The following is a 57,453-nucleotide window of genomic DNA, read 5'->3' on the forward strand; positions in this document are numbered from 1 at the left end:
GAGCTTCGGTCGCTGCACGGTCGTCTCGGTGCCACAGTCGGGCGAGGGGTGGACCTTCGTGAGCTGGCCAATCAGATGCGGAGTATGGCGGCCTCCTCGCAGCCGTTGGCGGTGGATGTTCGGCTCGCGGACCAGGTCGTCGTACCGCATCAGGTCGCCGCCGAGATCGTCGCGTCGATGGACGTGTTGCGGCGGTTGACGCCGGATCCGGCGGGGCGGCCGGAGTGGCATGCATACCATGCCCGGTTTATCGACCGGCACGGGATGGCGGCTGTAGTGCCACTTGCCCAGTTGGTCGATCCGGTGACCGGCCTGGGATACCCGGAGCACTTCAGCGGCGTGAACCGGGCGCCGGTGGCCTCGCTGTCCGGTCGGGATGAGCGCCTGCTGGCGCTGGCGCAGCAAGCGTTGCTCGACGGTGTCCGTGAGGTGGTCCTGGATGATGCGGCCGTGCAGGCGCTCGCCGGTTCAGATCGCGACGAGGGCCGTTCCAGCCCTCACGTCGACGTCGCGGCTGAGGTGCGCGCGATCTCGCTCAGCGCGCTGGAGGAAGGCCGGTTCGTCATCGCGCTGACAGGTATGGGTCGGTCAGCGATGGCGACGGGTGGACGCTTCCTCGACGTGCTGCCCTACGCCGAGCGGCAGTGGATGCGCAAAGAGTTCACGCGCCTTCCGCTCGCGGTCGAGGGGGCGCTGCCGGCGCAGGTGAGCTTCCCGCCGCGCAACCTGCGTGCCCAGAACGTGCTCACTTCCCCGCAGGTACTTCCGTGGCTGGTCAGCATGGCCGAACATCGACCTGCTGCCGGGAACGTGATCGGCCTCGATGACCTCGGCGTGGCCGCCGGCCGCGATCGATTGGTCCTGGTGTCGATGTCACGGCGTCGAGTGGTGGAGCCCACCGTGGCGCATGCCGCCGCCGTGCACACGATGCCGCTGCTCGGCCGGTTCCTCATCGAGCTACCGCGAGCCTTGGATGCCCGACTCAAGCCGTTTGACTGGGGTGCGGCTTCCTGCCTGCCGTTTCGGCCCGCCCTGCGGTACGGGCGGGTGATTCTGTCCGCGGCGCGGTGGCGGGTCGACCTGGCTCGGCTGCCCGGCGCGGACGCGAGCGACGGGGAGTGGTCAACGGCTTGGGAGGCGCTGCGAGAGAAGCTGCGACTTCCGAGGTGGGTGCAGGTCGGCAGCGGCGACCAGCGGCTGCGGCTCAACCTCGATCAGGCTATGGACCGGTCCCTGTTACGCGCCCACTTGGGCGCCAGCACGGCGGCGGTCACCATCGTCGAGGCGGCGGGCCCGGAAGACTTCGGTTGGCTGTCCGGCCGCTCACACGAGATCGTCGTACCGGTCGCCTCCACGGCAGCTCCGGCTTCGGTGCCCGCCGCAATCGCCGCTCAAGGCTCCTGGCCGCCTCCTGCCTGCGCTGACCCAGTTCTGCCGGGAGCGGGCGGTCTCCTGTCCGGATCGCTCGCTGTCGAGCCGTCCCTGATGGAGCTGGTGTTGCAGCGAGGGCTACCGGCGCTGTTCGCCGACTGGCCCGAGCCACCGATGTGGTGGTTCATCCGCGTGCGCCGCCCGTTCTCGCACCTGCGACTGCGGCTGCACACCGACGACTACGGTGACGCGGCGGTCAGAGTCGGCCGCTGGGCCCAGGCGCTTCGGCAGCAGGGACTCGCTGGTGATCTGAGTCTGGACACCTACCGACCTGAGACCGGTCGGTACGGCGACGGCCAGGCCATATCCGCCGCCGAGAAGTTGTTCGCCGCTGACTCCCGCGCCGCCCTGGCTCAGATGGCGACGAAGGACGAATCTCGGATCGACCAGCAGGCGCTCACCGCTGCGAGCACGGTCGACCTGGCCGCTGCGATACTCGGCAGCCACGATGACGGCTGCGAGTGGCTCGTTGCCCGGCCGGAACACGCCGGTCGGGCGCCGATCGAACGGCATGTCCTGCGTCAGGCGGTCACCCTCGATCAGACGTTCCTGCCTGAGCCCGTCCAGCGCGCGTGGCGGGAACGATCTCGGGTCGCCCTCCGGTACGCCGAGGCACTGTCCGCCTCCGGCAGTCCTCTGACCCCTGCGGCGGTGCTCGCCTCGCTGATACACCTGCACTTCGTTCGCGTCCACGGTCCTGACGAGGCTGCCGAGCAGGTCACGTATCGACTCGCCCGGCACATCGCGCTGGCTGCGGTCCGCCGTCGTGTGCGCACCACGGGGCCCTCTCGATGACCGTCACGCTGCTGGACGCTGCGCTGCTCCGAGCGGCCGAGACGATGGCGTCGCGCATCACCGACAGCCTGACCGAACCGCCGGCCCCGAACCATGCTGGAGACGACTACGGGCCACGGAGCACACGTTGGTACGGCCAATCGCTGTCCAAGGGGGCCGCCGGGGTGGCGATCCTGCACGGGGTGCGCGCGCAGACGGGTCACGGTGGCTGGGAGCCGGTCCGTGCGTGGCTGCGCCGCGCGAGTGCGGAGACGCTCAACAACGGTGCCGGAGCGGGGCTGTGGTTCGGTGCACCCGCTGTCACCCATGCGCTGACCACGGCTATGCCACACGCCCACCTGGCTGCCCTGGACGCCCTTGATCGTGCCGTCGCGGACCTGACCGGGCGTCGGTTGGCCGCTGCCGAGGCACGCCTCGCAGCAGGTGCCCGGCCCTCGCTGTCAGAGTTCGACCTAGTACGCGGGCTGACCGGCCTTGGAGCCCACCTGCTGCGCCGCTCCCCTGACGGCGACCTGCTGCGCCAGGTGCTGATGTACCTGGTGCGGCTCACCGAGCCGGTCGACGCCTTCGACGAGGCCGGCCGGCTCGCGCCGGGTTGGTGGAGCGCGGATCCACCCGATGGCGAGGGACCTGAGCGGGGCGGACATGCCAACCTCGGTATGGCGCACGGCATTACCGGCCCGTTGGCCCTGCTGGCTCTGGCCATGCGTCAGCACATCGGTGTGCCGGGACAGACCGAGGCGATCGGTCGGATCTGCTCATGGCTGGACAGGTGGCAGCAGACAGGCCCTGCGGGCCCCTGGTGGCCCGAGAAAATCACCGCCGCGGAGTTGCACGCCGGTAAGCCCGCCGCGAGCGGACCGGCGCGGCCGTCCTGGTGCTATGGCACCCCGGGTATCGCACGCGCCCACCAACTCGCCGGAATCGCCCTCGGCGACTGCGCCCGACAGCAGGCGGCAGAGGAGGCGCTGGCCCGCTGTATGGCCGACCCCGTTCAGCTCAACCAGGTCATCGACCCGTCGCTGTGCCACGGCTGGGCAGGGCTCGCCGCCACGCTCTGGTACGCCGCCGCCGACGCCCGCGACACCAGCCTGCCCGCCGCCGTGCCACACCTGACGCGGCTGCTGATCCAGCACGCCACCGACACCACTCCCGCGCCGTCCGGCCTGATCACGGGCCCCGCCGGCGTGGCCCTCAGCCTGCACATCTTCGCTACCGGCACCGCCATCCAATGGGCCACGAGCCTGCTGATCAACTAGACGAGAAGAGCATCATGGACCTCGACCTCGACCCCGAACCCGGTACCGAGCCACCACCGGACGCAGGCCCGATCAGCCGGTGGCGTCAGGTCAACCTGACCTTCACCAACTGGCGCACCGCGGAGGACTACGCCGCAACCCGGCTTGCCCCCGCGCTCGCCGCCGCCGAAGACCACAGCGTCATCACCGCGTTCTGGTTCATCCGCAAGACCGAGACGTGGCGGCTGCGGCTGCTGCCCAGCAGCCGGCTCGCCCCGCTCTACACCCTGCTCGCCGACATCACCGCCGACGACCGCATCCTCGACGTCACCGAGCCCATCTACCGGCCCGAGGCGTACGCCTTCGGTGGCGACCACGCCATGACGATCGCCCACACTCTCTTCCACGCCGACGGTCGCCACATCCTCGACCACCTCGCCGACGGCGGCAGCCACCGACGCGAACTCGGCGTCCTGCTCGCCACCCGCCTCATGCGCGCAGCCGGACTGGAGTTCTCCGAACAGGGCGACGTCTGGCAGCACCTCGCCACCCGCCGACACCAACCCCACGCGCCCGCACCAAGCCCCGGGCTGGTCGCCGCCGTGCAGCGCTTCCTCACCGCCACCGACGACACGCCGCACAGCCCACTAAGCGCGGCCCCTCAATGGCCGAGGGCTCACGAGCAGGCTGGCCAGGCCCTCGGATTCCTCGACCGGCACGGAGCACTGACCCGCGACCTGCGCAGCGTGCTGACCCACCACGTCCTGTTCCTGTTCAACCGGCTCGGCATCTCGGCCCCCGATGCCTGGCTGCTGGCGACGGCCGCCGTGCACGTCACCTTCCACCACTCGTCCGGCATCCAACCCGGCTATCAACCTGCCGGCACGACCGACAGTAGGGTAAAAGCGGTGAAAACCTCCCAAACCGAACCGCAAGGCTCCGACGCAGCGGCACTGCGCGACCAGCTCGTCACCACCCTCAAACAGCGCGGCCATATCCGCTCCGACTCCGTCGAACAGGCATTCCGGACGGTACCCCGCGAGCAATTCCTTTCCGGCGTCGACCTGGAAACCGTCTACACCCGCCGTCAGATCGTCACCAAACGCGACCCCAACGGTGCCGCGCTGTCGTCGGCATCGAGCCCCAGCCTCGTCGCGGACATGCTCGAACAACTCGACCCACAACCCGGAGATCGCGTCTTGGAGATCGGCGCGGCCACCGGCATCAACGCCGCCCTCCTCGCCGAACTGACCAACCCCGGCGGCACGGTCGTCACCATCGAACTTGATCAGGACCTCGCCGACGGCGCCCGCGCCAGCCTCGACCGCGCCGGCTACGACACCGTCGACGTGATCTGCGCAGACGGAGCCCTCGGCCACCCCGACGCCGCGCCCTACGACCGCGCCATCATCACCGCCGGAGCGTGGGACATCTCCGCGGCCTGGTGGAACCAACTCGCCGACCACGGCCGCATCGTCATACCCCTACGGGTACACGAGAGCGGCCTGACCCGATGCTTCGCCTTCGACCGCACCAGCCCCACCGAGCTGGTCAGCACCACAACGCCGCTGGTCTGCGGATTCGTGCCCATGCGCGGCACGGCCGAGCACACCGACCACCACGTACGCCTCGGCACCGACGTGGTCCTTAAAATCGACGCCGCCGACCAACCCGACCGCCTCACCCTCGCGAACGCCATCAACCACTCCCAGCACGAGCGGTGGACCGGCATTCAGGTCAGCGACGCCGACCCCATCGGCCACCTTGACCTGTGGCTCCTTGTGCACAGCAGCAAGCCGTTCGGCCGTCTCCGCGTCGGCGACACCGCCCGCACCAGCGGAATGGTCACCCCCGCCTACCGATGGGCCGGAGCCGCCATCTACCACGGCGGCACCATCGCCTACCTCGCCTTCCAAGACATCGGCGGCGGCCACCACGAACTCGGCGCCATCGCCTACGGACCGGACGCCGACAAGCTCGCGACGGAACTGACCGACCTACTCGACCAGTGGGACGAGGCAGGCCGCCCCAACCAGCCCACCGTCACCGCCCACCGTCCAGGAACCCGACCGGCCCAGACCGGCCAGATCAGCCGACCCGACACCGTCCTCACGATCACCTTCTAACCGCGTGCAGCCGGGGCGGTGCCCTACCCCGCCCCGGCTGCGCCGAGGCGAGCACGGCCGACACGCCGATCACCACTGGTCAACCGGCCGCCGGTTTACCTAGGACGCGGACTTCCGCAGCGATAGAGGAGAGACCATGGCCCTGCCGCTCGCCCCCACGATCGCGGCCCGGTTTCCCCTCGTCGCCCGCAAACGACCACCAGCCAAACCTCTCGACGCACGGATAAGCCGCCTCGCCGGCCTAGCCGAAACCGCTCACCGCGAAGGCGACTCGGAGAAAGCGTCCATGGTGTTCAACGGAGCCGCTCTCGTCGCCTCCGACTGTGCGGACGCAGAACTCGCCCGCACCTGGTGCCACCGCCACGCGAACCTCTACCTCAGCAAAGCCCCCCTCGACGGATACACCGGCCGATTTGCCCTCGAACCAGTCGTCAATCTCGCCCGCCTTCGCCTCCGCGCCCACGACGGGCAAGGCGCACACCGCCTGCTCACCGACCTCTACGACGCGGTCGTCAACAGCAGCCCCACTGTCATTGACGACTTGGAGATACTTCCTTGGCAGCTCCCTGCCGAGCCCAGCGAACGCGAACAGATCACCAACTGGCTATGTCACGTCCTGCTCGCCGATGGAACCCGAGCCCTCACTCTCGCCGGCCGCTGGACCGAGGCCGTCACGCACGTCCAACGCTACGGCGGCATCGAAGCCAATCTGCTCGATGGGCGGCAAGTCGGGGTCGTAGCTAACCTCCTGCAGGGCAACGGTCCCGCAGCTACCGCCATCCTCAACCAGAGCACAATCGAGCACCCGTGGGAGGAGCCGGTGCGCGGCCTCCTACATAGCTGGATCGCTGCCGCCCTCGGCGACCGGCACCAAGCCGACCAACCTAGTTTGATCAACCAGGTGTCAGGCCTGGTGTTGCCCCCCGGGCTCGGAGTGTTTCGGACCCGGCTCAGCCTCACCGTCCTCGACCTTGCCGCTGACGTTTCCCCGGCTGTTGGAGCTTGCCTGGTCAATTGCTTGGTCACAGCCGTGGTCCGCGAGCAGGACGCCAATCCAGCGCGCGAACTCCTCAACCATCCAGCCGTTGGTGCAGAACACCATGAAGCGTTGAAGAAAATAATCGCTGCAAGCGGCCTCGGCGTCGGCCTACTGCCACAATCCGCGCGCCGCACTCTCTCGATGGCGCTCGATCTGGCCGGAATCGCGATACACGAGGCCCACCTTTCCGGCCGTAATTCGCACGCTTGACCGCGCAGAGGCAAACGGCCGGGTCTCCTGGTCAAACCGGCCGGCCACCCAGTCGCCTGTCCATCTCGCTGCGGCATCATGCACACTGATCAGCGGATAGCCGCATTGACGCTGAGTGCATGGCCTGGGGGATACCCGTGGAGACGGTACGGCGGTGGACAGGCCGCGAGGCGAAGGCACTGCGCCTGGCGCTGCGTATGAGCGTGCGCGGTTTCGCCGAGCACCTGGGGCTCACTCCGACGGCTGTTTCCAACTGGGAGAAGCGCGGTGCGTCGAGCCGGATGCGCTATGAGACCCAGCAGATGCTCGACGTCGACCTCGCACGGGCATCGACCGAGGTCAGGCAGCGCTTCGCCCAGGCCCTTAAGGCGGCAGTCGCTACCGTGCCAAGCCCATCGCCGCCTCCTGTCGACGGCCCTCGGCCGACGAGGCAAGACCTCGGTACCCGCACCAGAGAACGGACCGCTGCCGTCCTCGCGGCGTTCGGTGTCCAGCATCCCGACGAACTTGGCTACGTGCCGCCAGCCGACGTCCAACGGCTGGTGGCGGACTTGTTGGCCTCAACCTCCCGCGTCTTCCTGGTCACCGGTCCCCCGGGCTGCGGCAAGTCCAGCTTCACCCGCCACCTGGCGGCGCAGGTTCCCGGTGTGGATGTTCAGCTGCTGACCACGGACTCGTGGAGTGGGGACCTCGACCTGGCGCGAGAGATCCTCCGCTACGGTTCCCTGCCGGCCGGCGAGGATCCCCTGTTGACTCTGGAAGACGAGAGCCAGAGCCTGTCCCGGCCACTGTTGGTCGTCATCGACAGTCCGCAGTCCCGCGCTGTGGTCGACAAGGTCTGCCGCCAACTTGACGCCACGCTGCGGCAGGTGCTCTCGAAGAATCTGCGGTTTCTCCTCGTGCTGCGTACGCCACCGGAAATCGAGCTCGCGCCCTATCCCGTCCTGGCGGCAGCGGTCGTCCCCGGTCAGGATCCCGGCGTTGGCGCCTCGCTACCGCTCGGGCGCTGGGACACTGGCACCGCTCGGCAGGTGTGGAACGCCCAGCGACACGAGGGCGAGCCCTCGTTCGACACGCTACCCGCGAAGATCCGCAACCTGGTGCGTCTGCCGCTGTACATGAGCCTCATCCGGGCCGCCAAGTCGACTGAACCGCTCGGGGAAACCAACGCCTACCGGCTCGTGGAGTTCTGCGTCGCTTCGATCTTGAAAGCCGCGGGCCTGGATGTCGAACGCGCCACCGCGGCCCTAACCACCCTTGCGCGACGGCAGCTCGCCGCAGCATGGCCTCATTACCTGCTCCCCCCGATCCAAGCCGACTCAGACAATGCTGATGATGTCACCGCGTCCTCGGCGACAGGGCTCGTGCGGTCCGGACCGACCAGCGGCCTGACGTTCTATCACGACGTCATTCGCGAGTTCCTCTTCGCACGCTGGCTCGCCCAGCTCATCGAGGCCCAGGGGCGCTCGACCGTCACCATCGAGCTGCTCAACGACCTGGCCACCCGCACAAACCAGTCAGGCGACCTGCGAGGCGTCCTGGAATTCGCCTTGCAGGGCTTGGACGCCACGACACCGGAGCTGCTGGCCGCCGTCGCCCAGTCACCATCGGTCAGCATCACCGAAACGCTGCCGATGATGCTCGAACTCACCGGCGATGCCCCCGCCTTCGCCACCGCCGAGGTGCTGCGCGTATGCGCCTCACGGTGCCTACACGACAATGGGCTTCCCCTCGCCAGAGCCCTCCTGCACACCAGCGCAGCCGCCACAGCCCTCGGCACGGAGTACCCCCGATGGATGCTGCGAGTGCTGCGCCGCTTCGGCCCGACAGTCTGGTCCGACATCGTGGCGTGCGTCGAGAGGCAGCTACCCATCGCCGCCGTCCACGACTTCGTTCGCCTCGCACAACTCGACGCCGTCGAAGATGCGGTGTTCATCGCCCGACATTTCCACGTCTTCCTCGCCACCGACAACGGCAGTTCTCACGAGCTGAAGGCACTCCTGGCCCATCCCGACTGGCGAGCCCGCGCCGCCCTCGTCGAAGGAATCCGAGCAGGCCGTGCTGTCCCACTCCACACGATCACCGAGGTCCTGGAAGCGTTGGTCGCGGACCGCGACTACAAGGTTCGCGCCGCCGTGGCCGACGCTGTCGGCCGCTCGACCGCATCCGGCACGGAACACCTGCTCGCCACTCTCCTCAACGACCGCAACTGGCACGTCCGCGAACGCCTCCTCCAAGGGCTCGCCGCCCGAGCTGGGCACGACGACTCCGCTGCCGACCTGGTCATCAGCAACCAGGACGCCTGGCGACACGGCCCTCGAAACGTCCGAGTCGCCGCACAGCGGCTTCTACTCAAGTCCGGCAGACAACCGATCCCCGACGAAGACTCAGCTCGTGGTGCCCTGTTCGGCCTACTTCGAGAAGCCCGCACCGGTGCCCTACGGCTCCCTCCGGATGTCAGATCCGCCCTGATTCGCCAGGGCGGCACCTCAACCGACTGGCTCGTCCGCACCGAAGCCAACCTGCTCGACGGACATGACACAGGCACGATCACGACCGCAGGAATCAGCAAGGAAGCCTTCCGCCGTCTCCGAGACCGACGCGCACTCCAGGTCGCACTCGATGTCCGCGACCTCGACTACGCCATCAGCGTCGCGCAGGCCGCCGTCACCGCTGGCGTGCGATTCATCGAGATCGGCGACCCGCTCATCAAGAGCGTCGGCATCCAGGCAATCAGCGCTGTCAAGCAACAAGCACCTGGTGCATGGATCGTCGCTGAGATGATGTCGGCAGACTGGGGACGCGACCAGGTGGTCCTCGCGACCGAGGCCGGAGCCGACGTCGTGCTACTCATCGGACCCGCCAGCATCGCCAGCGTCTCGGCAGCCGTCGAGGCCAGCAAGCGCCTCACCGTCCCCGTCATCATCGACGTCCCCACCGGCCGGCTGAATCAAGGCTGGGTCCAGGACATGGAACGCGCGGGAGTCGACGGCTTCGCCATCACCACGAACATCGACCTGGGCGTAGCCGGTTTCCACCCCCTCGACCAGGCGCAACTGATCAGGTCCTGGACCAAACTGCCGGTCGCGGTCTCCGGCGGCTTCGAACCCACCGACGTCGAAGCCAGCCGACGACGCTCCTGGGACATCCTCGTCGTCGGTCGCGGAGTCACCGACTCCCTGGACCCCGCCGTCGCCGCGCGGGACCTCGCCGCATCAATCGAGCTTGCCGAAGGACACCGCTCATGATCATCACCCCGCTCACGGTCGACCGCATCCCCGACCTCGAAAAACTGCTCGCGCTAGGAGAGCCGCACATCAGGCTGCGGGGCTCATCGGACTATTGGCTTTACGCCACGCTGTTCGCCGACACCTGTCCACTCGCCATCGTTGACGGGCAGGTCGTCGGCAGCGTGATCGCCTTCCGAAGCCAGGTCGACCCGTCGGAGATCTACCTTCAGGACGTGATGACGCACCCCAGTCACCGCCGGCAAGGGGTCACGCGGGCGCTCGTGGAAGAAGTCCACCGCCGAGCCGCTCTCTGGGGATGCCGACGCCTCTACCTCACCTCGGAACCCGACAACGGCGCTGCGCACCGGGCTTGGCTCGCCTTGGGGTTCACCAACGTCCCTGGCGATGCCGTCGAGCAAGGAGTGTCCGTAGCCCACGACTACAAGGGGCCCGGAAAACACCGTGCGGTATACGAACGCCGGCTCGAACCGTGACCCGTCCTGGGCCAACAGGGCACGCATGTGCCGTGGCCAACCTACGGTCGAGGTGTGAAACCCCAGAAACGCGATACCCGGCACCGAAGGACACAATGAGATCCGGAGCAGTCGGACTCCTAACCAGCAACGGCGAAGCCCTGCTCCTGCGGTGTCAGCGCGGGAACGGGGCCGCCGTCACGGAGCCCTCAGCGTCGCTACTGGTGAAGCTGTAGGACCAACTGACGGCCTTGCCCCCGGCGAAGGGCATCACACCGTGGAACACGCGAGGCTGGTCGGCGAAGACCAGTGGCAGGAAGTGCTGGTCGCTCTCCCACATCGGCACCCGGCCGGCGAGCACGTCCACAATCTCGGTCCACACCAGCGTGCCCTCCGGGCACTTCAACCGCAGCTTGCCCGACCAGCGGGGGATGCGGAATAGGAACCCGAACCAGTTTTCCCCACCACGACCGAACCCCGGCCAGGAGATCGTTCCGGCGAACTGCACCGACCGGCACTCCAGTCCGCTCTCCTCCCGGATCTCCCGACGCATTCCGGCGATCACGTCCTCTCCCGGCTCGACCTTGCCACCCAGCCCGTTGTGATAGCCGTAATGCAAATCATCGGGTCGCTTATCCCGCCGGATCAACAACACCCGCTGGCCGTCGGGGTGAAGGACGTAGCCGAGCGTCGCAAGGATGGCCTGCACCCGCTCACCATACGTGCCAGGACCGCCACGGCAGCGACACGGCGGGGAGCTCCGAATCTTGCGGCTCCTCACCGAGGACCTCTACCGTGATCAGATGCACGTCGCGGGTCTGATCACCGCCGTCCTCGGCGGCAGAACCTCATCGCACGCTCTAGGTTCTACAGTTGCCGGTCTGAGGTCTCGTCGCCCACGTTAGAGCAGGAAATCCCGGAGAGCTGTGCTCTCGAACCAGCGTGGGGGTGGCTCGTGGCGATCAGTGATTCAGACATCCCGAGGACGCTCTTGTCCTACCTCGAGTGCTATCCGGACGAAGCCGCGTCGCGGGACGAGGCGGTGAAGCTACTACTGGCTCGGGCAGCGGGTTCGCCTCACGGCGAAACTTCTCGATGCACGTAACTGTCGGTGCGCTCCTGGTCCGCAACGGCGCCGAAGTGCTGCTTGTCGATCATCTCGCCTACGGAATCCCCCTGCAGCCTGGAGGACATCTTGAGCCGACTGACTCCACGCTGATCGACGCAGCCGTGCGGGAACTGGTGGAGGAGACCGGTGTTGATCCCGCCGGGCTCTTCCCAGCGTCGCAGCTTCCGGTCTACGTCGAGTACGGCGCAGTTCCCGCGCGACCGGCGAAGGACGAGCCGGAACACTTCCACCTCGACTTCGGCTACTCATTCGTCACGACACAGGCGAATGTGGGACGCATCCAAGAGTCGGAGGTGCGAGGTGTCGCGTGGTACCCGCTACCCGTGGCCGAGCGGCTTGTTGGACACCGCATCGCACGGGCGTTGACCACGCCAGCGTGAAGCGGTCGACCAGCCCAAGCGATTGTTCCCGGCCGCGCAGATGTCGGTGCCTACCGCACCCGAGCGGGGTGGGGCCATCAACGAATCGACTCCGCCGCTACTCTGCAGCTACCGCGCCTTGCATCTCCCACCGATCCTCCCGGGAACGTCCACGCCGTCCGCCTCGGTTTGCGCACCTAAAGACCAGACCAGGCAGCCAAGCGCATCAGTGGACGAGACCAGACCCCGCCCGTTGGCACTGCCAGAAGCAGCGAGGGATCCGATAGCAGGTCAACGGCCGGATGGCCGACCATGCCCGCCCCAGTCGTAGCCGACGACACCGCAGGCCGGAAGGGGGCGGACCGCACCTCACCAAGCCTGCTGCCCACGCCGGCCTGCCAGTCCGCCCTGAACCCGCCGCGCTGAATCACACCCTCACCGACGGTTGCGACACAGGCCAGCACAGACCCCCGCCGAAACAGAGGAGCACCAACGGAGCACCACCGTCCCACTAGATGGGAGAAGCGGGCGCGAATGTGGGAAAGAAAAAGGCCGCGACCCCTGTTCTTGCAGGTCACGGCCTTGATCGTGAAGTGCGCCCGAAGGGACTCGAACCCCTAACCTTCTGATCCGTAGTCAGATGCTCTATCCGTTGAGCTACGGGCGCTCGGTGCTCAGCCAGTCTACACACCCGGCTTTCGCGCGGAGACTCCGGGATTCGAACCCGGGAGGGGCTTTAAGACCCCAACCGCATTAGCAGTGCGGCGCCATAGACCAGACTAGGCGAAGTCTCCCTGGTGGCCCTGCAGACCACCGCGCCCGAGGATACAGGGCACCACCCATCGGGAGCAAAGCGACTTCCCCCGTTCTCTCCTCCGCCCGACGCGCCGAGCTGTTCCTCAGGTGACCGGGCCTCTGCCCCGGCCTCGCCTTTCTCTGCTGTGCGGGGGCGTGATCGGGACTACGCTCCATCGATATGCAGGAGCAGCCGCCGCGCGAGCCGACCCGCCGAGAGCCTGCCGAGAGGGTGCGCCGACGCTCCCCGGAGGCGACCTTCAGCCCGCCTCCCGCGCCACCTGAGCCGGCCCGGCCGGAGGGTTCCGGAAAACGCCCCAGAGGGACGAAGCAGGCACCCGCCGTGGTCTTCCAACCGCCTCCGGCCGAAGCGCCGCTGCCCCGCCAGGCCGACCGCTCTGCCGAGCCGGCGCCACAGGAGGGCTCCGGCCCGGCGAAGGAAGCCAGCGGGAGTGACGTCTCACACACCGGCGGCGACACGCCCGTCACGCCCGCAGGCCGGCCGAAGGCCGCCACCGACACCGCTGAGAACTCGTCCGCCCCGGACGCGAATGCCTCCGGTGGAAACGCCGTACCTGGGCGGAAGACGCCCCCTGCGCGGAAGGTGCCCGGGAAGAAGGCTGCCGCGAAGAAGGCGGCACCGACCGAGCCGGCCCAAAAAGCCACCCCAGCCCCAGGAACCGAGTCGGCCCGAAAGGCCACCTCTACCCCAGGGACCACCCCGGCCCGAAAGACCACATCCGGCGGAGAGACCGCACCCGCCCGGAAGGCGACGCCCGCGAAGAAGACCGCCCGGGCAACGCCCACCCCGACCCCAGCCGTGGCCCCGGTCACGGTCCCAGACGCCGCAACGCCCGAGATCTCAGCCAAAACCGATATCTCAGCCCCCATAGGCACAGGCGCCGAGGCGGCGTACGCCCCGCTGGGGCGTACGCCGGAAATGGTCCTTCGGGTGCTCGAGCATCCCGCCTTCGCGCCGGAGTTGCTGGCTCTGGCCGCCGTCGAGGCGGTCGGGCCGCGCGCCCGCGACTGGGTGCAGCGGCTGCGCGACGCGTACCCCGATGCGGGTGCCGACGGGTTGGCGCGGCTCGCGACCCGGCGGTTCGTCCGGCAGGCCGGGGTGGGCGGGGCGGGGGCCGCGCTGGCGGGGCTCTTCGCGCCAGCGGCCGAGCTGGCGGCGGTGCTGTGGGCGCAGGCCAACCTGGTGCTGCACCTGGCGGCGGCGTACGACCGGGATCCGGCGCATCCGGAGCGGGCGGTGGAACTGCTGGTGCTGACCCGCGTGCACCCGGACGCCGAGAGTGCACGGGCGGCGTTGGCGGCAGCGCGGTCGGCGGACGAGCCCGGCGAGGCGGGCTGGCCCCGGGCGGCGGAGGCCGCGTGGCGGCTGGCGGCGCCGCTGGTCGCGCAGGCGGGCGGCTGGCTGGCGCTGCGGCTGGCGTCCCGGCTGCTGCCGGGCGCGGCGGTGCTCGCAGCGGCGGCCGGCGACGCGGCGGCGGCCGAGCGGCTCGCCGCCCGCGCGATCACCGCCTACCGGCGACCGTCGACCGGCTGAGCGGAACGCGGCGGCCGGGAGACGCGGCGACAGCTGGAGATCTTGGTACGAAATGGCCCTCGGAGGGGCCGGTTCTTGCCAAGATCTAACAGCGAAGCAGGCCAGCGGAGGAAGCCAGCTGAGGAGGCGGGCGGAGAGGGTCAGCGGAGGGGTGCAGGGGAAGGCGCGACTTACAGCCAGTCGAACCATTCCTTCGGCAGCAGGGCATAGCCGACAAAGGCAACGATGTCGAGCAGCGTGTGGGCGACGACCAGCGGCATGACCCGGCGGGTGCGCAGGTAGAAGAGGCTGAACACGACGCCCATCACCACGTTGCCGAGGAAGGCGCCGAAGCCCTGGTAGAGGTGGTACGAGCCGCGCAGCAGGGCGCTCGTCGCGACGATCGCGCCGAGCCGCCACTGGAGCTGGCGCAGCCGGGTGACCAGGTAGCCGACCACGATCACCTCCTCCAGCACCGAGTTCTGCACGGCGGCGAGGATCAGCACCGGCACCGTCCACCAGACCTCGGGCAGCGCGGCCGGCACCAGCGTGGCGTTGACGCCGAGCTGGGCCGCCACCCAGAACAGCGCCAGGCCGGGCAGGCCGATCAGCGCGGCCAGGCCGGCACCGCGGGCCAGGTCCTGGCCGGGTCGCCGGGCGTCCAGGCCGAGCGTCCGTGCCGGGTCGCCGGGGTCCCGCGCCAGCAGGTGTACGGCGAGCAGCACCGGCAGCAGCGCGAAGACGATCCCGAGGAGCTGGTACGTCAGGTCCAGCCACGGCCGGGGTGACACCGAGGTGTTGAGCGCGGCGGTCTGCTTCGACAGCGGCCCGTCTGCGGTCAGCTTCGCGATGATCGACACCGTCGCGTAGACGGCGGACTGGCCGAGCGAGAGGCCGAGCACGAGCAGTGTCTCGGTGCCGAGCATCCGACGGGTCGCCGGGCGTTGCAGCTCAACGGTCACCGCACCACTCTGCCCGACGCCGTCGGTCGGCGGCACGGCACCGCACCGCTCAGCCCGACGCCATCGGTCGGCGGCACCGCACCGCACCGATGCCGTCGGTCGGCGGCACCGCACCGCACCGCATGCACCGCTCAGCCCGACGCCGACCCGGCGTCGACGAGTCGATCCCGCCCGCCCGAACGAGCCTGTCGACCGATCGCACACTCTGTGCGACCGGTCGACACTCTCCGTGGACATTCTATGGGCGCCCGATCCGCCGTCAGGAGAAGGAGCGCGCCCGTGGACGACTTCGCAAGGCTGCTGAAGGAGAGCTGGACCCTGGTCGAGGAGCACCGGGAGCGGCTGAGCGGTCACTTCTACGCCCGGCTCTTCCTCCTCGACCCCGAGCTGCGCAAGCTCTTCCCGGCGGAGATGGCCGGGCAGGGCGACCGGATCCTGGAGGCGATCGTCACCGCCGCCCAGACGGTCGGCGATCCGGAGAGCTTCGACGAGTACCTGCGTTCGCTGGGCCGGGACCACCGGAAGTACCACGTCGAGGCGGCGCACTACGAGACCATGGGCGTCGCGCTGCTGGACGCGCTGCGCAGCATCGCCGGCGACGGCTGGAACCTGGAGTACGACCAGGCGTGGCGGGACGCGTACGCGGCGATCTCGGAGAAGATGCTGGCCGGCGCGGCGGCCGACGACAACCCGCCGTTCTGGCACGCGGAGGTGCTGACCCACGAGCGGTACGGCCCGGACACCGCGGTCCTGACCTGTCGGGCGTTGCAGCACCCGCTGCCGTGGAAGGCGGGTCAGTACGTGAGCGTGGAGGTGCCCCGCCACCTTCCCCGGGTGTGGCGCACCTACTCGGTGGCGAACGCCCCGAACGGCGACAACGTGCTGGAGTTCCACGTCCGTACGCCCAAGGGTGCCGGCTGGCTCTCCGGGGCGCTGGTCCGCCGGGTGAAGCCCGGTGACCTGCTGCGGGTGGCGGCGCCGATGGGGTCGATGACGCTGGATCGTTCCTCCGAGCGGGACATCCTCTGTGTGGCGGGCGGCGTCGGGTTGGCTCCGATCAAGGCCCTCGTGGAGGAGTTGGCGAGCTTCAACCGGACCCGCTGGGTGCACGTCTTCTACGGTGCCCGTACGGCTGGGGACCTGTACGGCCTGGCCGGGCTCCAGGAACTGGTGGCCGCGCACCCGTGGCTGTCGGTCACTCCGGCGTGCAGCGAGGATCCCGACTTCGACGGCGAGGTGGGTGACGTCCCTGACGTGGTCGGCCGGTACGGCCCGTGGACGGCGCACGACTGTTACGTCTCCGGTTCCGCCCGCATGGTCCGGGCCGCCCTCCGGGTCCTCGCCGAGGACGGCGTTCCGCCGGAGAACACCCGCTACGACACCTTCGGCAACCTCTAGGAGCGTTCCTCCCCCACACCGGGACGCGACGGCTCGGGAGGTCGCCCAGGGGTCAGTAGCGCCAGGGGCGGCCGGTCTCGCGGTATTCCTCGACGGGGACCAGCGGCAGTCCCGGTGCCATCCGGTCGACGTAGAGCCGCCCCTCCAGGTGGTCGATCTCGTGGGCGACGAGCCGGGCCATGCCGAACTCGAACGAGGTGATGATCCGGCTGCCGTCGTACTGGGCGTGCTCCACGTCGAGCCGGAGCGGCCGGGGCACCAGGCCACGGTGGTCGAAGAAGGAGAGGCACCCCTCGTACTGCTCGTCGCTGTCGGGGGAGGCGTCGACCACGCGGGGGTTGAGCAGCACGACAGGGTCGGCGGACCGGTCGGGGGGTCGGACCACCGCCGCCGCCCGGCCGAGGCCGAGCTGCGGGGCGGCGATGCCGACCCCCTTGCGGAACGGGTGCAGTTCGTCGAGGCGTACCAGGGTCGCCGTGAGGCGGTCGGCCACCTCTCGGGCCTCCTGTTCCTCGCGGGGCAGGTCGAACGGGCGTGCCGGCTGGCGGAGCAGGTCGGCGCCGCGCTGCACGATGCCGATCCCGCGCATCCGGTCGCTGGGCCGCACCTGCCCGGTCTCCTCCGGTTCGGCGTCGGGCCGGCCGCGGAACCGCCACTGCAACCGGTACCGCGCGTTGAGCGGCGGGTCGTCGGTCGCCCAGTCGAAGATCAGCCGGTCGGCTTCCCCGTGCCGGGTCACCGCCGTGCGCAGGGGGCCCTCCTCCGTCGAGAGCGAGGTTTCCGCGCCCCAGACCTGCGGGTCGAGCGCCGCCGGGAGGTCCAGGCGTACGGCCATCTGCCGGGTGGGCAGCCGGACCGCCCGCTGGAACCAGGGGCCCCACTTGTCGTGCCCGACGCAGTACGCGTACTCGATGGTGGCCCGGTCGCCGGGATAGAGGGGGAAGCGCCGTTCGTCGTTCTCGAAGAGCAGCCAGAGTTCCTTGAAGGCGTCCCGGTCGTGCTTGGCCCGCCAGTGCATCGTCTCCCGCTCGCCGGTGTCCTCCCGGTATGCCCGCAGCCGCAGCTCGGCGAAGGTGAGCGGGTGTTCCCGGTGGTGCAGGTTGGAGCGCCCGGGGTCGTTGGGGTAGCGGTCGACGGCGACGCGCACCAGGTAGCGGGTGACCGGCTCGGTGCCGGCGTTGTAGAGCTCACGCCGGATGACGCAGCGGTACGCGTCGTCCAGGTACGTGAGGGTGGCGAGTTCCCGCTCGACGATGAGGCCGGTGCCGGGCGGCATCCACTGCCCGGACACGGGTGGGTCCCGGTGCGCCCGCTCGGCCCGGGCGTGGCGCAGTTCGTCGTACTCCTTGAAGCGCTGCCAGATCGCGCCGCTGGCCTCCAGTACGGCCTCGGCGCGGCGCGCGAAGTCCTCGGTGGGGCGGTGCCGTCGCCCCTCGACGTGGCTGACGTACGACGGGTCGAACCCCATCAGGGTCGCGAGCTGCTTCTTGGACAGCCCCCGCCCCGTACGGTGCCGGGCGATCTCGACGGCGAAGGAGTCGGCAGCCCGATCGAGCGGTGAGGTCGTCATCAGCTTCCTCGTGGCCGGGAGTATCAGTTTCACGTTCTGTGGCGATGCGCACACGGAACTGGCACCTTGCCGACACGAATCTTGACAGAAAGCGATGATTGTCGATACTGAGCCCACCGCTCCGCACCCCGGCCGCCGATACCGCACGGCATTCGACCAGGGTGACCGGCACAGTGACCGGCACCTCCGGATCCGACAGAGGCGAGCCTTCCCTTACCCCGTGAGCTGTGGTTAGGCTAGCCTTATCTGCGACGGGCGACGGCCCGACGACGGCGACACCGGGCGGGGGGATGAGTCGAGTGACAGCGGTGATGCCTGAGCGGAACATCGCCGCCGTGCCGCTGACCCCGGTCACCGCCACCCTGCGTGCGATGTTCGGCACCGACGACGTGCCCGGCCTCGCACCCGGCCTGCTGGTGCACGACGAGTTCGGCTGGCACCCGGCGACCACCCTGGTCGACGGCACCCGGCTGCCGGAGCTCCTGGCCTCGGCCAGCTCGCGCCTGGGCGGCACCCCGCACGCGTGCGCCGCGCTGGCCTGGAAGTCGTACAGCTACTGGACGGCGCTGCCCGCGGTGCTCGGTTGGGCCTCGGCCCGGCGGGTGCCGCTGCTCGACCCGGCCGACGTGCTGATCCACTTCGAGGACCCGCGCCCCCTGCTCACCATGGGCCTGCGCCGCTCGACCACGGTCGCGGTGCTGCCGAACGACCCGCTGGCCCTCGCCGGGCCACCCGAGGTGCGGGTCGTCGCGGACGAGGCGGAACTCCTCCGGGTGCTGCGCGCCTCGCTGCTCGACGCCCACCTGGCCCCGATGGTCGCCGCCATCCAGGCCGAGGTCCGGATCGGCACGCGTACCCTGCTCGGTTCGGTGGCCTCCGGCATCGCCCACGGCATCCTCCGGGCCGCCGACGGCCTGCCCGGCTCGTCGGTCGAGACGATCGAGACGCTGCTCGACACGCTCGACGTCGCCGACCTGGTGGAGCTGGTCCCGGGCCCGAACGGCGAGCCGACCGTGCAGCGGCGCACCTGCTGCCTCGCCTTCACCCTCCCCAAGCCCAAGATCTGCCAGGGCTGCTGCGTCCGCCAGCCCTGACTGACTCCCGGCCTTCGCGCCGGTCGCGCTAGTCGGTGAGCGGACGGACGTCCCAGACCCAGACCCCTCCGGTGTACGTGGGACGGATGCCGGTCAGCTCGGTCATGCCCCGGCGCAGCGCGTCGGCCTGCCGGTGCGGCCCGAGGACGACCGCTCCCGCCCGCCAGTACCGCAGGTCCCCCACCGCGTCGACCCGCGCCTGCGGGGTGATCGGCGGCACCGCCCCGGTCCGCCTGATCTCGGCGAAGAACTCGCTGGTCGGGCGGGGTGGCGCGGAGAACAGGGCGACCCGGTCCCGGCCGGGGCGGGTGTCCGGACCGAGGAAGTAGCCGCGGGCGATGGGCATGTCCAGTCCCGTCCGCGCCGACCAGCGCAGCGGATCGGCGTAGTGGGTGTCGGGCAGCGGCAGGGTCACGATGCTCCGCCCGCCGTCCACGTACGGCCGCCAGGCGCCCGACGTGACGAAAGCGGGCACGGGGTCCAGCCGGGTGGTGGGCAGCGGCGTCGGCAGGATCGGCAGCAGGGCCATGGCCAGCACCGTGGCGGTGGCGAAGCGGATCTGCGGGCGCGCCCGCGGATGCCGGGCGGCCAGGGCGCGCGCGTGCTCCGCCCCGTAGGCGAGCAGCACCCCGACGATCGGGGTGATCGCCAGCGCCCAGCGGGTCGGCACCACCGAGTGCAGGAGAGGCAGGTTCTCCAGCGCCGCCCACGGGCCCGGTATCCCGATCCCCTTGCCGTTGAGCAGGACCTCCCGCCCGAGGGAGAGCAGGCCAAAGAAGAGGGCGAGGACGGCCAGGCCGCGTACCACGACGTGCCGGCGCAGCCACCAGACCAGGGCGACGACGAGCACCACCAGCGGCCAGCCGAAGAAGGCGTTCTCCTCGGTGGGGTTCTTCGCCAGCCCCTGCGCGCTGCGGGCGTCGCCGGCCAGGGACTCCCGCGAGTACGCCACGAACGACGCGAGGTCCGTCGAGTAGCCCCGGATCAGCCGGGGCAGCCCGTTGTAGGCCCCCGGGCCGAAGAACTGGACGTAGAGCGGGTACGCGAGCAGCACCAGCGCCACGGCGGCGGCCACTCCGAGGCCGGCGAGGAACGGCCGGGCCCGGCGGCGCAGCTCGGGTCGACCGAGGGCGAGCGCCCCGACCACCACGCCCAGCCCGATCGCGGTCATCAGCAGCACCTCGAGGTTGAGGAAGGCCTGCCAGACGATGACGAGGGCGAGCAGCAACCCGTTACGCAGCCAGCGCCCCGGGTCGGCGAGCCGCAGGGTGCGCCAGACGATCAGGGGCACCACGTACTGCGAGACGATGTTGGGGTGCGCGTTGGCGTGCGAGACCATCGCCGGGGCGTACGCGCAGAATGCGGCGCCGAGCCAGGCCGGCCCGCGGGCGCCGACGACCACCCGGGACAGCAGGAAGTACCAGGCCGTCGCCGTGGCGATCATGCCCAGGGTGAGAAAGAGCAGAAATGACGCGCGGGTGCCGACCAGTAGCGTGACGGGCGTCATTGGCAGAGATACGGATAATACGGACGTATTTGCCATGAGATTGACGCTCTCCGGCACGTTCATCCGATCCGACGTGAATGGATCAACAAAATCGGTCAGCACGCGCGCGCCGTGCGCCATCATCCACTCGAACTGCGACTGGTCCGTACGGTTGTCCCGGATGCCGTGCGACGGGTGCAGCCAGAGCCGTGCGGTCACCCAGAAGCCCAGCGCGACGAAACTCGCCACCGCGGCGACGTCCGTCCACCACCCCTTCCAGGCCCGTACGCCCCGGTCGGGCCCGCCCACCGACGCCCCGGACCCGGGCTCGCCGCCGGGAAGGCCCGATTCAGGAGTAGTCATGACGATTCGTAGAGTAGTCAGGCTATGGCACCGCCGTGACATGTTTCGGGGTACTGCCGTACCATGTGCCGGGTTCGCCGACCGCCGATCACGTGCCCACCCCCGACCGCATTTCGGCCAGCACGGGTGCCCCGATTTTTCTGTTGCCAGTGCGGATGATTCACTCTGTCGGTCCAGGCGCGGGTCGAGTTCATATCGTGAGGAATCGACGCATGGCAGAAATCACTGGGGATCAGCGCGTGCAGTCCGAGGTCCTGGAGGGCCTCGCGACGGCGGTCAACCACCGTCGCTGGTTCGTCGAACTGGCCCTGCCGTACCTCGGTGACAACCCGATCGAGATCGGCAGCGGGCTCGGCGACTACGCACTGGAGTGGGCCGAGCGGCTGCCCCGCTTCACCGCCACCGAGGCCGACCCCGACCGGCTCGTCTCGCTCAAGGAGCGGCTGGCCGACCAGCCCCGCATCGAGGTCCGGCAGATGCTCCTGCCGCACTCCGACCGGGGCGACTACAGCGCCGCCGTGTCGTACAACGTGCTGGAACACATCGAGGACCACGTGGGCGCGCTGCGCAGCATGCGCGACCTGGTCCGGCCCGGCGGCAACGTCATCATCATCGTGCCGGCGTTCCAGTTCGCGATGAGCCCGGCGGACATCGCCACCGGCCACGTACGCCGCTACACGAAGAAGACCCTGGCCGCCGCGATGACCGATGCCGGCCTCACCGTGGAGAAGATCCACTACGCGAACGCGCTCGGCCTGATCGGCTACTTCATGGCGACCAAGGTCTTCCGCCTGATGCCGAAGGAGGGCCCGATGGTCAAGGTCTACGACACCCTCGTGCTCCCCGCCACCAAGGCAGCCGAACAGCGCATCCTCCCCCCGTTCGGCCAGTCCGTCTTCGCGGTGGCCCGAGTCCCCTCGTAACCCTCCGCCCTCCCCCTCCCACGCTGGACGCGCCGCCCCGCGCCCGCACCCCGCGCTGCGCCACGCCGCGCTGGGCGCCCGCACCCCGCGCCCGCGCCCGCGATCTTGCACTTTCGGCCCTCGTTCTGCGGCTTTTGCGCCCTTCGTCGGGGCGACAAGTGCAAGATCGCGGAGCAGTGGGGCGGGCGTGAGGCGGGGCGGGCGTGAAGGCGCGGGGGCGGGGGGCGGGGTGCGGGAGTGAGGGCGGGGCGGGCGTGGGGGGGCGGGGCGTGGGGTGGGGTGGGGCGTGGTCGGGGTGGGTGGGTCAGTCCTTGACCTGGTAGGTCGGGCGGATCACGGCGCGGGCCAGGGTGTGGAAGGCCAGGTTGAAGCCGACGTAGGCGGGAGTCGCGTCGGAGGTGACGTCGAGGCGCTCCACGTCCAGGGCGTGCACCGCGAAGACGTAGCGGTGCGGCCGGTCACCCGCCGGCGGGGCGGCGCCGCCGTAGCCCTGCTCGCCGTAGTCGTTGCGGACCGTGAAGGCGCCGCCGAGGTCGTCCCCGGCCGCGCCGCGGGGGAGCCGCGTCACGCCGGCCGGCAGGTTGACCAGGACCCAGTGCCAGAACCCGCTGCCCGTCGGCGCGTCCGGGTCGAAGCACGTCACGACGAACCCCTTGGTCTCGGCGGGGAAGCCGGACCAGCTGAGCTGCGGCGAGACGTTGTCGCCCCCGACGCTGCCGTGGGCGTACGCGGCGTCCATCGGCTCGCCGTTCTGCACGTCGTCACTGGTCAGGGTGAACGACGCAACGGTCGGCAGCAGCTCGTACGGGTCCGGGGCGATCGGTCGTTCCAGGGTCATCGGGGTGGTCCTTCCGGTGAGCGGTTGTCGTCCGCACCTTTCTTACCCCCTCGGCGCCCGCGATCGAACCGGAAGCGCCGGACGTCCCGTCCCGCCCGGCGGCCCGCGGCCGTGCCAACCCGGCGGCGGGGCCGTGCGAATCGTTCTGCCGCGCCAGGTCAACTCCCGTACAGGCCGTGCCGCTCCCAGCGGCGCAACAGCTGATAACTCCGCTCGACCTCGGACGGGTCCTCCGCGGCGAGATAGAGGAAGCCGGGCGAGCTGAACAGGTCGACGGTCTGCGGCAGTTCGGCCCCGGGGGAGCAGCTCGCGGCGATCGCCACGGTCGCCGGCAGCTCCGACAGCCGGGACAACCAGTCCCCCGTTTGCGCGGCGACGGGAACCGGGTTGATCAGCGATACGTTTCGGACGGCAGCGGCCCAGCCCGGCGCACGGTCGTCGAACTGGTCGAGCGACGCCGGATCGACGAGGTGCTGGGCCTGCAGAAAGGCCTGCGACACCCCGCAGAACTTCGCCACGATCTCGGGCAGGGTAGCTCCACCGAGGCGGGCCCCGGCCTCGATCAACACCGGCCCCCGCTCGGTGAGCATGAGTTCGGTGTGTGCGGCCGAGGAGCGGATACCGAGCGCGTCGAGCACCGCGAAGACGAACTCACGGAGCTGCCGGGCCAGGGCCGAGCCCCGGTCGACCGGCTCCTCGTAGTCGTAGATGGGACCGCCGCCCGGACCTGGCCGTTTCGTGTACCGCCAGATCTCGGCGACCCGGTGCGTCCCCGCGTGCGAGACAGTGTTGACGTAGAACTCGGTCCCGACGAGCCGTTCCTGGACCAGCACGCGTCGATTGGGGACGCCGTACAGGTTGGCCGAGGCCAGGACCGTCGCGCAGGCGAGGCGTACCTCGTCGAGACTCTCGCAGAACCGCACGTTGTCGGTGCCCGCGCTGTCCACGGGCTTGACGACGGCCGGGCCGGACATGCTGGTCGCGTACCAGGCGACCGCCTGGTCCACGGACTCGAAGCACCGGCCGGCGGGCACGGCGAGACCGGCGGCGGCCACGGCCGCCGCCATCGCCGACTTGTCGCGCCGCGTGGTGACCGTGGCGATGTCGTTGCCGGGCGTACCGAGCAGGTGGTTGAGCGTGTCGGCGAGGATCACCCCCGGCTCGGTGCCCGCGACGACCCGGTCGACGCCGAGCGCCCGCAGCCGGTCGACGAGGCGGTCCTCGTCGGCGACGAAGCCGAGATCGACCGCGTAGTCACCCGGGCGGAACGTCTTCTGGTAGTAGTCGCCGGCGGTCCCGGCGCTGCGTACGTGGACGCACGTCACACCTCGCTCGGCCAACGCCCGGCTCAGCGAACTGCCTGCGGAGTATCCGTCGACGATGGCTACGGTCGGCACGTTCTCCTCCACCTCTGTCCGGCGGTCAGGAGGGCGGACATCAGAAGACCTTGCCGGGGTTGAGCAGGCCGGCCGGGTCCAGGGCGGCCTTGATCGCCTGGTGCACCCGCATGCCCACCGGGCCGATCTCGCGGGCCAGCCAGTCGCGCTTGAGCAGGCCCACGCCGTGCTCGCCCGTGCAGGTGCCGCCCAGCTCCAGACCGAGGCGCATGATCTCGTCGAACGCGCGCCGGCCGCGTTCGAGGCTCGCCGGGTCGGCCCGGTCCACCACGATGTTCGGGTGCATGTTGCCGTCCCCGGCGTGACCCACCACGCCGATGGTCACGTCGCACTCCGCCGCGATCCGCGCGACCCCGTCGAGCAGCGCCGCCAACGACCCCCGGGGCACCGCCACGTCGTCGATCACCATCCCACCGTTGCCGGCGGGGAACGACTCCCTGGCGAACTTCTCCATCGCCGCGTGCCCCAGCCGGCGGGCCTGCAACAGGGCCGCCGCCTCCACGGCGTCGGTGGCCGCGTAGACCTCGTCGGCGCCGGCCGCCTCGCACAGCTCGGCGAGCCGCGCCAGGTCTCCGGCCGCCTGGGACCCCGTGTCCGCCGATGCCAGCAGCAGTGCCTCGACGTCGGTACGCAGGCCCATCGGCCGGTACGCCTCGATCGCCCGCAGGTAGGTGCGGTCGATCAGTTCCAGCAGGCTGGGGGTGAGCCCCTGTTCGGCGATCCGGGCGACCGCCCGGCCGGCGGCGGCCGTGGTGGGGAAGACCGCCACCATGGACAGCGACTCCGCCGGAGCGGGCCGCAGCGCCAGGGTCACCTCCGTGATCACGCCGAGAGTGCCCTCGGAACCCACGAAGAGCCGGGTGAGGTCGTAGCCCGCCACCCCCTTCGCGGTACGGCGACCGGTACGCAACACCTCCCCGGAGGCCAGGACCACTTCCAGACCCAACACGTACTCCGTGGTCACGCCGTACTTGACGCAGCACATGCCACCCGCGTTGGTGGACACGTTCCCGCCGATCGTCGACATCTCCCACGATCCCGGATCCGGCGGATACCACAACCCCTGTTTCGCCACCTCCGCCGAGAACACCGCGTTCACCACGCCCGGCTGCGTCACCGCGATACGGCTGATCGGATCGATCTCCAGCACCGCGTCCATCGCGACCATGCTGACCACCACCGCACCGTCGACCGCGTTCGCCGCGCCCGCCAGCCCCGTACGCGCCCCCTGCGGCACCACCGGCACTCCGTACCGACCGGCGATCGTCACCACCTCGACCACGTCGGCCGTGCTACGTGGACGGACGACCACCAGCGGCATGCCGGCCTCGCAGAGATCGGCCTCGTCCTTGCGGTGCATCCGGAGCAGGTCGGGGTCGGTCAGTACGGCGTCGCCGAGCGCCGCACGCAGGTCGTTGACGAGGGGGGAACCAGCCATGGCAGAGAGGGTACAGATCGATGTCACCCGCTCCGAAGCGCGAACGTGGGCGCCGCGATCCGGCATCGATGCAGGTGAGAGCGGTGTGAACAGGCCCGGTTACTCGAACCCCTGTCCTATCGGAAGATCCTTCCGGGGTTGATCGAAGTTTGTTACCGTCTACCGCCAACGAGGGCACCCCTCCTCCAGCCAACGTCCCCCGGCCTGCCACATCACCGCTCTCCCACCCCAAGATCCGCAGCAGGACGCGCTGTTCGGCCGGGCACGGTGTTGAAGCCGGGACCTGGTTCAGCTCGTGATGCGGCGAAGGATCGTTGCCCATGACAGAGGGATTGACAGAGTGAAGCGAACCGAGCTGCACATCGTGATCGGCGGAGGTATCGCGGGCTGTCTGGCCGCGATCATGCGAAGCCGCGCGGGATACCGGGTCCTCCTGCTGGAGCGGGCCGAGGCCGGTTCGCCCGAGGCCCACCCCATCTGCACGGGGGCCAGCAACATCGTCAGCGAGAACCACAGCGGAGCGGAGTATCCGTTCGATCCGCAGAGCGCCCGGGACTGCTTCGACGGGCGTCTGGTCAACGAACGCTTCTTCCCCGACCTCGTCTTCGGTGGCAAGGACTACAGCCGGGTCATCGCCTCCAAGGCCATGCAGGACAGCGGCACCGACATCCTCGGCCAGTGCCGGAGCAACATGCGGGTCATCCAGGACCGCTACGCGCAGCGGTGCGCCGAGGACCCGGCCAACGCGTTGTTCGGCGCACCGGAGCAGGTCTGCCGTGAGATACCCGCGCCGGATGGCGTCTCCGACGTCGGTGCCACCTTCGTCACTCCACAGCGGGGCATCAACCCGGTCGTCGTCACCGCCCTGCTCGACCAGGAGCTGCGCCGATGCGGGGTCGAGGTACGCGGCGGCGCCGAGGTGACCGGGGTGAGCCGCCGATCCGACGGCACCTACCAGGTGGAGTACGTCGAGGACGGCGTGCCCAGGACGGTCGTCGGTGACCAGGTCAGTCTCTGTGCCGCCACCGAGACCCTCGCGATGGCTCGGTTGCTCAACCCGTCGCTCGCACTGCCACCCATCTACATGGCGCTGCGTCAAATCCTCTTCGTGGGCCTACCGAACCCGACCACGAGGGACTACACCTGCCTGAAGCTCGAAGACGAGTACGGCGGCATGCTGAGCCCGTTCAGCCAGGACACCGCGCTCGTCTACTACCCGCCGGCGGCCCACATCGCGTCGCGGCGCGTCGACCCGACGACGTACGCGCTGCCCGACGACTTCCGTCACTTCCTGCGCAACGGTCACCCCGAGGCCACGGAACGCGCCCAACTGGCGCTCCGCCAGCTCAGCCAGTGGTATCCGGAGGTGCGGGGCGCGGAGGTGGTGTCCGCCCACCTCAAGGTGGCGGTCAACACCACCGACTCGTCGCGGCTCCGTCGCAACGCCGGGGTGCTCGACGTCGCGCCTGGCTGCACCGCGACGGTTCTGCTCAAGTGGACGATGTGCGTGGTCAACGCGCAGCGCGACCTGGAGGCGGCCCTCCGGCACTCGATCGCCACCGGCAACGCGGACCACGACGAGTACGCCGAGCTGGTCGCCCGCGGCACCGTGCCGATCGCGCCGCCGTCCGATGTGTCCGCCTGGCAGCGCCGGCTCGGGATCTACGCACGCAACATGGGGGTGCCGGAGAGACTGGCGGCACCGTTCGTGGACGCCGGTGAGCCGGACGATGGCCTGGCCCGCACGGTGCCGTCGCTCGCGTCGAGTTGACGCTGGTCGCGGGGGTTCCGGCCCCTGAGACACCACACGAAAAGCTGTCACCCGCATAGGGGAGGCACAGGGGTTCCACTGTCTTCCCGTTGCGCGATACACGGTATTCGATGATCATAGGCCGCGTCGACCGGAAGACCCTCGTCGGCGAAGGCCTGTCCTGGCGGGCTTCAGGGAGCGCTCCGCCCGGTCCCCACAAGCGAGGAGGGCACGATGACAACCGCACTCGACCTGACCGACCTCCGCCTACAGGCCGACGCCACCATCGATCGGCTGATCGACGAAGCGGGCCTCACGCGACGCAACAACCGGTTCTTCGCCGGCGCGAAGGAGGCCACCTCGGTGGGCCCCGCTGGCGCGCTGCGGATCGCGGAGAAGTGGCAGCGGACCACTCAGTCGTTCATGTTCACCACCATCTCCAGCCTCGGCGCCCACGGACGACGCCTGGCTCGCGACTACACAGTGAGTCGAGAAGCACTCGGAGCGTATCAGATGGCGTACCGCGTCATCGGGGACGATCTGGACAACCGGGCGGCGGCGTTCGCGGAGGTCGCACCGGAGGGTGTGGACGGTATCCACTACCTGTGGTGGGCGGACACGATCTGCGCGCCGCTACGCACGGCCCTGGGCAGCGCCGACGCGCCCGCCGAGTCCCCCGCGCTGGCCCGCATCCTCGACGTCATGGACGCCATGGCGACCGAGGAGCTGGGCGGCGGGGTCCAGCTCCGTGTCGTGGAGACCATCGCGCTCGACATCGCGGTCGCGTTCCGGCGGCTGTACGCCAAGGTCACCGTGGACGGTCGCCAGGTCCTTCCCGAGCAGCGCGACTACGCCTGGATCGACTCGCACATCAGGGCGGAGACGGGGCACGCCGCGTCCGTCAGCGACGACGAGGCCGGCATGAGCCACCTGATCTCCACCCCGGCCGAGGCCCGGCACTTCGTCGCGCTCGCGGAGTCGTACATCCCGGCATGGGCGGACCTGCTCGACGACTTCGCCCGGGACCTGTCGTAGCGACCAACCGAGATCGGCCCTGACGGCCGCCAACGACGACGCCCCGGCCCGTGGTGGCGACCGCCGGAGTCATCCGGTTTCGAGGAAAGGAGCTGCCATGCGATCGTCCCTCCCCGCAGTGGAAGCAGACGCTGCCGTCAACGAAGTGAACGAGCTGCGTGCCCGCTACCAGCGCGAGACCGAGCCCGGATCGCCGGAGGCGCTGCGCCGGCTGGCCGGCTGGATCGCCGAGTCGGCGTCGCTCGGCACCCGGCCCGTGGCCAGAGCACTCGTCGAGGACCTGTCCGGCGCACAGGACACGCCGCGGCTCACGGCCACGAAGCGGCACATCAACTCGCGGACGGACAACACGCTCCTGTCCGTGTTCTCGGCCGCGTACTTCCCGACTCTCGGCCTGGACTACCTGGAGTACGAGCCCATCCCGTCCGACCCCGTGCTGGTGAACCGCTACCCGAGCCCGACGATGCCGGTCAACCTGCTCCGGCACAGCGCGGGTTTCGACAGTCGGGTCGTCGTGGCGCTCTTCCCCGAGAACCACATCGACGGGCGCCAGGAACCGGACGACCTGATCTTCTACTTCATCGACAAGTTCGTCGCCCGGCACCGGCTCACCCGCCGGCTCATCGACGCCGCCATGGTCCCGGGCTCGTTCCCGCTGCTGTCCGGCGTCGACGAGGGCGGCGTCGAGCGGGCCGCCGGTTCCTGGGTGCGGCTGCACGAGTTCCACCACCGCACGGGCAGCATGCCGATCCCGCAGTTCCTGTCCGCCAAGAGCTACAAGCCGTTGGCCGGCATGGAGGAGATGCGTGTCGACGTCAAGTCGATGCTGGTCTGCCTCGACGACGCGGACATCGATCGCGAGCTCGCCGCGCTGACCTTCGAGTTCGTCCTGGCGGAGCGGCTGCTGCGGTACTCCGTCGAGGGGATCCCGAAGCCCAACTACGACGCGATCGCGTCGCAACTGCTCTTCAACTACCTGCGCGAGCAGGGGGGCCTGACGATCGACGAGGGGCGGATCCGGCTCCTGCCGAGCCTGCCCGAGGCGCTGCGCACGCTCGTCACCGAGATCACCGAACTGGAGGACGTCGTCCTGACCGAGGGGGTCGAGGCCGCCCGCGCGGGGCTCATCGACTTCACCCGCCGGTACACCCGGTACGACGCCGAGAAGCGGGAGTTCCTGCACGTGCCCTTCTTCGCCGAGCTCAAGGAGCGCCTCGGCGTGTGAGCCACGCCGGCCACCCCCTCCCGACGACGTGCGGTCCCGCCCCTTTCCCCGCTGAGAGGTACCGACCATGACCACCGTTATGAACTCGACCGAGACCGGCATCCTCGGCACCTGCGGCATCGACGCCGACAGCCTCGCCACGGACCTCGACACCATGGCGTCGTTTCCCTACACGGACAAGTACAGCGACTTCGTCTGCGGCGCCTGGAAGAGTTGCGCGGTGTGGAACGGCACGGGCCTCGGCCTCGACGCGGGACTCGACCCCTACGAGGGCCCGGCCGTCGTCACCGACCTCGGCCAGCGCCTGCCGTACGTGCGGCACCTGGTGGGTGAGCTGTTCGACCTGTCCCGCCTCAAGTACGGCCGGCTCGCCCGGCTGACCCCCGGCAGCGCGCTCGTGCCGCACCGGGACTACCTCGAACTGGACACGAACCTGATCCGGATCCACCTGCCGCTGGAGACCCACGAGTCCTGCGTCAGCTCGCACAACACGACCCTCTACCACATGAACGTCGGTGAGATCTGGTTCCTCGACGCCACCCAGGCCCACAGCGCGGTCTCCGGGTGGACCAAGGACCGCACCCACCTGGTGCTCGACTTCCAGGCCGACTCGCTCGCCGCCTGCTTCACCGGCGAGGTGCAGTCGCCCAGCATCCCGAGCACGCACCAGGTCGCGCGGCAGCCGGTGGACCGGGAGGAGCTCGCCGCGTTCGAGCGCGCCGGGGTGCTCATGGACCCCACCAACTACCGGGACTTCCTGAAGATCGCCATCAAGACGATGTTCACCCGGGACATCACCCCCGACGGCGTGTTCGACCTGCTGGAGGGGGCGGCCCGGCACTCACCCGTCGCCGCGCAGCTCGACATGATCCCCCCGATGCGGACGTACTTCCTGCTGGCACGAGAGTCCTGAGGCGGATCATGCGACACGCCAGCCAAGTCTGTGTCGTCGTGGACGGGTACTCGACGGCCAACGCGCTCGCGCCGGCCCTCGCCGGTTACGGCTTCGGCGCGGTGCACGTGCAGAGCGACCCCGACCTGCCGCAGTTCCTCCTGCGTACCGGCGTCGACCATGCCTATCTCGACACCTACCTCCACGACGGCGACATCAAGGCCATCATCGACCGGCTCGACCAGGCGGGCCTGCGCCCCCGCAGCGTGGTGGCCGGCGCCGAGACCGGTGTCGAGCTGGGTGACCTGCTGGCCGAGGCGCTCGGCGTGCCCGGCAACGATCCGGCGACGACCCGGTGCCGCCGCGACAAGCACCACATGGCACGTGCCGCGGCGGCGCGGGGCGTCGCCGTCATCCCGCACCTGAGCACCTCCTCCCGCGACGAGGCGGCGGAGTGGCTGCGCGCGGGGGGTTGGCTGGGCGACGCCGTCGTCAAACCCCGGTCGAGTTCCGGCAGCTTCGGTTTCCTGCGCTGCCGCTCCGAGGCGGACCTCGACGCCGCGTTCAAGGGCTGGCTGGGCGCACCCGACGTCTTCGGCTCGCCGATCGGGGAGCTTCTCGTCCAGCCGTTCATGACCGGCGACGAGTACGCCGTCAACACCGTGTCGGCCGGGGGCGGGTACGTCGTCTCGGACATCTGGCACACGAAGAAACGCCACGAGGGCGGTACGGCGCTCTACGACCTGGAGCGGCTCGTCGATCCGAGCGACGCAGTCTTCGACCGGCTGCACGGCTTCGTCGGGACCGTGCTCGACGCCCTGGACATCCGCGAGGGCACGGCGCACACGGAGGTCATGATGATCGCCGGTGAGCCGGTGCTCGTCGAGACCGGCGCCCGGTTCATGGGCTCGATCGACATCTCGCAACTGACCGAGGCGACGGGCACCAACACCGTGCAGCTGGTGGCCGAGACGATCGTGGCCCCGGAGCGCTTCGCCGACCGGGTCCGCGAGGGCTGGCGCCCGGCTCTCCGCCGGCACGCCGCCATGGTGCAGTTGCTGTCGCGCCACTCGGGGACCCTCGCCGGCTACGACCTGCGCAGGCTCCGCGAGCTGCCGTCCTTCCACGCGGTCGACACCTACCTCGTGGCCGGCGACCCGTTGCAGGTCACCGTCAACTCGTACACGACCCCGGGCCTGGTCTTCCTGGTGCATGAGGACCCGGAGACGATCTCGGACGACTACCGCCAGCTACGCGAACTGGAGGCAGCGGGTGCCCTGTTCCTGTCGGCCTGACCAGCACCTGCCACGGCGGCCCGCCCGCCGCACCGCACGTCCCCGCCGCCGGGCCGCCGGGCGGGGGTCGGCCGCGTGAGCGCGGCGGAGCGGTCCGTGCCGCGTGATCCGGCGACGGACTACCTGCGGGCGGTACGCGAGGGCGAGCTGCCACCGGATCTGCCGGCCCGCACCGCCGGCCGGGTGCTGGGGCCCGACATCGAGGCACAGAGCTTCCACCGGGTGATGTTCGTCGACGAGCGGGAACTCGCCTCGTTCTACGCCGACTTCACGGTGCTGCTCGACGTCGTGGGGCGGCTGCCCCACCTGCTCGCGGGCGGCAGCACGGCCGCGTTCGGCGCGCTGACCGACGTGCCGGCGGTGCTGCGCCCGATGTTGGCCGGAACCGAGCTGCCTGCCCTGGTGCCGTACGGTCGCGCCGACCTGATCCACGACGGGACCCGCTTCAAGGTGCTGGAGCTGGGCCTGAGCCCCGCCGTCGGCGCCGCCGAACGCACCCCCTGGCTCCCCGCGATCATGCAGGACCCGGCCTTCCGGTCCTTCGCCGAGCGGCACGGACTGCGACACCCCGATCCCATCGCGGCCCTGCTCGACCTGCTGCGCACGATGGAGACCACGCGCACGGGGCACGACGCCGAGCCGACCGGGCAGGCGGAGGTGCTCATGGTCGAAGCGACCGGTGCGCTCGCGGAGTGGGCCGACGACTGGCGCCCCCTCGGCGAGTGCCTGGAGGCGTACTCCGACCGTCCGCTGCGGGCGCGGCTGGCGGAGGTCGCGGACCTGCACGAGCCGGACGGAACCGTCGCCGACCACGTCGCCGGGGTGACCCACCTCCTGCGGTTGTTCAACCTGACGGAACTCGCGGAGGAGCCGGACCCCGTGCTGGCCTGGGAGCGGCTGCATCCGGCACCGGGCTCCGCCATGCCGCCGATGGTCACCTCGCCGGTGCACGACCTGTACAACAGCAAGGCGTGCCTGGCCCTGGTGTGGCTCCCCGAGGTGCAGGACGCGCTGACCGACGGCGAACGTGCCGCGTTGCGACGCATCCTTCCCGAAACGACCTACGTCGACGCGGCCACCGACCTGACCGGTTTCGTCCGCGACCGGGCACACACCATCCTGAAACCCACCACGCTGGCCCGCGGTGAGGGCACGGTGGCCGGCTGGACGGTCGACGACGGGACGTGGCGGGCGGCGCTCGCCTCGGCCGCCGAGAACGGCCGCCACATCGCGCAACGGAGGGTCGTCCAGAGAGCGGAGCCGGGCTTCGACACGGACGGCGTCACGGAACGGGACTGGTACGCCGTATGGGGGATGCACTACGGGCCCAAGGGGTTCACCGGCTTCTCCTGCCGCCTGACCACGGTGCCGGGGGCTGTGGTCCGCGGCATCACGAACGTCCTGCTGGCACCGGTGCTGCTGCACCCGGGGGCCTGACAATCGCCGCCGGTCACGGGTAGGAGATCACCCTGAAGAAGAACTTCCGCCTGCTCTGGACGGCGGAGACCACCAGCCAGTTCGGGTACGAGGTGGCGGTGGTCGTCATCCCGCTGTTCGCCGTACGGACCCTGAACGCCACACCGGCGCAGGTCGGGTTCCTGGTGACCTGCGAGTTCCTGGGCTTCCTGCTCCTCGGGCTGCCGGCGGGGGCGTGGATCGACCGGCGGCGCGTCGACCGGGTCCTGGTCTTCGCCAGCCTGGGGCGTACGGCCGTGTTCGGCACCATCGCGGCACTGGCGCTGAGCGGCAGTCTCTCCATCCAACCGCTGTACGCGTTGATGTTCGCGGCGAGCCTGTGCACGGTCTTCCTGGGGATCTCCTACCAGAGCATCCTGCCCCGGATCGTCGACCGGCACCTGCTGCCCGGCGCCAACTCGCGGGTGGAGTTCACCCTCTCGCTGGCGGAGATCACCGGCCCGGCCATCGCCGGCTTCCTGCTGGCGCTGGCCACGTCGTCGTACGTCCTCGGCGCCGCGGCCGTCTGCTTCGGCATCGCCACGCTGCTGCTCAGCCGGATCCGGATGACCAGGGTGGAGGTGACCCCGCCGCCACGGACCACCACGCTGCTGCGGGACGTACGCGACGGCATCAGGTACGTGCTGCGGGTGCCGATGTTCCGGGTGATGGCCATCCGCAGCTCGACGTACAACTTCTGCAACATCGCGACCACCACCATGTTCCTGCTGCTGCTGGCGTCGGTGCTGCGGCTGCCGTCGGCGTACATCGGGATCATCTTCTCCGGCGCCGGCGCCGGCGCGACCCTCGGCGCCCTCCTGGCGGTGCGGCTGTCCCGGCGCTTCGGCGTCGGGCCGACCGTCCTCGCCGCGTGCGTGCTGGCGGGGGTCGCCTCGATCCCGCTGCCGTTCGCGCGCAGCGGTGCCTGGCTGATCGTCGCCGCCATCGGCTACGGCATCGCCTCGGGATGCATCGTCGTCTCCAACATCCTGCAACTGTCGGTCCGGCAGGCGCTGTGCGCGCCGGGCATGCAGGCCCGGTTGAGTGCGACGATGCGGTTCCTGGTCTGGGGCGTGATCCCGTTGGGCGCGTCGGTCGCGGGGCTGGTCGCCAACGTCATCGGCGTCCGCCAGACGCTCGCGCTCGCGGTCGCCGGCGAACTCGTCTCCATCGTCCCGCTGTACTTCTCGCCGCTGCGCCGGGTGGTGGAGATGCCCACCGAGCCCGAGCCCGAGCCCGGGTCGGCCCCGGAGCCGCAGCCCGCAGGGGCGGCGGGCGACGGGGCACGGCCGGAGGCACGGCAGCTCAGCGACTGAGTCGAGCGACCTCGTCGTCGTCCAGCGTGATGACGCCGGCGAGGTACTGGCGCGTCGACCCGCCCAGGACGACCCGGTCGCCGCGCAGCTCGCAGTTGGCTCGGATGGTCAGCGTCTTGCCGAGCCGGGGGGAGAACTGACGGGAGGTCAGGCTGGTCCTGCCCAGCACCTCGGCCCAGTAGGGGACCAGCATGCAGTGGGACGAACCGGTGAACTGGTCCTCCGGGATCGCCTGCTTGGGGCCGAAGAAGCGGGCGACGAAGTCGGAGGAGACGCCGGGGGCCGTCACGACCACGGCGCGCCGGTCGAGGGTCCCGAGCATCCGCTGGTCGGGTTCGATCGCGCGCAGGTCCTCCTCGTCGTCGTAGACCGCCATGTAGTCCATGCCGCCGTAAACGGCGGTGGGCGCGATCGACAGCCCGGCGAGCAGGGCCTCCGGCGGGTCGACCCGCTCGCGCGGCAACGCGGGGAAGGACATCGCGAACTGCCCCTCCGGCGTACGGCTGACCACGAGGGGACCCGAGCGGGAGTGGAAGGTGACCTCGTCCCACTCGGGCCGCAGGTGGTGCAGCACCACGTGGGCCGCGGCGAGCGTGGCGTGCCCGCACAGGTCGACCTCCATCGACGGCGTGAACCAGCGCAGCGCGAAGCTGTCGCCCTGGTCGATGATGAACGCGGTCTCTGCGAGGTTGTTCTCCAGGCCGATCGCCTGCATCACCTCGTCGCTGAGCCACTCGTCCAGGGGGCAGACCGCGGCCGGGTTGCCGAAGAACACCCGGTCGGTGAACGCGTCGACCTGGTACAGGGGAATCTCCATCGTGCCTCCAACTGGTGTCAGTGTCGTTCGCGGGCCGCCGGCCCGATCGCCCGCACGCGCTCGATGAGCCGTCGCCGTTCGTCGGCGTCCATGGGGATGGCCCAGCCGCTGGCCGCCGACTGGTGGATGTTGACCACGGCCGAGCCCCGGTCGGCGCGGATGTTCATGCCGGAGCACTCGCCGCCGAGCACGTAGAGCCCGAGCACCACGTGGTGGGGCGTCGGCTCGGCGCCGGCCTCGGGGGCGAACCGGCACTCGGCGAGTTGCACGCGACGCTGGGCGAGCCAGCCGTCGGGGCCGCGCTCGGCCAGCCGGGCGGCGATCGTGTCCGCGTCGTGCTCGGCGCCGAGCATGACGTCGTGCCCACCGGACGAGTGCCCGAACTTGAACACGTACTCGGCGCGGTCGGCCAGCAGACGGTCGCGGTTCTCCGGGGTCACCGAAACGGTGTGGGGCAGGTAGCGGGTGACCATGTCGCGCACGCCGGCGGGCAGCAGGCTGGCGAAGCGCTCCTCCCAGAACATCGCCATCCAGCGCTTGTGCGTACGGATCTCCGCCTCGAAGAGGTTGATCACGGAGGCGCCGCTGCCGACCAGCCGGGTGATGAAGTCGTAGTCGTCGTCCATGTCCTCGTGCATGAAGCCGCGATAGACCAGCGTGCGCTTGCCGGCCGACGGATCGAGCCACCGCTGCGGATAGTCGGCGTGGTAGATCAGGTCGACCGGCACGTCGGGCAGTCGCCGACGCAGTGTCTCGGTCAGCAACTCGAAACCGAAGTAGCCCACTCCGATACGGCTCGACCAGTCACACACCACCACCCGGTCGAAACCGCCCTGATGGAAAGCCCCGGTGACGACGTCCGCGATCTGTTCCTCGGGCCGGGGCGTGCCGGCGAGCCACGGAATGCCGACCGCCTCACCCATCACCTGATAGCAGTCGTGGAACTCGAATCCCGAAATCGACGAGTCGACGTTGAATTCGCAGAATTGATATCCGGAGGGAGTCGGCAGCACGTCGACGCGGGCGAAGACCTGCTCGACGGACTCCAATTGTTCCCAATTGACGAAGGGCGCGATCTCGGCGGGCAGGCCGAATTCCGCCAACAGCCGCTCGGGAGGCCCCGACCGGAGGAACTCGCGGATCACCACCGTCTGCGCCTCCAGCATGGCGCGGGCCGCCTCGGCCATCCGGTCGAACTCGTCCCGGTCGATGACCAGCGGATAGGGGATGATCCGCATCCGGGTGGCACCGAGATCGTCCATGAAACGCCGCACCGGCGGCGCGGCCGCGACGAGCGCGGAGCGCGCCGGCTCGCTCTGCAACGCGGCCACCAGTGGGGCGTTCAATTCTGCGAAATTGCGATCCGAGTTGTGATGCCGCACCGTGAACCGCACCCTTCGCCCGCCTCGATATTGAATCGGATGCGAGTGTACGGCACGACCGGCGCGAGAGGCAGGGGTAAACTCACGGTATTGATTGCGGACACGGTCGGTGTCGAACAATTCAGGGGTCGACCGGTGCGGGGACACCGAGTACAGTGACCGGCCGCCAGCCGGTTCCGCTGCACAAGCGACGGCGACGACGTCGACCGGCACAATCGCGATTTCGCACGCGCTCCCGTGCCGGGCACGGATTCGCGGCGGCACCATTACCGGCGAATCGTCCGTAAGACCCGCACCCGGAATCGGCCCGGTACGCCTCCGTCGTCGCCGCGGAGGCAGGATCACCGCCATGACCGCACTCCTGGACGCCGTCGCCGCGGGCGTCACCATCCACGACCTCAGCCAGCCGTTCGAGGAGGGCATGCCCTGCGCGCCGAACCACCCGGGTTTCCGCCTGGCCCTGCTCCGCCGGCACGGCGACGTGGTGCGTGCCGACGGCGGCTCGTCGGCCGGCGAACTGATCGTCACCGGCGGGCACGTCGGGACCCACGTCGACGCACTGTCGCACATCTCGCAGGACGGGCTGCTGCACGGTGGCCACGACGCCGTCGAGGCGCAGTCGGGCGGCCGGTTCCGCGTACACGGCACCGAGACGATTCCGCCTCTCGTGCGGCGGGGCGTGCTGCTGGACGTCGCCTCGGCCCACGGGGTCGACGTGCTTCCCGGCGGGTACGGCGTGACCGCCGACGACCTCGAACGGTGCCTGCGGCGTACCGGCGTGCGGCTGGGCGAGGGTGACGTGGCGCTGGTCCGTACCGGTTGGGCCCGGCACTGGACGGATCCGGCGACCTACCTGGGCCTCGACACGGGGGTGCCCGGCGTCGACCCCTCCGGCGCGGCCTGGCTCGCGGAACACGGGGTCGCCCTGACGGGCGCGGACACCACCGCCTACGAGCAGATCCCTCCCGGCGCCGGGCTCCGGGTGCTACCCGTCCACCGCCTGCTGCTGGTGGAGGCGGGCATCTACATCGTCGAGCACCTGCGGCTGGACCCGCTGGCGCAGGCGGGCGTGAGCGAGTTCCTCTTCGTCCTCGCTCCGCTGCCGATCGTCGGCGGCACGGGCTCGCCCGTACGCCCACTGGCCGTCGTGTGACACGCGCCCGGCTGCCTCGCCCAGCCGCCTGTGGTTGCCCGGGCACGTAGTCTCGCCCGGTGATCGAGATGCCTCTCAGTGCTCGGCGGTGGCGTCGCCGGGCGACGGTCGCCGCTGCCGTCGCCTTCGCGGTGGCCTGCATCGGCGCGCCGGTCAGACAGGCGGTGATGGAGGCGATCGAGGCGGGGCGGGGCGAGAAGACGCCCGCCGCGGCGGCCGAGGCGTACCTCCTGGCGGTCTTCCAGCCGGACGACAACCCCGACATCAACCGGTGCCTGTGCGGCGACAATCGGGACGAGTTGGTTCGGCAGGCTCACGACCTGCGCAAACAGGTCGAGTCGCGGGTCACCTTCGGCGTGCGGATCGAGACGACCAACTGGCAGACCGACTCGGACGGCACGGTCTCCGCGATGGTGGACCTCCGGTTCACGGAGGTCGACCGGACGGGAAGCGTCACCCTCACCGGCGCCACGCACCGGTGGCGCTTCCAGACGACGGAGGAGGGGGGCATCAGCGGCGGCTGGAAGGTCTGTCGCGTCGATGCGCCGCCGGTGTGCGGCACCTATCTCCGCTGCTGACGACGCCTGGCAGCCCGGATCTTCTGGTGCTCGGGAAGCGGAGGGTGTGGGATTCGAACCCACGAAGACATCGCTGCCTTACCGGTTTTCAAGACCGCGAACCTCACGGCGTTGACCTGCTGGTATGCGAGCCATCGCCCACTCCACGACACGAATACGGCACGCGGATTACTCGGGTCGGATCTTGCCCCCGTCGGTCGCTGCCGCACGGAGGCATCCAGCACGCCAAGTAGAACGGACCCCACTCCGGGCAGCGGTCAGGGTGCACAACATCGCGCTGCCATGCACCGACGCGGCGGGACGCCAGTTAGGTCCGCCGGTCGGAACCCTACGTGCCTGAAACACCCGATGCCTCCGAGCGGCTCATTTAACACGTAAGCGGCCACCATGGTAGGCATCTGTCAATTAGGCGACTATGACTGTTTCGGTAGCAAAAACGATCCCTTCTGCCCCTGCGGGGTGCACACTGAACAGCTAATCTCGGCGGCATGCAGACCCGTCTGAGCGCACAAGGACTAGCGGAGAAGTACCCTGATCCGAATTTTCGCGTTGCGCTAAAGAACCTGCTGAACCTGCAAGTCCTACTGGACGGTTGCCTTATTGCCGAGAAGTATCGAGTGCCGCCGGAGCTGCATCAGCCCATTCAGCTCACGGACGATGGTGAGCGTGCTTTCGATACGCTCGGCAGACGTGGAGTTATTCCGTATCCTGAAACCCGGCTGATGTGCCTTCTCGCGCTATGGAACATCGACGTCCTCGTTGACCCAATTGCCACCGACATAAATGCATTGGTCAAAGCCATCGGCAAGGACATTGCCGAGCAGAGAATCCGGTTCCCATATACTCTTGGCCGATCTCTGTACGATAAGGCCGCTGAAGAACTTGAGATAAACAGTATTCGAAATGGTCTCAATTCTGCCGAGACTCAAACATTCCTCCAAGGCACCCCACAGGGGGTCTTTCAATCTGGCCCATTCGTAACCGGCCCCTACGGTCTACTGCGGAGCAAGGAGCACCGCATCATTGATCCTGTGCGCTACATTTGGTATCACTGCTCAGATGTTACCTGCGAAAGTTCCCACCGGTACGACCTGCAGACCTCAATGGACGCACCCATCAACGAGCTTCGTCCAAAATTCCACAAGTACCTTGAACGAGAAAGCAAGGAGCCGAGCGACTGGTGGGGCTATCTTAAGGACCTTGGCCCCAATAGCCCTAGCGTCTATAGGGACTTCTATAACGACCTGTCTGCGGACTCGCTAATCTACACCCTGGGCGACTGCCTAGTAATATCTGAGTTGCGCTCCTTGTTCTCATGGCTTATCACGAATACGGATGAACTGTCTGCAGCTATCGCTGATATTCCTGGGGTTAGCGGTGCTACTGCGGAATCCATGAATGAAGCTCAACTCTTGCAACTAATTGCGGTTGCGCGCAATGCGGAAATTGTGCGCGGCCTCGACTCTCTCATTCTTCAGAGTACAATCGAAATCCCCTACAACGAAATTCGTCGCCCCGTCATGAACAGAAGGGGCACCGGGCCGTATGGTTTAATTACCGAGATCAACAGGTATGGCGTCCGGCTTGACTCGCCGTATTTCACCATCGGTCCGCTGAGGTTGCGGCGTCTGATTGCTGAGATGTATCCGCTAGACAACGAGCGTGAGCGTACTGAACTCGACTGGCAGATGCGCGATGAGTTGGCGGAAACGACGGAAGCCAGGATCGAGAAGTTCGTACAGAATCGAAGCCCTCGGGACGTCGTCTCCTCGCTTCTGCTAGTTCGACACTCGAATCTAATCGTCGCTACTGAGAATCTAATGATTCAGGACGACCTGCTTCGGGATGACGAAGACCGCGTGAATTCCGTTCTGTGGAAGCTCGGTTTTTCTATCTCGGATGGCCTGGATCAGTACTCTGACTTCTGGCGTTATCTAGACGCTACGAAGAGGGCTTGCCGAAGTGCTGGCGTCAACCCGCAGATGTTGGACATCGAACAGATTCGGCGCGAGGCTGGGCCTTTCTTCCCAGAGCTAGAGCGGGTCTTGAAAGACTGCTTGGCTTTCGCTACTTGGGCTCTACTCACCGATCATCACGGCTCAGCAAAGCGGTTCGTTTACCGGCCAGATGATGATGCACCTTCCGCGCTTCGCCGCCTGCACGAGATGCAAGCCAAGGACGAGCAGGGACGACGTTTGTCGTTCTCTGCCGACGCGAATCTGTATGCACTCGTCCGCGGATTCGGGGTGTTGGCTGATCACCTTGATTCCCTAATGGCACAGGAACAGCAATTTCTGAGAGATCCTTCAGAAGTGCCGAAATGGGCAGAAGCGCAGAAGATTCAGATATTCCCCTTCGTGCACACGGTGCCCTTCCTGGATCTTCTTCCCGAGAGCCAGCAGGGAATAGTTGATGGTCTTCGGAAGGCTTCGCAGCGGATGGCTTCGGTCGAGGTGAGCGATGTTAGAAATTCTTTGGCTCACCCAAGAACAGCGGATGTTGTGAAGCTTGGGATCGTGCTCGAAACCGTTGAAGAGGTGGTTACGTTTTTCAGGACGGCGGGCTACATGCGTCAGCAATTCCGGCCAGTAAAAACTGAGACGGACGAGGCGGGAAACAGCTTGACAATACTTTCTGACCCATTTGGTCAGACGGTGTCTGTCCACGAGCCGTCGTACTTCGATTGGCTTGATTTGCCCGCCGCCGTAGCAGGCGTTCACTTCATGGCGGCTGCATACTTCTATGAGCCGTCGCGAATGTTGCGGTTTGTGACAGAAACTAAGTCCGCTTTCTCTGGAAAATGGGGCAACTACCCGAGGAGGCAGAAGGAAAGAGGTGCCAGGGCCGGCTCTGTGCACGCTGAAGCTCCCGCCGTGCCCGGCCCGCGCCGAACTTCCGCGATTTGAGAGGACGCTACTACTGTCCCCGTCTGCCGCCGACCCACGTGTGGTGGAGCGGGCCGAGGCCAGGGTGACAAGGTGGAGCGCCCTACCGGACGAGCGACCTTGGCCGGCGGCGGACGGGACGGCAACCCCATCGGCCCAAACCCCTTTTCAGCCACCGATACGTTCCATCAGCACGCCGGCTATCTCGCTCATGCTCGCGATCACCGCGTCTGCTCCGGCGGCCCGAAACCTCTCCACCTTGGGCGGCCGATTCGCGTAGCCGATCACCCCTACCCCGGCGGCCCGCGCGCCCTCGATGTCCGAGAGCGAGTCACCGACCAGAACGCAACGGCTCGCCGGCTCTCTGACGGCGCGCACGGCTTGCAGGATCGGTTCCGGGTTGGGCTTCATGCGGTCCGGGTCGGCGTACGCCCTACCGACCACCGGCGAAACGTATGCGGCGAGCCGGTGGGCCGTCAGGTAGGCGCTCACCGCTCCGGCCGAGTTATTGCTTACCACTGCGACCGGCATCCCGGCCTGCCGGGCGGCCACGATGACCTCCCGGCCGTACGGTGTTGGTTCGGCAGTCTCGACGGCCCGGCGCTCGGCCGCGCAGAGTGCGTCCTCTACCACCCGGGTGAGCCCCTGGTCGCCGGCCTCGCCGGTGCGACGGAGCACCTCAAGTGGGTCCGGCTCGCTGGCGAGATCCGGCGGCACGTCGACCCCGTGCCGCCGGAGCACGTCGACCAACTCGGCGGCAACCTGCGGTGCCGGGTAGCCGGCGAAGATGCTGCACATCGGCCCGTCGAAGTCGAGCAGCACCGCGCCGACCCCGCCGAGCAGTCGGCCGAGATCGGCGCTCATCCGTCGTACCGGTAGGCGATGGTCGACCACACCGAGTCGAACCACTGGCGGGACGCCTCCACGAACTGCGTGCCGTGCGAAGCGTCGTCATCGGTCACCGCGTAGTGGAACAGCGGCACGTCTTTGCCCATCAGGTCGTAGATCGCCATCGGCTCACCCTTGATCGCAACGGTGCGCTCGATGACCGGATAGAAGCCGTAGAAGACCTCTTCACCATTCAGGATGTAGAGCTTGAACAGCGGGGACGCCCGGTGCATTCGTACCTCAACCGCGGCCGACCGGATGAGGCCGAGGTCGCCTAGCTCGGTGACCTGGTCGATGATTCCGTCCGCTGCCCGGCGGGTGATTCGCTCCGCGCGCTCACGTACGGCGGCGTCGTCGGCCTGCGTCTCGGCTCGTGCGGGCAGCGCCATGGGCACGGTCATGTCGGAGATTAGGACTCGCACGGCGATCGTCTCCGGCGCGAGCCGGCCGACGCGCACCTTGTCGAGCGCTTCGGCGAGCGCATCTCGCAGCGTCTCGCCTGAGAACCCGGCGAAGTCGATGGTGACGTGGGGCCGGTCGAATGCGGCTTCGATGTGCGGACGTAGCTCGACGGCTCGCTGTGTCTGCGCCCGGACGAACGCGCCACTGCCCTGCCGGGACACGATCAGCCGCTCTGCCCGGAGCAGCTCCAAGGCTCGCTTGACGGTCTCTCGCGCGACTCCGTAGCGGGCGGCTAGCTCGGGCTGTGACGGCAGCTTGTCGCCAGGGGCGAGCCGCCGCGTGAGGATGGCCGCTCGCAGTTTGTTTGCAATCTGCTGCGACGCCTGTTTCGGGTCATCGGGGTCTAGCTCACCCAGGAAGTCAAGGTTCTCGCTCACCCACCCACGGTAGCTCTGACTAGCCAAGTTAGGGAAGTTGGCGGCGCCCCCTTGACCTGACTAGCCAAGCCGCCCTACGGTCATCACGTCGCACCTGGCTAGCCAGGAACGACAAGCCGGGCGGAAGCCGGGGAAGGTGGCGCTTTGCGCTGCGCGCCCACGGGCCGGTCGTGCGGTCGGTCATTGAGAACTTCACAGCAGAAGCGCCGCGTAGATCCGTCTGCGGCATCCCCGCCTTGAGCCACACGGTGGTCGACCCCGGTAGGTCCCGGGCGAGCGGGGCGAGTGGGCCGGATCTCGGCACGCGGTTTGGCTTCTGCCTTCTGTTTCTGCTCGTCCCGGGGTGCGGCCGGTCTGGTCGCGCCCCGAGGCGTTCCCCCACTTCATCGACTTTCCCGGAGGTTTCCCGTGCGAAAGCACCTCGCCCCCGTCACTGCCGAGCCGACCGCCGCCGACCTGGCCGCGATCGAATCGGAGTGGCCGCTGATCGCGGCCGAACTGGACGTGCTCGACGCCGAAATCACGATGTTCTACGCCGAGGACCACGGCGGCCCGACTGCGCTGGACTGGCGGCGGCTGCGCCGGGCCGAGGCGCGCGTTACGCGCGCTGCCGCCGAGCTGGCCGCCGGCATCGCCGGCCCGTACCGCGCGGCCTGATGTCGCGGATTCGCGCCGCGTACCACGACCCGGACGGCACCCGGTACGGCATCCCTACCTACTGGTGGCGCGGCGCCCCGCCCGGCTACGCCACCCGCCGTCAACTGACCGCCGCCGGCCTGCGCCCCGGTGGTCAGCCGATCGCCGCCCAGGTGCTCTGGCAAGGGGTCGGTGGTACCCGCGCCGCCTATCTGTACCGGGTCGACCTGGCCCGTCCGAAGCGCACCGCCACCCCCGCCCAGCGTGCCGCCATCGGCAAGGCGCTGACCGCCCGTCGTACCTGCCGTATCTGCCGGCAGGTGCGGCCCTACTACATTCCGCGCTCGCTGGGCGAATGCCTCGCGTGCGCCTTCTCCCAGGAGGACGCAGCATGACCGCCCCCACGCTCAACGGCACCCGCTACCCGCAGCCGGTAGACGCTCTCCTGCCGGCCGCGCGGAAGCTCACCGCCGAACTCGGCGGCCTGCCGTCGCGTAACCGGTTGATGCGTGAGTTCCACATCGGCGCACCCAAGGCAGATGACCTGCGCGCCCGCCTGGTCGCCGAGCACGAGAAGCAGACCCGGACCGAGCAGATCTGCACGGCGATGATCGTCCGGGGTGCGCTCCTGCCGCTCGACAACGCCCCGGCCGACGTCACCGAGGCGGCTGCGGTGGCGTGGGACTACGCCGAGCCGATCGGCCCGCACCCGGCCCCCGCCCCGGTCGCACCCGGACACACCCCGCCGGCCGACCCCATGCCGGCCACCCCGGCGAAGATCACGCCCGCCGAGCCGGATGGGCAGGTCACGGGGGTCGGTCACCCGGACACGCCCACCCCGCCCAAGCCGGCCAAGTCGGCGGTGGTGTGGCCGGTGGTGTTGCTGGCGCTGCCGGCGTTCGTGGCGATCTGGTCCGGGTGGGTCGGGCTCGGCGGACTCACCGGGTTCGGGGTGGTGCACCCGCTGCCGGGGATCTGGGACAGCTTCTCCATCAACTCGGCGATCACCCTGCCGATCGGGGTGGAGACCTACGGCGCGTACGCCCTGTACGTATGGCTGTCCGGCCGGGTGCCCGCCCCGGCACGCCGGTTCGCCAAGTGGTCCGCCCTCGGCTCCCTCGCCGTCGGCGCGCTCGGCCAGATCGCCTACCACCTCTTGGAAGCCGCCGGGGTCACCTCGGCCCCCTGGTGGATCACCACCGCCGTCGCGTGCCTCCCGGTCGCGGTGCTCGGCATGGGTGCCGCCCTCGCGCACCTCGTCCGCACCCACGACTAGCTCTGCCCGGCGGCACGGCCCCTGGCCTGGAAACCGATGCCGTGCCGCCGGCCCTCACCCCTCAGCCATCGACCTCAGGAGAGACCACCCATGTTCGCAGACCCCACCGGCCGACACGCTGCCGCGTTCGCGGCCGTGTTCGTCGCCCTCTACGTCGCCCACCAGGTCGCCGACCACTGGGTGCAGACCCAGCACCAAGCCGACTGCAAGGGGCAGCCCGGCTGGGCCGGTCGTATCGCCTGCGCCGCCCATGTCGCCACCTACACCCTCACCGCCGGGCTGGCTCTCGTCTTCCTGGTGGCCGGTACCGGCCTGCGGCTCGACCCTTCCGCCGTGGCGGTCGGGCTGGCTATCTCGGCCGTCTCGCACTACGTCGCCGACCGGCGCACCCCGCTCAAGCGCATCGCCGCCGCTCTCGGCTCGGCCCGCTTCTACGCCCTCGGCGCACCCCGACCCGGCCACGACGACAACCCGAGCTTGGGCACCGGCGCCTACGCCCTGGACCAGTCCTGGCACATCGGCTGGCTGTTCATCGCCGCCCTGTTCTGCGCCGCCTAACCCACCCCGCACGAAGGAGAAAGCCCTGATGGCAAGCATCTCGATCGGATCCAGCGGCGGGCGCATCACCACCGGCACCTCGCAGTTGTGGTGCCCGGCCTGCGGCAACGAAAGCAACTGGCGCGACATCACCGCCGACAGCCAGCGCACGCACGCGACCTGCGGCGACTGCGGCAACCGCATCTCCGTCAAGAGCTGACCTCGCCCGGCGGCACGGCACCTGGCCTCGACAACCGCGCCGTGCCGCCGGCCCCCTGCCCGATCTCCCGACCGTTGGAGGAACCCCCATCATGACGTCCCCCCACGATGACGACCGATTCGACTGGCACGCCGCCGAAGCCGACCTCACCGCCGGCCCCGACGCCGACGTGGTTGACCTGGACGCCGCCCGCGCCGCCCGCACTCCCGACCCCGACGACGACGGCGGCCCGGCGCTGGTCGACTCGCCCGCCGCGCAGAAGTCCCCGCGGTTCACCCTCTCCGGTGCGCGCGCCGGCCAGCGTCGCCCGATCCTGCCCGCGTGGCTGCGGTCGCGCGCCGAGCTGCGCGACGTGATGCGGTGGGCGGTTGGGCACCTGCTGCACACCAGCGCCTACCACGCGACCCGCCTGCCGAAGTACGGCGGCAAGCTGCTGCTGCGCGCCCCTGCCGGTGCCGCCCGGATCGCCTCGGGTGCGACCCGGTGGCTGTTCGATTGGGAAGGTGAGCAGTTGCGGCAGTCGACCTCGCAGACCCGCGACGGGGAGCTGTACTTGAAGCTGTCGCGGCAGCGTGACCGGCGGGTGCGGTGGCGCGGCATCGTCGCCACCTTTACCCTCGCTGTCACCCTGGCCGGTGGCGTGGCGGTGGCGTTCGCGCCGCCGTGGTCGCGGTGGGCAGTCCTCGCGATGCTGGTCACCTTGTGCGGGATGTTCGGTCAGCCGGCCGACAAGCCGCTACTCGACACCGCCGTGGTCATCCCCCGCGTCGCCCGGCTCACCTCCGATGTGGTGGTGCGCGCCCTGGCCGTGCTCGGCATCTCCGGCATCACCCAGGCCATCGCCAAACAGGGGCAGCGAGCGATCGCGTTCACCGCGCCGATCGTGCGCGACGGCCCCGGCTGGCGGGCCGACATCGACCTGCCGCCCGGTGTGACCGCCGGGGACGTGATCGAGCGCCGCGACCGGCTCGCCGCCGGCCTCACCCGCCCTCTGGGCTGCGTGTGGCCCGAGGGGCAGCCGGAGGTGCACCCCGGCCGGCTGCTGCTGTGGGTCGGCGATCAGGACATGGCCGCCACGCCACCGAAGCCGTGGCCGCTACTCAAGGCGTCCGGCGGGTTCGACCTCGGGCGGCCGGTGCCGTTCGGCACCGACCCACGCGGCCGGGTCATCTCCTTCGAGCTGCCGTACACGAACGTGCTCATCGGGTCGATTCCCGGCTACGGCAAGACGGCCGCCACGCAGGTGCCGATGCTCGCCGCCGCCCTCGACCCGTACGCGGAACTGTGGTGCTTCGACTTCAAGGGCACCGGCGGCCTCGACCCCCTGGAGAAGGTGTCCGCCCGCTACGCCTCCGGGCAGGACGACGACACCGCCGAAGAGGGCCTGATGGCATTGCGGGAGCTGCGCAAGGAATGCCAGCGCCGCGCCGCCGTCATCAAGGGCCTACCCAAGGCGGTCTGCCCGGACAACAAGGTCACCCCCGAACTGGCCCGCCGCAAGAAGCTCGGACTGCACTGGCTCGTCGTCGCCTTGGACGAGGTGCAGGAACTGTTCTCGCACCCGGAGTTCGGCAAGGAAGCCGGAGAACTGGCCGAGAAGGTCATCAAGCTCGGCCGCGCCCTGGGCGTCATCCTCGTCGTCGCCACCCAACGGCCGGACGCCAAGAGCCTGCCCACCGGCGTGTCCGCGAACGCCGGTACGCGGTTCTGCCTGCGAGTCATGGGGCAGATCGAGAACGACATGATCCTCGGCACCTCGGCCTACAAGAACGGCATCCGGGCGACCATGTTCGCCAAGAAGGACAAGGGCGTCGGCTACCTCGTCGGCGCCGCCGACGACGCGCAGATCGTCCGCACCTTCTACGTCGACGGCCCCACCGCCGAGAAGATCACCGACCGAGCGCGGGCACTGCGCGAGGCTGCCGGCACCCTCACCGGCCACGCCATCGGCCAGACCCCGGCCACCCCGGCGGCACGCCGAGACACCCTGCTCGACGACATCCTCACCGTCGTCCCCGCGACCGAGGCAAAGGTGTGGGCAGAGACGCTGACCGAGCGCCTAGCCGACCTCAACCGCGAGGCGTACGGGGACCTGACCCGCGATCAGCTCACGGCGGCGCTCAAGCCGTACGGGATCACCACGGGGCAGGTGTGGGGCACCGACCCGGCCACCGGCAAGGGCGCGAACCGGCGCGGCATCGAACGCGCCCACATCGCCGATGCGGTCGCGGAGCGTAACAAGCGGCGGGGCGACAAAGCCGCCTAACCCGGACAGCGTGTGGTCGCTAGGTCTAGCGGTACCCCCCGCTAGACCTAGCACCCCCGCTAGCAATCCATCTGATACCTGGCCAGCGCCCTAGTGCCTAGCGGCGCCAGCCCCCTACGCCCTCGAAACGGCCTGTGGAGGCATTCCGTGACCACCATCCTGCCGCTCGCTAGCCTCGCCGCCCTCGGTTACGCAACGTGGTACCTGATTCTGTGCGCGGCATCGCCGTGGGGACGCTGCCGCCGCTGCCGGGGAGCACGCTCACACCGCACCACCATCGGTACCCGCCGCGACTGCACCCGCTGCGACGGCACCGGCATCCGCGTCCGCGCCGGCCGCCGGCTGCTCGACCACATTCGCGCCGAGTACCGCGACGGCCACCAATGAACCGCCGCACCGGCCAAGCCGGGCACACCGCGTGGTGCGGCAGGGACCACCGATGCAACCTCGGCGAGCACCGATCCGACGAAATCGTGGTCGACGTCGCCGGCCACGCCCGCGCCGTCCTCGTCAGGGTGCGTACCGCCGCCGGGCGGGAGCACGCCGAGGTGCGCGTCAGGGTCGCCCTCGCCCCCGGCGAGCTGGCCGCCCGCCGCCAACTGGTCGGGCTGCTCGGCGACGTGCGCCAGGCCGTGACCCGCGCCGCCGTCGCGGCCCGACCACGACCGGGACGGGCCGCACGGTGACCGCCGGCCGCACGGGGCCGGCGGTCCGGTGCGGTCACTGGATCGGCACCGTCGGTCGCTACTGCCACACCACCCATGGTGTCCGGCCCTACCTGCAAGGGCTGCGCTGTCCCGCCCACACGCCCTCGGCGTTGGCCGGGCGACCCGAGCCCCCATCGACACCACTACACGCCCCAACCCCACCGGGAGGGAGCACCATGCCTGACGCTGACCTGCTCGCCGCCGCGCTCGCCCACGCCGAACGCGGATGGCACGTCTTCCCGCTACGCCCCAACGACAAGCGACCTGCGTTCCCCGACCACCCGGCCGACGACTGCACCGGCCGCGACCCGCGCTGCCGCGCCGCCGGCCGCCACCTCGGATGGGAGCCCCGCGCCACCACCGACCCCGACCGCATCCGCCGAGCGTGGTCGACGCGCCCCTACGGCATCGGCCTCGCCTGCGGGCCGTCCCGGCTCGTCGTGATTGACCTGGACGTGCCCAAGGGCAACGCGACCGGCGAACCGACCGGGCTAGACACGCTCGCCGAGCTGGCCGCCGCGCACGCCGCCGGCATCGACGCCACGTACACCGTGACCACCGGGCGCGGCGGCACCCACCTCTACTACCGGCACCCCGACGACGGGCCGGCGCTGCGCAACACCGCCGGCACCCTCGGCCCGATGCTCGACACCCGCGCACACGGCGGCTACGTCGTCGCCGCCGGCTCGACGGTCGCCGGCCGTCCCTACACCGTCGACCTGGACACCGACCCGGCACCGCTGCCCGCATGGCTCGCCGAGCTGCTCGCCCCGGCCCCCCTGCCGCCGCAGCGGCCGGTGGTGGTGGAGCTGCCCACCGACCGCACCAGGGCGTACGTACGGGTCGCCGTCACCCGCGAGGTAGAGCGAGTGACCAGCGCCGCGCCGGGCGAGCGCAACCGGTCGCTCTACATCGCCGCCGTGGCCCTCGGTCAGCTCGTGGCCGGCGGCGCGCTGACCGCCGACGACGCTCAAAGCATGCTGGAACAGGCGGGCGTCGCTGCCGGGCTGCGCACCGCCGAGGCGTACCGCACCGTCCGATCCGGCCTCACCGCCGGCTCTCACCGTCCCCGAAAGGTGGCCGCATGACCGCCGCCCGTCTGCACCTCGTCACCGACCCGGCCGACACCACCGGGCAGCAATCCGCGGGCGGCCCGCTGTGGGATGTTCCAGTGCCCTTGACCGGCCCGACCACCGCACCGCCGCCGTTCCCGGCCGACGTGTTCCCGCGCTGGCTCGGCGACATGGTGACCGGCGTTGCCCGGTTCACCCAAACCGATCCCGCGATGGCCGGCACCCTCGCCGTGGCGGTGCTGTCCGCGTGCGCGGGTGGCCGCCTGGAGGTGGAGCCGGTCGCCGGGTGGCGGGAGCCGGTGAACGTGTTCGCCGCCGTCATCGCCGGCCCCGGCGAGCGCAAGTCGCCGGTTCACCGGGCGATGACCGCGCCGCTGTTCGCGGCACAGTCGACGCTCGCTGAGGCGATGCGGCCGAGAATCGCCGAGGCCGCCGCGCTGCGCGACATCGCCGACCGGCAGGCCGAGCAAGCCAAGACCCAGGCAGCCAAGGCCACCGACCCGCACAAGCGCGATGAGGCATCCGCCGAGGCGGTAGCCGCCGCCATCGCGGCCGAGGCGATCACCGTGCCGGCCCTGCCGAAACTGATCGTGGACGACGCCACCCCGGAAGCCCTCATCGGGCTGATGGCCGCCAACGGCGGGCGTATGGCGATCATCAGCGATGAGGGCGGCATCTTCGACACCCTCGCCGGCCGCTACTCCGGTGCCCCGAACCTTGACCCCTACCTGAAAGGGCACGCGGGGCAGCCGATGAGCAACGAACGGCAGACCCGCGAGGGTGCCTCGGTCGAGAAACCCGCGCTAACCGTGTGCGTGATGGCGCAACCGACCGTGCTGCGCAAATTCGGCGGCAACGCCGACCTCGCCGGCCGAGGACTACCCGCCCGGTTCCTGTTCGCCCTGCCCCGATCGCTGGCCGGATACCGGGTCGTGGACACCGACCCGGTGCCCGAGCAGGTGACCGTCGGCTACGCCCACCGCGTGCACGACCTGGCCGCCACCCTCGCCGAGTGGACCGACCCGGCGGTGGTCACCCTCACCGACGACGCCGGCCGCATCCGGCGGGCCGCCGCCGAGCAGGTCGAGACCGAGCTACGGCCCGGCGGCAGCCTCTACGACATGCGCGAGTGGGGCAACAAGCTGTCCGGCGCAACGCTGCGCCTGGCCGGGCTGCTGCACGTCGCCCACCACCCCGCCGACGCCTGGCGTCGCCCGATCGACGCCGATCGCATGGCCGACGCCGTGAGGCTGGCCGAGTTCTTCGCCGCGCACTACCGGGCCGCGCTCACCACCATCGGCAGCGACGCCGCGATGGAGAACGCCCGGTACGTGCTCGGCGTGCTCACCAGCAAGGGCATGACCACGTTCACCCGCCGGGAACTGCACCGCCGCGTCTCCCGCCGCCTCCCCAAGTCTGAAGAGGTGTCGGCGGTGCTCGCCGAGCTAGCCGCCCTCGGATGGGTCCGCCACGGACCGGACGGCCGCTACGAACTGCACCCCCGCGCCGTGGCGGAGGTGCCCGGAAGCGTTGACACGCTGACATCCGCCCCGGACGGCGACGTTTCCGCAGATCAGGACACCCGCGAGGGTGTCAACGGGTCGCGTTGACAGCCGTTGACAGCCGTTGACACCCCGCCCGGTGTCAACGGGTGTCAACGCCTGTCAACGGAGGGCGTTGACACCCTGACACCGGCTCTCACCTGCGGAAACGCTCGCACGTCGGCCGATTGTCAACGTGTCAACGCTTCCCGGCCCTCGCTGGCACTCGCCGGCTACCGGCCTGCCCTGCGGCACCCCGAAACGGCCCGCTGAGAGCCACGGAGACGGTTCGGCCCTATGCCTTACACCGACCCGCGCCGGATCTTGCCTCTACGGCGCTCACAGCGGGCCGCTCTGCGCCGCTCTGCGGCGATGCCTCCCTGTACCTCCACAAGTGACCCGCGCCGACCGAAAGGCCGTCACCGTGCGAATCAGACTGCACGGCAAACCTGCTGAAACAGCCGCAGCGCTCGCCGCCATCCAAGTGCTGCACATCCGCGCCGTCTCCCGCCCCTACCCCGACCGCCGGTCCCCGATGTTCCAGCGCATCTACCTCGACGCCACCCCGAGGGAGGACACCCGCCGATGACCACCCGCCGGACCCCGACCGGAGCCCTGCTCACCCTCACCGAAGTCCTGGACGAACTGCGCGTACCCCGGTCGACCTTCTTCCGGTGGAAGGCGACCGGCCGCGCACCCCAAACCATCAAGTACCCGAACGGCAGCCTGTACGTCCGCCGCCGCGACCTGGACGCCTGGCTCACCGACCATGAAGAAGAGGCAGCCGCTTGAGTAGCTACAACGTGCGGATCCACGCGATCCTGACCAACGAGTTGTCCGGCAAGACGAAGTCGTACACGGTCCGGTGGAAGGTCGCCGGCAAGCCGTTCCGGAAGACATTCGCCACCCGCGCGCTGGCCGAGAGTTACCGGTCGAAACTGGTCGTGGCGCAGCGCGAGGGAACGGCGTTCGATGAGAAGAACGGGCTACCCGAACCGATGGCCCGAGAACTGAACAGCCGAAATTGGTACGACCTGGCCGTTGCTTTCGTGGACATGAAGTGGCCGCGCGCCGCAGCGACCCAACGCAAGAGCATCGCCGACGCGCTTACCACGGTCACGCCCGCGCTGCTCGCCACGTCGCGCGGAGCACCGGGCGACGCGGAGATCCGTCACGCTCTCTACGCGTGGACCTTCAACAAGTTGCAGCGCGACCGTGACGGCGGCGTGCCACCGGAGCAGATCGGCCCGGTTGTCCGATGGCTCAGCGCGAACACACTGCCGCTAACCGAGGTAGCGAATCCGGCCACCATCCGGAAGGCGCTTGACCTGCTAACGACCCGGATTGACGGTCGGCCGGCCGCAGCAAATACCGTCGCCAGGAAGCGCGCGGTGTTCTACAGCGCCTTGAAGTACGCCGTAGAACTGCGCTATCTCGACGCCCACCCGATGGACTTCATCCAGTGGCGCGCGCCGAAGAACACCGATCAGATCGACCGAAAGGTGGTGGTGAACCCGAAGCAAGCCTGTGCACTGTTAACGGCGGTACGGGAACGCGATCCACACCTGGAAGGCTTCTTCGCCTGCATGTACTTCGCCGCTCTCCGGCCGTCTGAGGTGATCCACCTACGCGCCGACGAATGCGAGCTGCCCGAGAAAGGGTGGGGGTGGCTACACCTCAGCGGCTCTACGCAGCAGGTCGGCGAGGATTGGAGCGACACCGGCCAATCGCTGGAAGACCGGGAGTTGAAGCACCGAGCCAAGAAGGCAACGCGCGACGTGCCAGCCTGCCCGGAGTTGGTCCGCATCCTGCGGCGCCACCTACGCGAGCACTGCCGTGATGCCAACGGCCGGATGTTCAATGCCGCTGGCGCTCGGCCGGCGCCGGTGTCGAAAAGCACCTACCTGCGTGCCTGGCGACAAGCGCGGGAGGCGGCGTTGACGTCGGTTCAGCGGCGCTCACCCCTGGCGCATCGGCCGTACGACCTGCGGCACGCCGCCGTGTCGCTCTGGCTCAACGCCGGGGTGCCAGCTACCCAGGTTGCCCAGTGGGCCGGACACAGCGTGCACGTGCTGCTCAAGGTCTACGCCTCATGCATTGACGGACAGGACGAGGCCGCGCGGAAGCGGATTGAGGGAGCGTTGGGCACCGAACAGCCGGAAGCGGCCGAGGGAGAGCCGAGGGACGCCGACACGTAAACGACACGACCAGTGAGACACGACTGTCCCGAGCGGGACGAAGTGAGACCGACTCACCGCACATAGACACGCCCCCTGACCCGCGTTCGCGCTGGTCAGGGGGCGTTTTTGCTGTTCGGAGAAGCGGAGGGTGTGGGATTCGAACCCACGAAGACATCGCTGCCTTACCGGTTTTCAAGACCAGCGCCATCGGCCACTAGGCGAACCCTCCCGGACCACGCCCCCGTGGGGTGCGCGACCGTGCCTAGTCTGCCACGACCGCGCCTCGGGCGAGCGGGCACGGCACCCATGCTGAGACGATCGGCGACGTGTGGAAGACCCCGTCGGTAATCCTGATCAGCGGCATCATGGCCGCCGGCAAGTCCACTGTGGCCGAGGCGCTGGCCCGGCGGCTGCCCCGCGCGGTGCACCTGCGTGGCGACGTCTTCCGCCGGATGGTGGTCAGCGGCCGGGAGGAGATGACCGCCGAGCCGTCGGCGGAGGCGTGGCGGCAGCTGCGAATGCGTTACGACCTCGCCGCGGCGGCGGCCGACCGGTACGCCACCGCTGGCTTCACCGTCGTCCTCCAGGACGTGATTCTCGGCCCGGAACTGCCGGCGATGGTCGACCGGATCCGGCACCGGCCGCTGGCGGTCGTGGTGCTCGCGCCGAGCCCCGAGGTCGTCGCCGCCCGCGAGGAGGCGCGGGACAAGCAGGGGTACGGGGACTGGCCGGTCGCCGAACTGGACGCCGAGTTCCGCGCGACGACGCCCCACATCGGGCTCTGGCTGGACAGCTCCGCGCTGACGTCGGCGCGGACGGTGGACGAGATCCTGGCCCGGGCGTGGCTCGACGGACGGGTGGGGTAGACACGGAACATGCGTGCGATGACGATCCCTGAGCCCGGCGGACCCGAAGCACTCGTCTGGACCGAGGTGCCCGATCCCGAGCCCGGGCCGGGCGAGGTGGTCGTCGACGTGCGTGCCAGCGCGGTGAACCGGGCCGACCTGCTGCAACGGCAGGGGCACTACCCGCCGCCGCCGGGCGCCCCCGCGTACCCCGGGCTGGAGTGCTCCGGGGTGATCAGCGCGATCGGCCCCGACGTGGCCGGCTGGGAGGTGGGCCGCGAGGTTTGTGCCCTGTTGTCCGGCGGCGGGTACGCGGAGCGGGTGGCGGTGCCGGCCGGGCAGTTGCTGCCGGTGCCGGCCGGCGTCGACCTGGTCGACGCGGCGGCGCTGCCCGAGGTCGCCTGCACGGTCTGGTCGAACGTGGTGCGGTTGGCCGGGCTCGGCAGGGGCGAGACGCTGCTGGTGCACGGCGGTGGCAGCGGGATCGGCACCTTCGCGATCCAGCTCGGGGCGGCACTCGGTGCGACGGTGGTGGTCACCGCCCGGTCCGGCAAGCACGAGCGGCTGCGCGAGCTGGGCGCGGCGCACACGATCGACTACCGGGAGCAGGACTTCGTCGAGGAGGTCCGGCGGGTCACCGACGGCCGGGGCGCGGACGTCATCCTCGACATCATGGGCGCCGCCTACCTGCCCCGGAACGTGGCGGCGCTGGCCACGGGCGGCCGGCTGGTGGTGATCGGCATGCAGGGCGGCCGCAAGGGCGAGCTGGATCTTGGGGCGCTGCTGGCCAAGCGGGGCACGATCGCCGCCACCGCGCTGCGGTCCCGGCCGCTGGACGAGAAGGCGGAGATCGTCCGGGGTGTCCGCGAGCAGGTGTGGCCGCTGGTCGAGTCGGGGGCGGTCCGGCCGGTGGTCGACCGGCGGCTGCCGATGACCGAGGCGGCGCGGGCGCACCGGCTGGTCGAGTCGAACGACCACGTCGGCAAGGTGCTGCTCACCACCGGCTGAGGGTGCTGCCCGGCCCTCGGCGGGGCCGGCCGCGACCGTGCCCGGCCGGGGCGGGTCAGGGGGTCGGCGTCGGCTTCTCGGTCGGGCGGGGGAGCACCAGGCGGGCGCCGGGGCCCTCGTCGGCGAGCGAGTCGTCCGGGTTGTAGAGGGTGCAGCGTTGCAGGGACAGGCAACCGCACCCGATGCAGCCGTCGAGGTCGTCGCGGAGCTTGGTCATCAGCCGGATCTTCTCGTTCAGCCGTTCCCGCCAGGTCGCGGAGAGCCGCGCCCAGTCCTCCGTGCTGGGCATGCGTGACGCCGGCAGGGAGTCCAGCGCCTCCCGGATCTCCTCCAGCGAGATGCCGACCTGCTGGGAGATCCGGACGAACGCCACCCGGCGCAGCTCGGTGCGGGCGTAGCGGCGCTGGTTGCCGCCCGTCCGTTCCGCCCGGATCAGCCCGAGCCGCTCGTAGTAGCGCAACGCCGAGGGCGCCACGCCGCTGCGGGTGGAAAGCTGACCGATGGTCAGAGACTCCTGCATCACGTCGCCTTGAGTTGAAGTGGGCTTCAACTTGCAGGCTAGCGGCATGACCACGACCACCGCCAGTACGGGCCCGGCCCCCACCGGCCCGCCACCCCGTGACCCGACCGCCCCGCCGCTGCCGGAACCCGTCGCGCCACTGTACGAGCGGGTCCGCGCGGGCCGGGAGTTCGGCGCGAAGGTCCGCTCCACCGTCGACGTGCTCTGGGTGCTCTACGACCGGGTCCTCCGGGTCACCCCGGAGACCGTCGACGACCCCGGACGCGACCGGTTCCTGCTCTCCAAGGGGCACGCCGTCGAGGGCTACTACGCCGTGCTCGCCGCGAAGGGATTCGTCCCCGCCGACTGGCTGGACGACCAGGGCGGGCCCGAGAGCCGCCTCGGCGACCATCCCGACCGCGTGCTGGTGCCCGGGGTGGAGATCGGCTCCGGCTCGCTGGGCCACGGGCTCGGGCTCGGCGTGGGCACCGCGCTCGGGCTGCGCGCCCAGGGCCTGCTGACGCCCCGGGTCCACGTGCTGCTCGGCGACGCGGAACTGGACGAGGGCTCCAATCACGAGGCCATCGCGTACGCGGGGGCGGCCGGGCTGGGCAGCCTGACGGCGATCGTGGTCGACAACCGCTCCGCCACGCACGGCTGGCCGGGCGGCATCGCGGCCCGGTTCACCGTCAACGGCTGGACCGCCACCACCGTGGACGGACACGACCACGACGCCCTGCACGCCGCCCTGACCGGGCACGACAACCACCGGCCGCACGTCGTCGTCGCGGTCGTCGACCAGGGAGAGTGACCGTGCGCGACCGATTCGTCGACACCACCACCGCGCTGCTGGCGGAGGATCCGCGTACGGCCCTGGTGCTGGCCGACATCTCCGCCTCCGCGTTCGCCCCGGCCGCGTACCGGCACCCGGACCGGGTGCTCAACGTCGGAATCCGGGAACAACTGATGGTGGGCGTGGCCGGCGGGCTCGCCCTGACCGGGCTGCGGCCCATCGTGCACAGCTACGCCCCGTTCCTGGTCGAGCGGGCGTACGAGCAGCTCAAGCTCGACCTGGACCACCAGGGCGTGAGCGCCGTGCTGGTCAGCGTCGGCGCGTCGTACGACCGGGCGGCCTCCGGCCGCACCCACCTGTCCCCGGCCGACGTCTCCCTGATCGACACCCTGCACGGCTGGACCGTGCACGTTCCCGGCCACCCCGGCGAGGTGCCGGCGCTGCTGCGGGACGCGGTGGCCGCCGACGGTTCGGCGTACCTGCGGCTGTCCACGCTGCACAACGCCCGGCCGTACGGCGGCGACGGCGCGCTGC

At 69.8% G+C, this 57,453-nt stretch carries 50 protein-coding genes and 4 tRNA genes (2 of these 54 running past the window's edge); 38 read left to right on the forward strand and 16 right to left on the reverse strand.

Going from position 1 to position 57,453, the window contains the following annotated elements:
* From AB0D32_RS03765 to AB0D32_RS03790, 6 genes are all read left to right on the forward strand, one after another.
* Positions 1 to 2,226, forward strand: partial view of a lantibiotic dehydratase gene (locus AB0D32_RS03765; RefSeq protein ID WP_357085635.1) — the 3' portion only. It extends 801 nt beyond the left edge of the window; only the last 2,226 of its 3,027 coding nucleotides appear in the window; the start codon falls outside the window, past its left edge; it ends in the stop codon at positions 2,224 to 2,226.
* A complete protein-coding gene (locus AB0D32_RS03770; protein WP_357084412.1) occupies positions 2,223 to 3,485 on the forward strand; it encodes a lanthionine synthetase C family protein in 1,263 nt (420 codons plus the stop codon). The genes AB0D32_RS03765 and AB0D32_RS03770 overlap by 4 nt, the downstream gene beginning before the upstream one ends.
* A 14-nt stretch (positions 3,486 to 3,499) precedes the next feature.
* Positions 3,500 to 5,590, forward strand: coding sequence for a methyltransferase, FxLD system (gene fxlM, locus AB0D32_RS03775; RefSeq protein WP_357084415.1), 2,091 nt, complete (start codon positions 3,500 to 3,502; stop codon positions 5,588 to 5,590).
* A gap of 136 nt (positions 5,591 to 5,726) precedes the next feature.
* Entirely contained in the window at positions 5,727 to 6,839 is a 1,113-nt protein-coding gene (locus AB0D32_RS03780) for a hypothetical protein (RefSeq protein ID WP_357084419.1), read from the forward strand.
* Positions 6,840 to 6,976: 137 nt separating this feature from the next.
* Positions 6,977 to 10,087 carry an orotidine 5'-phosphate decarboxylase / HUMPS family protein gene (locus tag AB0D32_RS03785; protein ID WP_357084422.1) on the forward strand — a complete coding sequence of 1,037 codons (3,111 nt, stop codon included), beginning with the start codon at positions 6,977 to 6,979 and terminating at the stop codon, positions 10,085 to 10,087.
* Positions 10,084 to 10,563, forward strand: coding sequence for a GNAT family N-acetyltransferase (locus AB0D32_RS03790; RefSeq protein ID WP_357084424.1), 480 nt, complete (start codon positions 10,084 to 10,086; stop codon positions 10,561 to 10,563). Before AB0D32_RS03785 ends, AB0D32_RS03790 begins: the two co-directional genes overlap by 4 nt.
* A 154-nt stretch (positions 10,564 to 10,717) precedes the next feature.
* Here the strand turns inward: AB0D32_RS03790 and AB0D32_RS03795 are convergent, their stop codons facing one another.
* A complete protein-coding gene (locus AB0D32_RS03795) occupies positions 10,718 to 11,251 on the reverse strand; it encodes an 8-oxo-dGTP diphosphatase (RefSeq protein WP_357084427.1) in 534 nt (177 codons plus the stop codon).
* A gap of 386 nt (positions 11,252 to 11,637) precedes the next feature.
* Between AB0D32_RS03795 and AB0D32_RS03800 the strand changes: the two genes are divergently transcribed.
* Positions 11,638 to 12,051 (forward strand): NUDIX domain-containing protein, encoded by a 414-nt coding sequence (locus AB0D32_RS03800; protein ID WP_357084430.1) that lies wholly within the window; start codon positions 11,638 to 11,640, stop codon positions 12,049 to 12,051.
* A 573-nt stretch (positions 12,052 to 12,624) separates the two neighbouring features.
* Here AB0D32_RS03800 and AB0D32_RS03805 read toward each other — a convergent pair.
* Both AB0D32_RS03805 and AB0D32_RS03810 read right to left on the reverse strand, forming a co-directional pair.
* A tRNA-Arg gene (locus tag AB0D32_RS03805) sits at positions 12,625 to 12,697 on the reverse strand.
* Positions 12,698 to 12,733: 36 nt separating this feature from the next.
* Positions 12,734 to 12,824 (reverse strand) — tRNA-Ser (locus AB0D32_RS03810).
* A gap of 953 nt (positions 12,825 to 13,777) precedes the next feature.
* Between AB0D32_RS03810 and AB0D32_RS03815 the strand changes: the two genes are divergently transcribed.
* Positions 13,778 to 14,380, forward strand: coding sequence for a hypothetical protein (locus AB0D32_RS03815; protein ID WP_357084433.1), 603 nt, complete (start codon positions 13,778 to 13,780; stop codon positions 14,378 to 14,380).
* Positions 14,381 to 14,550: 170 nt separating this feature from the next.
* Here AB0D32_RS03815 and AB0D32_RS03820 read toward each other — a convergent pair whose 3' ends face one another.
* Positions 14,551 to 15,321: a CPBP family intramembrane glutamic endopeptidase gene (locus AB0D32_RS03820; RefSeq protein ID WP_357084437.1), complete on the reverse strand. Its 771-nt coding sequence runs from the start codon at positions 15,319 to 15,321 to the stop codon at positions 14,551 to 14,553.
* A 279-nt stretch (positions 15,322 to 15,600) separates the two neighbouring features.
* Here AB0D32_RS03820 and AB0D32_RS03825 point away from each other — a divergent pair, with 279 nt between their 5' ends.
* Complete coding sequence (locus tag AB0D32_RS03825) at positions 15,601 to 16,719, forward strand: globin domain-containing protein (RefSeq protein ID WP_357084440.1); 1,119 nt, start codon at positions 15,601 to 15,603, stop codon at positions 16,717 to 16,719.
* Between the two features lie 52 nt (positions 16,720 to 16,771).
* Here the strand turns inward: AB0D32_RS03825 and AB0D32_RS03830 are convergent, their stop codons facing one another.
* Positions 16,772 to 18,289: a peptide deformylase gene (locus AB0D32_RS03830; RefSeq protein ID WP_357084444.1), complete on the reverse strand. Its 1,518-nt coding sequence runs from the start codon at positions 18,287 to 18,289 to the stop codon at positions 16,772 to 16,774.
* Between the two features lie 311 nt (positions 18,290 to 18,600).
* Here AB0D32_RS03830 and AB0D32_RS03835 point away from each other — a divergent pair, with 311 nt between their 5' ends.
* On the forward strand, positions 18,601 to 19,383 hold the full coding sequence (locus AB0D32_RS03835; RefSeq protein WP_357084447.1) for an IucA/IucC family C-terminal-domain containing protein: 783 nt from the start codon (positions 18,601 to 18,603) through the stop codon (positions 19,381 to 19,383).
* Positions 19,384 to 19,411: 28 nt separating this feature from the next.
* Here AB0D32_RS03835 and AB0D32_RS03840 read toward each other — a convergent pair whose 3' ends face one another.
* Positions 19,412 to 21,232, reverse strand: coding sequence for a hypothetical protein (locus AB0D32_RS03840; protein WP_357084450.1), 1,821 nt, complete (start codon positions 21,230 to 21,232; stop codon positions 19,412 to 19,414).
* A gap of 212 nt (positions 21,233 to 21,444) precedes the next feature.
* Between AB0D32_RS03840 and AB0D32_RS03845 the strand changes: the two genes are divergently transcribed.
* Entirely contained in the window at positions 21,445 to 22,155 is a 711-nt protein-coding gene (locus AB0D32_RS03845) for a class I SAM-dependent methyltransferase (RefSeq protein WP_357084453.1), read from the forward strand.
* Between the two features lie 304 nt (positions 22,156 to 22,459).
* Here the strand turns inward: AB0D32_RS03845 and AB0D32_RS03850 are convergent, their stop codons facing one another.
* The 3 genes from AB0D32_RS03850 to AB0D32_RS03860 all read right to left on the reverse strand — a co-directional run bounded on the left by AB0D32_RS03850 (position 22,460) and on the right by AB0D32_RS03860 (position 25,828).
* Positions 22,460 to 22,993, reverse strand: a complete 534-nt coding sequence (locus tag AB0D32_RS03850) for a YbhB/YbcL family Raf kinase inhibitor-like protein (protein WP_357084456.1) — start codon at positions 22,991 to 22,993, stop codon at positions 22,460 to 22,462.
* A gap of 158 nt (positions 22,994 to 23,151) precedes the next feature.
* Complete coding sequence (locus AB0D32_RS03855; protein WP_357084460.1) at positions 23,152 to 24,390, reverse strand: ATP-grasp domain-containing protein; 1,239 nt, start codon at positions 24,388 to 24,390, stop codon at positions 23,152 to 23,154.
* A gap of 40 nt (positions 24,391 to 24,430) precedes the next feature.
* Entirely contained in the window at positions 24,431 to 25,828 is a 1,398-nt protein-coding gene (locus AB0D32_RS03860) for an FAD-linked oxidase C-terminal domain-containing protein (protein ID WP_357084463.1), read from the reverse strand.
* 340 nt (positions 25,829 to 26,168) lie between these two features.
* Here AB0D32_RS03860 and AB0D32_RS03865 point away from each other — a divergent pair, with 340 nt between their 5' ends.
* The 7 genes from AB0D32_RS03865 (at position 26,169) to AB0D32_RS03895 (ending at position 34,796) form a co-directional block, all read left to right on the forward strand.
* On the forward strand, positions 26,169 to 27,599 hold the full coding sequence (locus AB0D32_RS03865) for an FAD-dependent oxidoreductase (protein ID WP_357084466.1): 1,431 nt from the start codon (positions 26,169 to 26,171) through the stop codon (positions 27,597 to 27,599).
* A gap of 213 nt (positions 27,600 to 27,812) precedes the next feature.
* Positions 27,813 to 28,613, forward strand: a complete 801-nt coding sequence (locus tag AB0D32_RS03870) for a DUF6202 family protein (RefSeq protein ID WP_357084469.1) — start codon at positions 27,813 to 27,815, stop codon at positions 28,611 to 28,613.
* 97 nt (positions 28,614 to 28,710) lie between these two features.
* Positions 28,711 to 29,838: a DUF6421 family protein gene (locus tag AB0D32_RS03875; protein WP_357084472.1), complete on the forward strand. Its 1,128-nt coding sequence runs from the start codon at positions 28,711 to 28,713 to the stop codon at positions 29,836 to 29,838.
* Between the two features lie 67 nt (positions 29,839 to 29,905).
* The gene (locus AB0D32_RS03880) at positions 29,906 to 30,751 is read left to right on the forward strand and encodes an aspartyl/asparaginyl beta-hydroxylase domain-containing protein (RefSeq protein WP_357084475.1); all 846 of its coding nucleotides are present in this window, start codon (positions 29,906 to 29,908) and stop codon (positions 30,749 to 30,751) included.
* Between the two features lie 8 nt (positions 30,752 to 30,759).
* Positions 30,760 to 32,025, forward strand: a complete 1,266-nt coding sequence (locus AB0D32_RS03885) for a hypothetical protein (RefSeq protein WP_357084479.1) — start codon at positions 30,760 to 30,762, stop codon at positions 32,023 to 32,025.
* A gap of 96 nt (positions 32,026 to 32,121) precedes the next feature.
* A complete protein-coding gene (locus tag AB0D32_RS03890; RefSeq protein WP_357084482.1) occupies positions 32,122 to 33,462 on the forward strand; it encodes a hypothetical protein in 1,341 nt (446 codons plus the stop codon).
* A 98-nt stretch (positions 33,463 to 33,560) separates the two neighbouring features.
* Entirely contained in the window at positions 33,561 to 34,796 is a 1,236-nt protein-coding gene (locus tag AB0D32_RS03895; RefSeq protein WP_357084484.1) for an MFS transporter, read from the forward strand.
* Here the strand turns inward: AB0D32_RS03895 and AB0D32_RS03900 are convergent.
* A complete protein-coding gene (locus AB0D32_RS03900) occupies positions 34,786 to 35,613 on the reverse strand; it encodes a PhzF family phenazine biosynthesis protein (RefSeq protein WP_357084487.1) in 828 nt (275 codons plus the stop codon). The two genes, AB0D32_RS03895 and AB0D32_RS03900, sit on opposite strands and share 11 nt — an antisense overlap.
* 17 nt (positions 35,614 to 35,630) lie before the next feature.
* Complete coding sequence (locus tag AB0D32_RS03905; protein WP_357084490.1) at positions 35,631 to 37,346, reverse strand: hypothetical protein; 1,716 nt, start codon at positions 37,344 to 37,346, stop codon at positions 35,631 to 35,633.
* On the opposite strand from AB0D32_RS03905, the gene AB0D32_RS03910 reads away from it, so the two are divergent.
* Entirely contained in the window at positions 37,345 to 38,148 is an 804-nt protein-coding gene (locus AB0D32_RS03910) for a cyclase family protein (RefSeq protein ID WP_357084493.1), read from the forward strand. The two genes, AB0D32_RS03905 and AB0D32_RS03910, sit on opposite strands and share 2 nt — an antisense overlap.
* A 59-nt stretch (positions 38,149 to 38,207) precedes the next feature.
* Positions 38,208 to 38,726 carry a hypothetical protein gene (locus tag AB0D32_RS03915; protein ID WP_357084496.1) on the forward strand — a complete coding sequence of 173 codons (519 nt, stop codon included), beginning with the start codon at positions 38,208 to 38,210 and terminating at the stop codon, positions 38,724 to 38,726.
* A gap of 41 nt (positions 38,727 to 38,767) precedes the next feature.
* Here the strand turns inward: AB0D32_RS03915 and AB0D32_RS03920 are convergent.
* A tRNA-Ser gene (locus AB0D32_RS03920) sits at positions 38,768 to 38,852 on the reverse strand.
* Between the two features lie 362 nt (positions 38,853 to 39,214).
* Here AB0D32_RS03920 and AB0D32_RS03925 point away from each other — a divergent pair.
* Positions 39,215 to 41,632, forward strand: coding sequence for a hypothetical protein (locus AB0D32_RS03925; RefSeq protein WP_357084499.1), 2,418 nt, complete (start codon positions 39,215 to 39,217; stop codon positions 41,630 to 41,632).
* Between the two features lie 147 nt (positions 41,633 to 41,779).
* On the opposite strand, the gene AB0D32_RS03930 is transcribed toward AB0D32_RS03925, so the two are convergent.
* The gene (locus tag AB0D32_RS03930) at positions 41,780 to 42,475 is read right to left on the reverse strand and encodes an HAD family phosphatase (RefSeq protein WP_357084502.1); all 696 of its coding nucleotides are present in this window, start codon (positions 42,473 to 42,475) and stop codon (positions 41,780 to 41,782) included.
* Complete coding sequence (locus AB0D32_RS03935) at positions 42,472 to 43,338, reverse strand: winged helix-turn-helix domain-containing protein (RefSeq protein WP_357084505.1); 867 nt, start codon at positions 43,336 to 43,338, stop codon at positions 42,472 to 42,474. The genes AB0D32_RS03930 and AB0D32_RS03935 overlap by 4 nt, the downstream gene beginning before the upstream one ends.
* Before the next feature lie 408 nt (positions 43,339 to 43,746).
* On the opposite strand from AB0D32_RS03935, the gene AB0D32_RS03940 reads away from it, so the two are divergent.
* The 13 genes from AB0D32_RS03940 (at position 43,747) to AB0D32_RS04000 (ending at position 53,792) form a co-directional block, all read left to right on the forward strand.
* A complete protein-coding gene (locus tag AB0D32_RS03940; RefSeq protein ID WP_357084508.1) occupies positions 43,747 to 43,995 on the forward strand; it encodes a DUF6284 family protein in 249 nt (82 codons plus the stop codon).
* Positions 43,995 to 44,369, forward strand: a complete 375-nt coding sequence (locus tag AB0D32_RS03945) for an RRQRL motif-containing zinc-binding protein (protein ID WP_357084511.1) — start codon at positions 43,995 to 43,997, stop codon at positions 44,367 to 44,369. The genes AB0D32_RS03940 and AB0D32_RS03945 overlap by 1 nt, the downstream gene beginning before the upstream one ends.
* Positions 44,366 to 45,250: an ABC transporter permease gene (locus AB0D32_RS03950; RefSeq protein WP_357084515.1), complete on the forward strand. Its 885-nt coding sequence runs from the start codon at positions 44,366 to 44,368 to the stop codon at positions 45,248 to 45,250. Before AB0D32_RS03945 ends, AB0D32_RS03950 begins: the two co-directional genes overlap by 4 nt.
* A 90-nt stretch (positions 45,251 to 45,340) precedes the next feature.
* Positions 45,341 to 45,808 (forward strand): DUF3307 domain-containing protein, encoded by a 468-nt coding sequence (locus AB0D32_RS03955; protein WP_357084518.1) that lies wholly within the window; start codon positions 45,341 to 45,343, stop codon positions 45,806 to 45,808.
* Positions 45,809 to 45,836: 28 nt separating this feature from the next.
* Positions 45,837 to 46,007 carry a hypothetical protein gene (locus AB0D32_RS03960; protein ID WP_357084521.1) on the forward strand — a complete coding sequence of 57 codons (171 nt, stop codon included), beginning with the start codon at positions 45,837 to 45,839 and terminating at the stop codon, positions 46,005 to 46,007.
* A gap of 91 nt (positions 46,008 to 46,098) precedes the next feature.
* Entirely contained in the window at positions 46,099 to 48,273 is a 2,175-nt protein-coding gene (locus AB0D32_RS03965; RefSeq protein ID WP_357084524.1) for a cell division protein FtsK, read from the forward strand.
* A gap of 147 nt (positions 48,274 to 48,420) precedes the next feature.
* Positions 48,421 to 48,660, forward strand: coding sequence for a hypothetical protein (locus AB0D32_RS03970; RefSeq protein ID WP_357084527.1), 240 nt, complete (start codon positions 48,421 to 48,423; stop codon positions 48,658 to 48,660).
* The gene (locus AB0D32_RS03975; protein WP_357084530.1) at positions 48,657 to 48,959 is read left to right on the forward strand and encodes a hypothetical protein; all 303 of its coding nucleotides are present in this window, start codon (positions 48,657 to 48,659) and stop codon (positions 48,957 to 48,959) included. The genes AB0D32_RS03970 and AB0D32_RS03975 overlap by 4 nt, the downstream gene beginning before the upstream one ends.
* 197 nt (positions 48,960 to 49,156) lie before the next feature.
* Positions 49,157 to 50,068, forward strand: coding sequence for a bifunctional DNA primase/polymerase (locus AB0D32_RS03980; RefSeq protein ID WP_357084533.1), 912 nt, complete (start codon positions 49,157 to 49,159; stop codon positions 50,066 to 50,068).
* On the forward strand, positions 50,065 to 51,663 hold the full coding sequence (locus AB0D32_RS03985; protein WP_357084536.1) for a YfjI family protein: 1,599 nt from the start codon (positions 50,065 to 50,067) through the stop codon (positions 51,661 to 51,663). The genes AB0D32_RS03980 and AB0D32_RS03985 overlap by 4 nt, the downstream gene beginning before the upstream one ends.
* 355 nt (positions 51,664 to 52,018) lie before the next feature.
* The gene (locus AB0D32_RS03990) at positions 52,019 to 52,183 is read left to right on the forward strand and encodes a hypothetical protein (RefSeq protein WP_357084538.1); all 165 of its coding nucleotides are present in this window, start codon (positions 52,019 to 52,021) and stop codon (positions 52,181 to 52,183) included.
* Positions 52,180 to 52,386, forward strand: coding sequence for a helix-turn-helix domain-containing protein (locus AB0D32_RS03995; protein ID WP_357084541.1), 207 nt, complete (start codon positions 52,180 to 52,182; stop codon positions 52,384 to 52,386). The genes AB0D32_RS03990 and AB0D32_RS03995 overlap by 4 nt, the downstream gene beginning before the upstream one ends.
* Positions 52,383 to 53,792 carry a tyrosine-type recombinase/integrase gene (locus tag AB0D32_RS04000; protein ID WP_357084544.1) on the forward strand — a complete coding sequence of 470 codons (1,410 nt, stop codon included), beginning with the start codon at positions 52,383 to 52,385 and terminating at the stop codon, positions 53,790 to 53,792. Before AB0D32_RS03995 ends, AB0D32_RS04000 begins: the two co-directional genes overlap by 4 nt.
* A 124-nt stretch (positions 53,793 to 53,916) precedes the next feature.
* On the opposite strand, the gene AB0D32_RS04005 is transcribed toward AB0D32_RS04000, so the two are convergent.
* Positions 53,917 to 54,003: transfer RNA gene (locus tag AB0D32_RS04005), tRNA-Ser, on the reverse strand.
* Between the two features lie 97 nt (positions 54,004 to 54,100).
* On the opposite strand from AB0D32_RS04005, the gene AB0D32_RS04010 reads away from it, so the two are divergent.
* Both AB0D32_RS04010 and AB0D32_RS04015 read left to right on the forward strand, forming a co-directional pair.
* Positions 54,101 to 54,640 (forward strand): AAA family ATPase, encoded by a 540-nt coding sequence (locus tag AB0D32_RS04010; protein WP_357084548.1) that lies wholly within the window; start codon positions 54,101 to 54,103, stop codon positions 54,638 to 54,640.
* Positions 54,641 to 54,649: 9 nt separating this feature from the next.
* Positions 54,650 to 55,627: an NAD(P)H-quinone oxidoreductase gene (locus AB0D32_RS04015; protein ID WP_357084551.1), complete on the forward strand. Its 978-nt coding sequence runs from the start codon at positions 54,650 to 54,652 to the stop codon at positions 55,625 to 55,627.
* Positions 55,628 to 55,682: 55 nt separating this feature from the next.
* Here the strand turns inward: AB0D32_RS04015 and soxR are convergent, their stop codons facing one another.
* Positions 55,683 to 56,147, reverse strand: a complete 465-nt coding sequence (soxR, locus tag AB0D32_RS04020) for a redox-sensitive transcriptional activator SoxR (protein WP_357084554.1) — start codon at positions 56,145 to 56,147, stop codon at positions 55,683 to 55,685.
* Positions 56,148 to 56,166: 19 nt separating this feature from the next.
* Here soxR and AB0D32_RS04025 point away from each other — a divergent pair, with 19 nt between their 5' ends.
* Both AB0D32_RS04025 and AB0D32_RS04030 read left to right on the forward strand, forming a co-directional pair.
* A complete protein-coding gene (locus AB0D32_RS04025) occupies positions 56,167 to 56,937 on the forward strand; it encodes a transketolase (protein WP_357084557.1) in 771 nt (256 codons plus the stop codon).
* 2 nt (positions 56,938 to 56,939) lie between these two features.
* Positions 56,940 to 57,453, forward strand: partial view of a transketolase gene (locus tag AB0D32_RS04030; protein ID WP_357084560.1) — the 5' portion only. 389 nt of this gene lie beyond the right edge of the window; the window shows 514 of its 903 coding nt (coding positions 1-514); the start codon lies at positions 56,940 to 56,942; its stop codon lies beyond the right edge, outside the window.

Origin of the sequence: Micromonospora sp. NPDC048170 (assembly GCF_040652795.1) — a bacterium.
GTDB lineage: Bacteria > Actinomycetota > Actinomycetes > Mycobacteriales > Micromonosporaceae > Micromonospora.

What these genes read in the sequence shown, in the direction of transcription:
- AB0D32_RS03845 (WP_357084453.1), top strand. Translation starts at nt 21,445, where the DNA reads ATGGCAGAAATCACTGGGGATCAGCGCGTGCAGTCCGAGGTCCTGGAG.
- AB0D32_RS03955 (WP_357084518.1), top strand. Translation starts at nt 45,341, where the DNA reads ATGTTCGCAGACCCCACCGGCCGACACGCTGCCGCGTTCGCGGCCGTG.
- AB0D32_RS03925 (WP_357084499.1), top strand. Translation starts at nt 39,215, where the DNA reads ATGCAGACCCGTCTGAGCGCACAAGGACTAGCGGAGAAGTACCCTGAT.
- AB0D32_RS03870 (WP_357084469.1), top strand. Translation starts at nt 27,813, where the DNA reads ATGACAACCGCACTCGACCTGACCGACCTCCGCCTACAGGCCGACGCC.
- soxR (WP_357084554.1), bottom strand. Translation starts at nt 56,147, where the DNA reads ATGCAGGAGTCTCTGACCATCGGTCAGCTTTCCACCCGCAGCGGCGTG.
- AB0D32_RS04015 (WP_357084551.1), top strand. Translation starts at nt 54,650, where the DNA reads ATGCGTGCGATGACGATCCCTGAGCCCGGCGGACCCGAAGCACTCGTC.
- AB0D32_RS03930 (WP_357084502.1), bottom strand. Translation starts at nt 42,475, where the DNA reads ATGAGCGCCGATCTCGGCCGACTGCTCGGCGGGGTCGGCGCGGTGCTG.
- AB0D32_RS03835 (WP_357084447.1), top strand. Translation starts at nt 18,601, where the DNA reads ATGCCTGAGCGGAACATCGCCGCCGTGCCGCTGACCCCGGTCACCGCC.
- AB0D32_RS03880 (WP_357084475.1), top strand. Translation starts at nt 29,906, where the DNA reads ATGACCACCGTTATGAACTCGACCGAGACCGGCATCCTCGGCACCTGC.
- AB0D32_RS03850 (WP_357084456.1), bottom strand. Translation starts at nt 22,993, where the DNA reads ATGACCCTGGAACGACCGATCGCCCCGGACCCGTACGAGCTGCTGCCG.
- AB0D32_RS03945 (WP_357084511.1), top strand. Translation starts at nt 43,995, where the DNA reads ATGTCGCGGATTCGCGCCGCGTACCACGACCCGGACGGCACCCGGTAC.
- AB0D32_RS03910 (WP_357084493.1), top strand. Translation starts at nt 37,345, where the DNA reads ATGACCGCACTCCTGGACGCCGTCGCCGCGGGCGTCACCATCCACGAC.
- AB0D32_RS03965 (WP_357084524.1), top strand. Translation starts at nt 46,099, where the DNA reads ATGACGTCCCCCCACGATGACGACCGATTCGACTGGCACGCCGCCGAA.
- AB0D32_RS03960 (WP_357084521.1), top strand. Translation starts at nt 45,837, where the DNA reads ATGGCAAGCATCTCGATCGGATCCAGCGGCGGGCGCATCACCACCGGC.
- AB0D32_RS03790 (WP_357084424.1), top strand. Translation starts at nt 10,084, where the DNA reads ATGATCATCACCCCGCTCACGGTCGACCGCATCCCCGACCTCGAAAAA.
- AB0D32_RS03985 (WP_357084536.1), top strand. Translation starts at nt 50,065, where the DNA reads ATGACCGCCGCCCGTCTGCACCTCGTCACCGACCCGGCCGACACCACC.
- AB0D32_RS03780 (WP_357084419.1), top strand. Translation starts at nt 5,727, where the DNA reads ATGGCCCTGCCGCTCGCCCCCACGATCGCGGCCCGGTTTCCCCTCGTC.
- AB0D32_RS03800 (WP_357084430.1), top strand. Translation starts at nt 11,638, where the DNA reads ATGCACGTAACTGTCGGTGCGCTCCTGGTCCGCAACGGCGCCGAAGTG.
- AB0D32_RS03995 (WP_357084541.1), top strand. Translation starts at nt 52,180, where the DNA reads ATGACCACCCGCCGGACCCCGACCGGAGCCCTGCTCACCCTCACCGAA.
- AB0D32_RS03975 (WP_357084530.1), top strand. Translation starts at nt 48,657, where the DNA reads ATGAACCGCCGCACCGGCCAAGCCGGGCACACCGCGTGGTGCGGCAGG.
- AB0D32_RS03770 (WP_357084412.1), top strand. Translation starts at nt 2,223, where the DNA reads ATGACCGTCACGCTGCTGGACGCTGCGCTGCTCCGAGCGGCCGAGACG.
- AB0D32_RS03875 (WP_357084472.1), top strand. Translation starts at nt 28,711, where the DNA reads ATGCGATCGTCCCTCCCCGCAGTGGAAGCAGACGCTGCCGTCAACGAA.
- AB0D32_RS03885 (WP_357084479.1), top strand. Translation starts at nt 30,760, where the DNA reads ATGCGACACGCCAGCCAAGTCTGTGTCGTCGTGGACGGGTACTCGACG.
- fxlM (WP_357084415.1), top strand. Translation starts at nt 3,500, where the DNA reads ATGGACCTCGACCTCGACCCCGAACCCGGTACCGAGCCACCACCGGAC.
- AB0D32_RS03905 (WP_357084490.1), bottom strand. Translation starts at nt 37,346, where the DNA reads ATGGCGGTGATCCTGCCTCCGCGGCGACGACGGAGGCGTACCGGGCCG.
- AB0D32_RS03980 (WP_357084533.1), top strand. Translation starts at nt 49,157, where the DNA reads ATGCCTGACGCTGACCTGCTCGCCGCCGCGCTCGCCCACGCCGAACGC.
- AB0D32_RS03900 (WP_357084487.1), bottom strand. Translation starts at nt 35,613, where the DNA reads ATGGAGATTCCCCTGTACCAGGTCGACGCGTTCACCGACCGGGTGTTC.
- AB0D32_RS03950 (WP_357084515.1), top strand. Translation starts at nt 44,366, where the DNA reads ATGACCGCCCCCACGCTCAACGGCACCCGCTACCCGCAGCCGGTAGAC.
- AB0D32_RS03860 (WP_357084463.1), bottom strand. Translation starts at nt 25,828, where the DNA reads ATGGCTGGTTCCCCCCTCGTCAACGACCTGCGTGCGGCGCTCGGCGAC.
- AB0D32_RS03830 (WP_357084444.1), bottom strand. Translation starts at nt 18,289, where the DNA reads ATGACGACCTCACCGCTCGATCGGGCTGCCGACTCCTTCGCCGTCGAG.
- AB0D32_RS03840 (WP_357084450.1), bottom strand. Translation starts at nt 21,232, where the DNA reads ATGACTACTCCTGAATCGGGCCTTCCCGGCGGCGAGCCCGGGTCCGGG.